General features: G+C 70.6%; 56 protein-coding genes (2 of these 56 only partly in view). 23 read left to right on the plus strand and 33 right to left on the minus strand.

Annotated elements, in window-relative coordinates:
- The 9 genes from G4D86_RS37545 to G4D86_RS37585 all read left to right on the plus strand — a co-directional run.
- Positions 1-1,130, plus strand: the end of a protein-coding gene (locus G4D86_RS37545) for an RCC1 domain-containing protein (protein ID WP_163999227.1). 1,246 nt of this gene lie to the left of the window's left edge; the window shows 1,130 of its 2,376 coding nt (coding positions 1,247-2,376); its start codon lies off the left edge, out of view; its stop codon occupies positions 1,128-1,130.
- A 99-nt stretch (positions 1,131-1,229) separates the two neighbouring features.
- On the plus strand, positions 1,230-3,527 hold the full coding sequence (locus tag G4D86_RS37550; protein WP_163999099.1) for an RCC1 domain-containing protein: 2,298 nt from the start codon (positions 1,230-1,232) through the stop codon (positions 3,525-3,527).
- Between the two features lie 121 nt (positions 3,528-3,648).
- Positions 3,649-3,930: a hypothetical protein gene (locus G4D86_RS37555; RefSeq protein WP_163999100.1), complete on the plus strand. Its 282-nt coding sequence runs from the start codon at positions 3,649-3,651 to the stop codon at positions 3,928-3,930.
- 425 nt (positions 3,931-4,355) lie between these two features.
- Positions 4,356-5,039 carry a hypothetical protein gene (locus tag G4D86_RS37560; protein ID WP_163999101.1) on the plus strand — a complete coding sequence of 228 codons (684 nt, stop codon included), beginning with the start codon at positions 4,356-4,358 and terminating at the stop codon, positions 5,037-5,039.
- 225 nt (positions 5,040-5,264) lie between these two features.
- Positions 5,265-6,209, plus strand: a complete 945-nt coding sequence (locus G4D86_RS37565) for an ArsA-related P-loop ATPase (RefSeq protein ID WP_163999102.1) — start codon at positions 5,265-5,267, stop codon at positions 6,207-6,209.
- A 100-nt stretch (positions 6,210-6,309) separates the two neighbouring features.
- The gene (locus tag G4D86_RS37570; protein WP_163999103.1) at positions 6,310-7,434 is read left to right on the plus strand and encodes an ArsA family ATPase; all 1,125 of its coding nucleotides are present in this window, start codon (positions 6,310-6,312) and stop codon (positions 7,432-7,434) included.
- 91 nt (positions 7,435-7,525) lie between these two features.
- Complete coding sequence (locus G4D86_RS37575; protein WP_163999104.1) at positions 7,526-7,699, plus strand: hypothetical protein; 174 nt, start codon at positions 7,526-7,528, stop codon at positions 7,697-7,699.
- 210 nt (positions 7,700-7,909) lie between these two features.
- The gene (locus G4D86_RS37580) at positions 7,910-8,080 is read left to right on the plus strand and encodes a hypothetical protein (protein ID WP_163999105.1); all 171 of its coding nucleotides are present in this window, start codon (positions 7,910-7,912) and stop codon (positions 8,078-8,080) included.
- Between the two features lie 323 nt (positions 8,081-8,403).
- On the plus strand, positions 8,404-9,504 hold the full coding sequence (locus G4D86_RS37585; RefSeq protein WP_163999106.1) for a CBS domain-containing protein: 1,101 nt from the start codon (positions 8,404-8,406) through the stop codon (positions 9,502-9,504).
- A 58-nt stretch (positions 9,505-9,562) separates the two neighbouring features.
- Here G4D86_RS37585 and G4D86_RS37590 read toward each other — a convergent pair whose 3' ends face one another.
- From G4D86_RS37590 to G4D86_RS37600, 3 genes are all read right to left on the minus strand, one after another.
- Positions 9,563-10,405 (minus strand): QcrA and Rieske domain-containing protein, encoded by an 843-nt coding sequence (locus G4D86_RS37590; RefSeq protein WP_163999107.1) that lies wholly within the window; start codon positions 10,403-10,405, stop codon positions 9,563-9,565.
- Entirely contained in the window at positions 10,402-10,980 is a 579-nt protein-coding gene (locus G4D86_RS37595) for a YceI family protein (RefSeq protein WP_163999108.1), read from the minus strand. Before G4D86_RS37595 ends, G4D86_RS37590 begins: the two co-directional genes overlap by 4 nt.
- Before the next feature lie 64 nt (positions 10,981-11,044).
- The gene (locus tag G4D86_RS37600) at positions 11,045-11,842 is read right to left on the minus strand and encodes a hypothetical protein (protein ID WP_163999109.1); all 798 of its coding nucleotides are present in this window, start codon (positions 11,840-11,842) and stop codon (positions 11,045-11,047) included.
- 440 nt (positions 11,843-12,282) lie between these two features.
- Between G4D86_RS37600 and G4D86_RS37605 the strand changes: the two genes are divergently transcribed.
- Positions 12,283-14,085, plus strand: coding sequence for a sensor histidine kinase (locus tag G4D86_RS37605; RefSeq protein WP_163999110.1), 1,803 nt, complete (start codon positions 12,283-12,285; stop codon positions 14,083-14,085).
- A gap of 45 nt (positions 14,086-14,130) precedes the next feature.
- Here the strand turns inward: G4D86_RS37605 and G4D86_RS37610 are convergent, their stop codons facing one another.
- Complete coding sequence (locus tag G4D86_RS37610; protein WP_163999111.1) at positions 14,131-14,556, minus strand: nuclear transport factor 2 family protein; 426 nt, start codon at positions 14,554-14,556, stop codon at positions 14,131-14,133.
- A 162-nt stretch (positions 14,557-14,718) separates the two neighbouring features.
- Between G4D86_RS37610 and G4D86_RS37615 the strand changes: the two genes are divergently transcribed.
- Positions 14,719-15,540 (plus strand): hypothetical protein, encoded by an 822-nt coding sequence (locus G4D86_RS37615; protein ID WP_163999112.1) that lies wholly within the window; start codon positions 14,719-14,721, stop codon positions 15,538-15,540.
- Positions 15,537-16,046, plus strand: a complete 510-nt coding sequence (locus G4D86_RS37620) for an arsinothricin resistance N-acetyltransferase ArsN1 family A (protein ID WP_163999113.1) — start codon at positions 15,537-15,539, stop codon at positions 16,044-16,046. Before G4D86_RS37615 ends, G4D86_RS37620 begins: the two co-directional genes overlap by 4 nt.
- Before the next feature lie 9 nt (positions 16,047-16,055).
- On the opposite strand, the gene G4D86_RS37625 is transcribed toward G4D86_RS37620, so the two are convergent.
- From G4D86_RS37625 to G4D86_RS37655, 7 genes are all read right to left on the minus strand, one after another.
- A complete protein-coding gene (locus G4D86_RS37625; RefSeq protein ID WP_240360685.1) occupies positions 16,056-17,534 on the minus strand; it encodes a hypothetical protein in 1,479 nt (492 codons plus the stop codon).
- A gap of 206 nt (positions 17,535-17,740) precedes the next feature.
- Positions 17,741-18,853 (minus strand): LysM peptidoglycan-binding domain-containing protein, encoded by a 1,113-nt coding sequence (locus G4D86_RS37630; RefSeq protein ID WP_163999114.1) that lies wholly within the window; start codon positions 18,851-18,853, stop codon positions 17,741-17,743.
- Between the two features lie 110 nt (positions 18,854-18,963).
- The gene (locus G4D86_RS37635; RefSeq protein ID WP_163999115.1) at positions 18,964-19,956 is read right to left on the minus strand and encodes a c-type cytochrome; all 993 of its coding nucleotides are present in this window, start codon (positions 19,954-19,956) and stop codon (positions 18,964-18,966) included.
- Positions 19,953-20,525 (minus strand): cytochrome c oxidase subunit 3, encoded by a 573-nt coding sequence (locus G4D86_RS37640; protein WP_163999116.1) that lies wholly within the window; start codon positions 20,523-20,525, stop codon positions 19,953-19,955. The genes G4D86_RS37635 and G4D86_RS37640 overlap by 4 nt, the downstream gene beginning before the upstream one ends.
- A complete protein-coding gene (locus G4D86_RS37645) occupies positions 20,522-22,276 on the minus strand; it encodes a cytochrome c oxidase subunit I (RefSeq protein ID WP_163999117.1) in 1,755 nt (584 codons plus the stop codon). Before G4D86_RS37645 ends, G4D86_RS37640 begins: the two co-directional genes overlap by 4 nt.
- Positions 22,273-23,013, minus strand: coding sequence for a cytochrome c oxidase subunit II (locus G4D86_RS37650; protein ID WP_240360686.1), 741 nt, complete (start codon positions 23,011-23,013; stop codon positions 22,273-22,275). Before G4D86_RS37650 ends, G4D86_RS37645 begins: the two co-directional genes overlap by 4 nt.
- Positions 23,014-23,300: 287 nt before the next feature.
- Positions 23,301-23,498: a hypothetical protein gene (locus G4D86_RS37655; protein ID WP_163999119.1), complete on the minus strand. Its 198-nt coding sequence runs from the start codon at positions 23,496-23,498 to the stop codon at positions 23,301-23,303.
- A gap of 426 nt (positions 23,499-23,924) precedes the next feature.
- Between G4D86_RS37655 and G4D86_RS37660 the strand changes: the two genes are divergently transcribed.
- The gene (locus G4D86_RS37660; protein WP_163999120.1) at positions 23,925-24,584 is read left to right on the plus strand and encodes an SCO family protein; all 660 of its coding nucleotides are present in this window, start codon (positions 23,925-23,927) and stop codon (positions 24,582-24,584) included.
- A 585-nt stretch (positions 24,585-25,169) separates the two neighbouring features.
- Here the strand turns inward: G4D86_RS37660 and G4D86_RS37665 are convergent.
- The 19 genes from G4D86_RS37665 to G4D86_RS37760 form a co-directional block, all read right to left on the minus strand.
- Positions 25,170-25,610, minus strand: a complete 441-nt coding sequence (locus G4D86_RS37665) for a hypothetical protein (protein ID WP_163999121.1) — start codon at positions 25,608-25,610, stop codon at positions 25,170-25,172.
- A gap of 147 nt (positions 25,611-25,757) precedes the next feature.
- Positions 25,758-26,213: a hypothetical protein gene (locus tag G4D86_RS37670; protein WP_163999122.1), complete on the minus strand. Its 456-nt coding sequence runs from the start codon at positions 26,211-26,213 to the stop codon at positions 25,758-25,760.
- A 61-nt stretch (positions 26,214-26,274) separates the two neighbouring features.
- Positions 26,275-26,808, minus strand: coding sequence for an O-acetyl-ADP-ribose deacetylase (locus G4D86_RS37675; RefSeq protein WP_163999123.1), 534 nt, complete (start codon positions 26,806-26,808; stop codon positions 26,275-26,277).
- Between the two features lie 301 nt (positions 26,809-27,109).
- Positions 27,110-27,694: a P-loop NTPase family protein gene (locus tag G4D86_RS37680; RefSeq protein WP_163999124.1), complete on the minus strand. Its 585-nt coding sequence runs from the start codon at positions 27,692-27,694 to the stop codon at positions 27,110-27,112.
- Between the two features lie 158 nt (positions 27,695-27,852).
- Positions 27,853-29,214 (minus strand): universal stress protein, encoded by a 1,362-nt coding sequence (locus G4D86_RS37685; RefSeq protein WP_163999125.1) that lies wholly within the window; start codon positions 29,212-29,214, stop codon positions 27,853-27,855.
- Positions 29,215-29,335: 121 nt separating this feature from the next.
- Positions 29,336-29,749 carry a type II secretion system protein GspG gene (locus tag G4D86_RS37690; protein WP_163999126.1) on the minus strand — a complete coding sequence of 138 codons (414 nt, stop codon included), beginning with the start codon at positions 29,747-29,749 and terminating at the stop codon, positions 29,336-29,338.
- An 8-nt stretch (positions 29,750-29,757) separates the two neighbouring features.
- The gene (locus G4D86_RS37695) at positions 29,758-31,218 is read right to left on the minus strand and encodes an adenylate/guanylate cyclase domain-containing protein (protein ID WP_163999127.1); all 1,461 of its coding nucleotides are present in this window, start codon (positions 31,216-31,218) and stop codon (positions 29,758-29,760) included.
- A gap of 60 nt (positions 31,219-31,278) precedes the next feature.
- Complete coding sequence (locus G4D86_RS37700; RefSeq protein ID WP_205520082.1) at positions 31,279-32,298, minus strand: OmpA family protein; 1,020 nt, start codon at positions 32,296-32,298, stop codon at positions 31,279-31,281.
- Between the two features lie 74 nt (positions 32,299-32,372).
- Positions 32,373-35,375: a sensor histidine kinase gene (locus G4D86_RS53265; protein ID WP_240360687.1), complete on the minus strand. Its 3,003-nt coding sequence runs from the start codon at positions 35,373-35,375 to the stop codon at positions 32,373-32,375.
- A gap of 118 nt (positions 35,376-35,493) precedes the next feature.
- Positions 35,494-36,615 (minus strand): RMD1 family protein, encoded by a 1,122-nt coding sequence (locus tag G4D86_RS37715; protein WP_163999128.1) that lies wholly within the window; start codon positions 36,613-36,615, stop codon positions 35,494-35,496.
- A gap of 20 nt (positions 36,616-36,635) precedes the next feature.
- Positions 36,636-37,220: a Uma2 family endonuclease gene (locus G4D86_RS37720; protein ID WP_163999129.1), complete on the minus strand. Its 585-nt coding sequence runs from the start codon at positions 37,218-37,220 to the stop codon at positions 36,636-36,638.
- A gap of 96 nt (positions 37,221-37,316) precedes the next feature.
- A complete protein-coding gene (locus G4D86_RS37725; protein WP_163999130.1) occupies positions 37,317-37,493 on the minus strand; it encodes a hypothetical protein in 177 nt (58 codons plus the stop codon).
- Between the two features lie 122 nt (positions 37,494-37,615).
- Entirely contained in the window at positions 37,616-38,305 is a 690-nt protein-coding gene (locus G4D86_RS37730; RefSeq protein WP_163999131.1) for an RNA ligase family protein, read from the minus strand.
- Positions 38,305-38,829, minus strand: coding sequence for a hypothetical protein (locus G4D86_RS37735; RefSeq protein ID WP_163999132.1), 525 nt, complete (start codon positions 38,827-38,829; stop codon positions 38,305-38,307). Before G4D86_RS37735 ends, G4D86_RS37730 begins: the two co-directional genes overlap by 1 nt.
- The gene (locus G4D86_RS37740) at positions 38,826-40,232 is read right to left on the minus strand and encodes an AAA family ATPase (protein ID WP_163999133.1); all 1,407 of its coding nucleotides are present in this window, start codon (positions 40,230-40,232) and stop codon (positions 38,826-38,828) included. Before G4D86_RS37740 ends, G4D86_RS37735 begins: the two co-directional genes overlap by 4 nt.
- 14 nt (positions 40,233-40,246) lie before the next feature.
- Positions 40,247-40,930, minus strand: coding sequence for a hypothetical protein (locus tag G4D86_RS37745; protein ID WP_163999134.1), 684 nt, complete (start codon positions 40,928-40,930; stop codon positions 40,247-40,249).
- Between the two features lie 370 nt (positions 40,931-41,300).
- Positions 41,301-42,179 (minus strand): tryptophan 2,3-dioxygenase, encoded by an 879-nt coding sequence (locus G4D86_RS37750; protein WP_163999135.1) that lies wholly within the window; start codon positions 42,177-42,179, stop codon positions 41,301-41,303.
- A gap of 134 nt (positions 42,180-42,313) precedes the next feature.
- Positions 42,314-42,835 carry a cell wall protein gene (locus G4D86_RS37755; protein WP_163999136.1) on the minus strand — a complete coding sequence of 174 codons (522 nt, stop codon included), beginning with the start codon at positions 42,833-42,835 and terminating at the stop codon, positions 42,314-42,316.
- Positions 42,836-43,025: 190 nt separating this feature from the next.
- Positions 43,026-43,523, minus strand: a complete 498-nt coding sequence (locus G4D86_RS37760; protein WP_163999137.1) for a hemerythrin domain-containing protein — start codon at positions 43,521-43,523, stop codon at positions 43,026-43,028.
- A gap of 201 nt (positions 43,524-43,724) precedes the next feature.
- Between G4D86_RS37760 and G4D86_RS37765 the strand changes: the two genes are divergently transcribed.
- The 7 genes from G4D86_RS37765 (at position 43,725) to G4D86_RS37795 (ending at position 49,360) form a co-directional block, all read left to right on the plus strand.
- Positions 43,725-44,447: a lysophospholipid acyltransferase family protein gene (locus G4D86_RS37765; protein ID WP_163999138.1), complete on the plus strand. Its 723-nt coding sequence runs from the start codon at positions 43,725-43,727 to the stop codon at positions 44,445-44,447.
- Entirely contained in the window at positions 44,440-45,318 is an 879-nt protein-coding gene (locus G4D86_RS37770; protein ID WP_163999139.1) for an alpha/beta fold hydrolase, read from the plus strand. Before G4D86_RS37765 ends, G4D86_RS37770 begins: the two co-directional genes overlap by 8 nt.
- Positions 45,319-45,342: 24 nt before the next feature.
- Entirely contained in the window at positions 45,343-46,281 is a 939-nt protein-coding gene (locus G4D86_RS37775) for a proline dehydrogenase family protein (RefSeq protein ID WP_163999140.1), read from the plus strand.
- 36 nt (positions 46,282-46,317) lie between these two features.
- Positions 46,318-46,974, plus strand: a complete 657-nt coding sequence (locus G4D86_RS53980; RefSeq protein ID WP_163999141.1) for a TlpA family protein disulfide reductase — start codon at positions 46,318-46,320, stop codon at positions 46,972-46,974.
- A 113-nt stretch (positions 46,975-47,087) separates the two neighbouring features.
- A complete protein-coding gene (locus G4D86_RS37785; RefSeq protein ID WP_163999142.1) occupies positions 47,088-47,978 on the plus strand; it encodes a hypothetical protein in 891 nt (296 codons plus the stop codon).
- Between the two features lie 133 nt (positions 47,979-48,111).
- Positions 48,112-48,786: an O-methyltransferase gene (locus tag G4D86_RS37790; protein WP_163999143.1), complete on the plus strand. Its 675-nt coding sequence runs from the start codon at positions 48,112-48,114 to the stop codon at positions 48,784-48,786.
- A gap of 100 nt (positions 48,787-48,886) precedes the next feature.
- Positions 48,887-49,360 (plus strand): hypothetical protein, encoded by a 474-nt coding sequence (locus G4D86_RS37795; RefSeq protein ID WP_163999144.1) that lies wholly within the window; start codon positions 48,887-48,889, stop codon positions 49,358-49,360.
- A gap of 6 nt (positions 49,361-49,366) precedes the next feature.
- Here the strand turns inward: G4D86_RS37795 and G4D86_RS37800 are convergent, their stop codons facing one another.
- A complete protein-coding gene (locus G4D86_RS37800; RefSeq protein ID WP_163999145.1) occupies positions 49,367-50,164 on the minus strand; it encodes a hypothetical protein in 798 nt (265 codons plus the stop codon).
- A 444-nt stretch (positions 50,165-50,608) separates the two neighbouring features.
- Here G4D86_RS37800 and G4D86_RS37805 point away from each other — a divergent pair, with 444 nt between their 5' ends.
- Both G4D86_RS37805 and G4D86_RS37810 read left to right on the plus strand, forming a co-directional pair.
- Entirely contained in the window at positions 50,609-51,454 is an 846-nt protein-coding gene (locus G4D86_RS37805; RefSeq protein WP_163999146.1) for a hypothetical protein, read from the plus strand.
- Between the two features lie 108 nt (positions 51,455-51,562).
- On the plus strand, positions 51,563-53,515 hold the full coding sequence (locus G4D86_RS37810; protein ID WP_420821880.1) for a glycoside hydrolase family 15 protein: 1,953 nt from the start codon (positions 51,563-51,565) through the stop codon (positions 53,513-53,515).
- Between the two features lie 95 nt (positions 53,516-53,610).
- On the opposite strand, the gene G4D86_RS37815 is transcribed toward G4D86_RS37810, so the two are convergent.
- On the minus strand, positions 53,611-54,183 hold the full coding sequence (locus G4D86_RS37815) for a hypothetical protein (protein ID WP_163999148.1): 573 nt from the start codon (positions 54,181-54,183) through the stop codon (positions 53,611-53,613).
- 118 nt (positions 54,184-54,301) lie between these two features.
- Positions 54,302-55,300 (minus strand): SDR family NAD(P)-dependent oxidoreductase, encoded by a 999-nt coding sequence (locus tag G4D86_RS37820; protein WP_163999149.1) that lies wholly within the window; start codon positions 55,298-55,300, stop codon positions 54,302-54,304.
- A 480-nt stretch (positions 55,301-55,780) separates the two neighbouring features.
- On the opposite strand from G4D86_RS37820, the gene G4D86_RS37825 reads away from it, so the two are divergent.
- A protein-coding gene (locus tag G4D86_RS37825) for a radical SAM protein (protein WP_163999150.1) crosses the window boundary here: on the plus strand, positions 55,781-55,876 show its 5' portion. Its footprint extends 948 nt past the window's final position; only the first 96 of its 1,044 coding nucleotides appear in the window; the start codon lies at positions 55,781-55,783; its stop codon lies off the right edge, out of view.

The raw sequence follows: 55,876 nt of genomic DNA on the forward strand, positions 1-55,876 counted from the left end.
GCGCGCTGCTCAACGACGGCTCCGTCCGCTGCTGGGGCACTGGCAGCCTGGGCCGGCTCGGGTACGGCAACACCGACACCATTGGTGACAACGAGCTCCCCTCCTCGCGAGGAGCCGTCCCGTTGCCGGAGAAGGTGTCACAGCTGGCCACGGGCGGGGCGCATACCTGCGCGCTGCTCGGCAGCGGCCTCGTGCGGTGCTGGGGCAACAACCAGTACGGCCAGCTCGGCTACAGGCACACCAATCACATTGGCGACACCGAGCCCGTCACCAGCATGGGATACGTCAACCTGGGGACTCCCGCCGTGCGCATCACCGCGGGCGCCAATCACACCTGCGCCCTGCTCACCACGAACAAGGTCCGCTGCTGGGGCCTCAACGGGTCAGGCCAGCTCGGATACGGGCATACCAACAACATCGGCGACGACGATGAGCCCTCGTCCGTGGACGTGCAGGTGGGCGCGCCGGTGCAGGACGTGTTCGCCCGGGGCAACCACACCTGCGCCCTGCTCCTCTCCGGCAAGGTGCGCTGCTGGGGCGACAACTCCCTGGGCCAGCTCGGCTACAGCAACGGCGGCAGCGCTGTTGGAGACAACGAGCATCCGTCCTCCGTTGGCGACGTGAACCTGGGAGGGACGACCATCCAGCTCGCCCTGGGAGGCAACCACACCTGCGCCTTGATGGACACCGGCGCCATGAAGTGCTGGGGCTACAACGCACAGGGCCAGGTTGGAAACGGCAGCAGCGGCGCCACCTTCAACCCCGTCGTCTACGACGTGGGCCTCGGCGCGGGCAACAAGGCCATCCAGGTGGCCGCGGGTGCAAACCACACCTGCGCCCTGCTCGGCTCGGGCCTCATCAAGTGCTGGGGCGCGGGGAGCAGCGGCCAGCTCGGCTACGGAAACACCAACCAGTTGCTTGCGCCACCGGGCAACTACACGGGGCTGAACAACATCCCCGCCTACTTCCTCACCGCGGGCGCCAATCACACCTGCGCCCTGCTCACCAACGGCAAGGCGCTCTGCTGGGGTGTGGGAAGCAGCGGCCAGCTCGGCTACGGAAACACCAACTCCATCGGCGACGACGAGCAGCCGTCGACCCAGGACGGAATCTCCCTGCTGGCGCCGTGACACAGTCGCGGTGAAGCCGCGAAGGGAAGGGCAGGGGCACCGTCCCCGGCCCTTCCCTCTCGCACGAGCCCCACGCCCTCAGTCCCCCAGGAACTCCGCATGAACAGGCGGTCCCAGCTCCGGACGTGGGCCCGGCGCGTGCCCGGCGCCCTGCTGTCCCTGTCGCTCCTCCTCGCCTGCACCCGGCAGGACAGCTCACCCCTGCCACCCTCGCGGGCCGCCGAGGCCCGCTTCGCCATCCACATCGACGAGCCCCTCACGCGCACCCCGGCCGCCACCGCCCTCGAGGTCTCCCGCCTCCAGGTCGACGTCCTCGAGCAGGGCCACACCGACACGCCCCTGCTCAACGGCGTCGAGCTCACCGCCACCGCCGGAGACTGGTCCGGCGCCCTCGCCTCCCTGCCGCGCGGCGAGGCGCTGACCTTCTTCGCCCGCGCGTACCACTCCGACGGCTCGATGCTCTTCAGCGGCTCCACCGACCAGCGACTCACCACGGATTCCGAGCAGGTCATCATCGGGCTCGCCGCTTCCAAGGCGGACGCTCCCAATCCCATTCCCCGCATCAAGCGCATCAGCCTTCCCCCGGAAATCCACTCCGGTCACGACGGCGGCAACATCAGCGTCTCCGTCGAGGCCGCTCCCGGCGAGCGCCTCACCTGGTCCATCACCGCCGACGCCGCGCCCGACAGCGGCGTCTTCCTGCCCGCCAACGGCACACTCACCCTGCTCGGCGCCGCTGGAACCTTCGTCAGCCGGTACGTCCCACCCGACGTCGCCGTGAAGACAGACTTCGTGCACACGGTGAAGGTCACCAGCGCGTCAGGCCATTCCGTCACCGCCACCTTCACGACGAAGGTGAAGCCCCGGGGCCCCACGGACGGCGTGAAGGAGACCACCGTCACCGCGCTCTTCAACCCTGTCATCCATGCGCTCGACGGCCGGCGGCAGACCATCACCGGCGACGTCGCCTTCACCGCCACCGTCACCGATGACACACCCGAGGACCGCCTCACCTACGCCTGGAGCTTCGAGCCCGAGGGCGACGACGCGCCCCGCCCCTCCTTCTCGCACCAGACCAACCCCACCACGCTGCGGCCGTACACCCCTGCCCTGCGCGGCCGGCTGAAGCTCGCCGTCACCGACGTGGACGGCGGCACCACCACGCTCGAGTACCGGCTCGCTCCCAACCAGTTCCCCGACGAGCTGGTGTTCCCCTATCTGCTGAGCAGCCTGCACACCGGAGCGAGCCACACCTGCGCGCTCTTCGCCCACGGCGCCGTGCGCTGCTGGGGCGACAACACCTCCGGCCAGCTCGGCTACGGCAACACCCTCGCCGTGGGCGACGACGAGCCGCCCTACACCGCGGGCGACGTGCCCCTGCGAGGCAAGGCCGTCCAGCTCGCCCTGGGAGGCCACCACACCTGCGCACTGCTCGACTCCGGCTGGGTGCGCTGCTGGGGCGACAACACCTCCGGCCAGCTCGGCTACGGCCACACCCACCCCGTGGGCGACGATGAGCCCATCACCAGTCAGGGCTTCGTCAACCTCGGCGGCAGCGCGGTGAAGCTCGCCGCCGGTGAGTCGCATACCTGCGCGCTGCTGGACACGGGACACGTGCGCTGCTGGGGCCGCAACAACGTGGGACAGCTCGGCCATGGGCACACCCGAAGCGTCGGTGACGATGAGCAGCCCTGGGAGGCGGGCGAGGTCAGCCTCGGTGGCGCCGTGCAGGACCTCGTCGCGGGCTGGCACCACACGTGCGCGCTGCTCACGGACGGACGCGTGCGCTGCTGGGGCGACGGGGCCCATGGCGCGCTCGGCCTGGGGCATACCCGCAACATCGGCGACGATGAGCTGCCTGACTCGGCGGGCTTCGTGGAGCTCGGCGAGCCCGTGTCGATGCTCACCGCCGGCGCCCTGCACACGTGCGCGCTGTCGAAGCGCGGCGCCGTGCGCTGCTGGGGCAGCGGCCTGGAGGGACAGCTCGGACATGGGGGCACCTGGCCCGTGCCGCGCGCCTCCGACGCGCGCGACGTGGACCTCGGCTCCCCCTCGGCCATCGCGCTTCAGGTGAGCGCGGGAAGCCGCCACACCTGCGCCCTGCTGAGCACGGGCGCCGTGACGTGCTGGGGAGACAACGCCTACGGCCAGCTCGGGCAGGGGCACCGGAACACGCTGTACGCCCCGCCCGTCGCCTCCGTGGACCTGGGGGACGCCACTGCGTGGCGGATGGCGACGGGCGCTCACCACACCTGCGTGCTCCTGAGCACGGGCGGTGCGCGCTGCTGGGGCGCCAATACCTCCGGACAGCTCGGGTACGGCCACACGCGGCACCTGGGTGATGACGAGCCGCTCACCCGCGTGGGCGACGTCCCGCTCACACGTCCGTCCCCGTAGTGCTCGCACCCCGTCCCGGCCGCCGCCCGCCCGCCTGCCCTCCTGGCGTCACGGCAGGACCACGGGCCCCATTGCGGCTTTCATTCCCAGTCACGACCGTAGGGTGACGGAGGTCTTCATCATGGCCGAGCGCGACAAGAAGCAGCCAGGCATCCAGCCCTCGGAGGACTACTACGGGCGCGAGACGAGTCCCCGGCACGGGGAGGAGGAGCAGCGGACCCCGCCCCCCGACGAGGAGCACGAGCAGGACAAACACGCGCACACCATCGACCCGACCGAGCGCACGCCGGGCGCCATCCTCGACGAGATACCCGACGGCGACGGCCCGCGCAGCGACGCCGGCACCAACCCGCTGCCGGACGTCTACTGGTCCGCATACCCGGACCGTAAACCCGAAGACTGAGTCCTCACCCGGCGGGCGCTCCACGCGCGGCGAAAGCCCGGGAGCGCCCGCCTGCCCCACGTCTCGAGGTCTCTCCCACCCACGCTCGTCCGACGCTGATCCGCCCCCAGTACCGCGCGGACTCACGCGAAGACCTCCCGAGTCCTCTGCCTCCCCCTGAACCCCGAGCCCGGAAGCCCCTGGACCCGACGCCGGGTTTCCCTCTGGGAGTCCGCCTCGCGAGCCCGCCGCGCCCCACGCTCCGCCCCGGGAGCCGAGCCCCTGCTCGCGGCCGCCGGGCCCCGCCCGCCTCGCGAAGTCAGGTCTCCCAACCGCGACCTACGCGGCCCGTCTCCCCCGTGTTTTCAAGCACTCACGCTGTCTCATGAATGTCAGACCCCTTCTGTACTGTGAACCCAATCGACAGCACCCAGGGGGAGCAATCCATGGCGGAAATCCGTGAGCTGCCGCGCGTGTCTGTGAACAAGCTGGGTGAGTACCTCACCGCGACGCCCGCGCGCCGAAAGCGCATCATCTACGACCAGAAGCACCCGCCGGAGCAGCAGTACCTCCGCTATCCCGAGGCGTCGCACGCGATTACCGACTTCCTCTGTCGCGGGCTGGACCTGTCCATCCTCCGAGACCACCAGCGCCGCTTCGCGTGCAGCGTGCCGCAGACGGAGTTCGAGGCCCAGCGCCTGCACCTGTGCTCGGAGGCGCTCGAGCGCTTCGCCGACCTGGTGCCGTGGCTGGACTTGAATGAGACCATCGTCAGCGCGGTGGGCGCCGAGCCGCCCGTGCTGGAGATGGCGGGCGTCACCATCAGCGTGCGGCCGGAGGTGGTGCTCCAGCGCATGGACAAACACGGCAACGCGCGCGTGGGGCTGATGAAGCTCTACTTCGCCAAGCACACCCCGCTCGACGAGAAATCCGGCCAGTACATCGGCACCATGCTCCAGCGCTTCGCCGAGCAGCACCTGTGCCAGCTCGGCCCGTGTGACCACCGGCTCATCCAGGTGGTGGATGTGTTCGCTGGCACCATCTTCACCGCGCCCCGTGCCCACATCCGCCGGCTGAGCGACGTGGTGCTCGCCTGCGAGGAAATCGCCGAGCGCTGGTCCGTGCACTGAGCACCGCAATCCAGTTTCAAATACATGATGCTGCCCCGCCAGGAGTTGCAGGACCTGGCGTGCGTGCGGCAGCGTCTTCTCGCATCGGTTCTCGCAGGCGGCCTGCCGGGCATCCGGGCGACTGCGCGCCAGCGGACGGCGCGCGGGGGCGGCGGTTGTCTCGGCGCACCACCTTCCTCACTGTGAGCTGACGGCGCCCTCTGGCGCGCGACAGGACGGTGACCGGTGCTCGGAGCACTGTGGGACAAGCGCGCCCTGCTCGTATCGGGCAAGGGGGGCGTGGGGAAGACCACGCTGGCGGCGGCGCTCGCGGTGGCCGCCGCGCGCGCCGGGCACTCCGTGCTGCTGGTGGAGATGGCTCCGGACGAGGGCGGCCCCTCCGCGCTCGGCACGCTGGTGGGCGCGAAGGACACGGGCTCCCAGGTGACGCAGGTGCGGCCAGGGCTGCGCTTCGTGCGGCTGGCCGCGTCGGAGGGACACCGGAACTTCCTCCAGGACACCCTGCCCCTGCGCTGGCTGGCGGACGCCGCGCTGCGCTCCCGCGCCCTGCGCCGCTTCCTGGAGGCGGGCCCGGCGCTGCGGGAGATGGGGCTGCTGTACCAGCTGCTCGCGCTGGTGCGGCGCACCCTGCCGGATGGGCGCTTCGAGTACCCGCTGTCCATCATCGACCTGCCCGCCACCGGCCATGCGCTGGCGATTGCCTCGCTGCCGCGCACGGTGCTGGCGCTGATGCCGGGCGGGCCCATCGGCCGCTCCGTGCGCGAGGGGCTCGACTTCCTCCAGGACCCGGCCCGCACCGCCGTCCTCCTCGCGAGCCTCCCGGAGCCGCTGCCCGTGAGCGAGGCCCTCACCCTGGCCTCGGAGCTGGAGCAGCTGGGGTTGCCGCTGGCCGCCGCCGTCCTCAACCGCATGCCCGAGGACCCCTTCACACCCGAGTCGCACGCCGCGCTCCAGCGGCTGCTGGCGGCGCATGGGCCGCACCAGGGGACGCGTGCGCTCGGGCGGCTGGAGCGCGCACGGACCGCTCATGCCCGGCTGGCCGCGGGACTGCGCGTGCCGCTGCTCACCCTGCCGGAGCTGCCTACCAGCGGCGCGGAGTTGGTGGAGCGCCTCGCGGACGTCTTCACTTCGCCGACCGCCGGAGACGTGGCGCGGGAGGCAACACCATGAGAGCAACGGACCAGCGCCACGGCTCCTCCCGGAATGGCACACCGGGCCGCGCCGTGCGCCAGCGCCCGGGCGCTGGCGCGTTCGCGCGGGAGTCCACTCCATGAGCGCCCTCACCATGCACCGGCTGCTCCGCGACAAGCGCGTGCTGGTGCTGTGCGGCGCGGGAGGCGTGGGGAAGACCACCACCGCCGCGGCCCTCGGCGTCGCCGCCGCGCGCGCCGGGCGCCGCGTGCTGGTGCTCACCATCGACCCCGCGCGCCGCCTCGCCGAGGCCATGGGCCTGCCGGAGAATGGCCCCGAGCCCACCACCGTCCCCACCGAGCGCCTCTTCGCGGACGGCGCTCCCGGGCCGGGCCGGCTGGACGTGTGGATGCTGGAGCCGGGCGTCGTCTTCGAGCGGATGATTCACCGCCTCGCGCCCTCGCCCGAAGCGGCGCGCGCCATCCTCGAGCACCGCATCTACCGCTTCCTCTCCGAGCTGGTCGCCGGCGTGCAGGAATACGCCGCCACCGAGGCGCTCGACGGCTTCCTCCACGATGACCGCTACGAGCTCATCGTCCTCGACACGCCCCCGAGCCGGCACGCGCTGGACTTCCTCGACGCCCCCGGGCGCCTGTCGCGCTTCCTCGACGAGCGCATCGTCTCCCTCTTCGGCCCGGAGGAACCGGCGCGGGGTGCGCGGCTGTGGAAGGGCGCGCAGGTGCTGGTGGGCCGCGTGCTGGATGGCGTGTTCGGCGCGGGCTTCACGCGGGAGATGCGCGGCTTCGTCGGCGCCTTCGGTGGACTGCTCGGCGGCATCCGCCTGCACACGGAGCGGCTGCGCGCCCGGCTGGCCTCTCCGGAGGCGGCCTTCCTGCTCGTGACGTCCCCCGAGTCCAACGCGCTGCGTGAGGCCGCCTTCTTCCGCGACACACTCGTGGAGCGCGGCCTGCCCTTCGCCGGCTACGTGCTCAACCGCAGCTGGGCGCGGGATGACGCACTCGCGCATCCGGAGGCCCTGCTGGAATACGTGGGCGAAGACACCCACGCGGAGCACGGCGTGGCCGCGCTGTCCCGCCTCGCCGCCACGGAGCACGCGCGCGCCGAGTCCCACCGCGCCCTGCTCGCCCGTCTCACCGAGCAGCTTCCCACCGGCGCCATCGCCGTTGCCGCGCCGGATGCAGGTGCGGAGCTGGAAGAGTTCAGCGGGCTCGTACGATTGGGCGATGCGCTGGCGGTGGGATGACGCCCTCCTTTCCGCGCTCGTCTCAAGTGTCTACGCTCTGTATTGCCGGTCGAATCGGCGACCGGTTTTCCCCCCTCACAGGAGCCGCACGATGAAGACCACCAAGGTGAAGTCCATCAAGGAGCTGTTCGTGAAGGACCTGGCTCGCGTTCGCGGTGGCGAGGGCACGACGCCCACCACCTCGACCAACCCCGAGGCGCAGACGTGTAGCGCCCCGCCCACCACGCAGGCCTGCTGCGAAGAGGCCCACGACAACTGCTGCTGAGCCCCGGCTCTCGCGGTGGCTGAACCAGCGCGTGTCCTCGCTCGAGGGCACGCGCTTTTTCGTGTCTCACCCATACACGGTGTCTCACCGCGCCCGTGCGGGTGGAGTGAAACGACCGGAAAAATCGGCTTGAAACGTATCTGTTTCAAGCCGCCGATGACTGCAACACGCGGTCGGCCGGCACCCACCACCCGACGAGGGGAGCACACCATGAAGACCACCAAGACGAAGACCATCAAGGAGCTGTTCGTGAAGGACCTGGCCCGCGTTCGTGGCGGCGAGGGCTCCACCGAGACGTGTGAGCCCCAGAAGCCGATGCCTCCGAACACCACCCTCGCGTGCTGCGAGGAGGCCGACGACGGCTGCTGCGTGGTGGACTGATTCCGGCCACGCACGGGGCGGGCCGGGCCGTCTTCGCCTTCGGGGGAAAGCGCTGACGAGACAGGGGTGTCTTCACCCGTCCAGCCAGGCGTGAACGAGGCGCGTGCTTCCCAGCCGGGGAGCACGCGCTTCGTCTTTTTGAGCGCAGTGCCACGCGCCAGTGTCGGCCACGCGGCACGCCCGGTGTCCGCTCGCGAGCGACTGGCACCTCCCCCCGCCCGGGACAGGACAGTGCCTCCGGGGTTGGAGGCCGGGCCCCTTGGTCAAATCCGGGGACGTCTCCACCCTTCGCGCCCCAACCCGACGTCGCCGGAGGCAATCGCATGGCCCAGAGAACCCTGGACAACGGCAAGGACGACAACCGCGCGCAGCGCTCTCCACCGCCGGAGTCCGGCACGCCGCGGAGCGCCGACGTGGCCCCGCCCGGCTCGCGCGAGCGCGGTGAGTCCGACCTCACCGGGTGGAATCCCGCCCGCGACGAGCAGCCCGCCGCGCGCCAGGGCCGCTTCCACCGCGCCGCGTCGCTGCGCATGGCCCAGACCCGCACCAACGTGGACGACAGCGGCACCGACCTCCGGCGCATGGAGGACCGCGACGCCGGCTGGGAGGGCACCGAATACGGCACCGGCCCCTACGGCCGCGACAACCGCGACGGCCGCAGCGCCACCGGCCGCGGCGACCGGCGCGACATGGGCATGCTGGAGAATGAACTGCCTCCGCAGCGCGCGGACTACCGTCCGTGGAACCGCTACGGCTACGGCGCCGAGGAGCCCCATGAGGCGCAGGGCCCCCGCGCGGAGCCGTACCGCGACGAGCGCTCGCGCTACCACGAGGGCGGCCCGCGCGGCGGGGAGCGCTACCGCGAGGAGCGCCATCGCATGGAGGACCGCCTCCGCGAGGACCGCGGCCGGGCCTACCCGCCCGGCCCCACCGTCCGTGCGGAGACGGGCACCGGGCGCCAACGCTGGCAGCGCGAGCCGCTCACCGCGCGCGAGGTGATGACGCGCGGCGTGCGCACCGCGCGGCTCGACAGCCCCGCGCGCGACGTCGCTCAAATCATGAAGGACGAGGACTGCGGCGTCGTCCCCGTGGTCGACGCGCATGGCGCGCTGGTGGGCATCGTCACCGACAGGGACCTGGTGGTGCGCGGCTTCACCGGCGGCAAGTCACCGGACCAGCTCCGCGTCTCGGACGTGATGACGGACGACGTGGAGGCCGTCACGCCCGGCGACAACATCCACGCCGTCATCGCCCTGATGGGCCGCAAGCAGATTCGCCGCATCCCCGTGGTGGAGCGAGACGACCGCGTCGTCGGCATCATCTCCATGGGCGACATCGCCAACCGCGCCGACTACGACGAGGAATTGCAGGAGGCGCTGGACCGCGTCTCGTCCAAGCGCTCCTTCTGGAACCGGCTCGGCTAGCGCGCGCACACGCGGTGGGAAGGGGCCCTCGAAGGCCCCTCTCCGTCCCGCGCGAAACTCACCGCACGCCGCTGACGATGACGGCGTCGGCCGTCTCGGACACCGTGAACTTCTTGAGGGGCGGGTTCGGCAGGCGGGTCCCGTTCGGCTCGAGGTGGCCGCGAACCATCTCCCCCTGCCGGCTGAAAGCCGAGTCATGGCAGGGGCAGACGAGGTCAGCCCCGGCCGCGTTGAACTCCACCTCGCATTGCTGGTGCGTGCAGGTGGAGTCCACCGCCGACAGCGTCCCGTCCTCCAGCCGGAAGACGAAGATGCGCAGGCCGTAGCCGGAGGGCACTCCCGTTACCGAGCTACCGTTGTTACGCAGGTCTGGGAACTGGCTGAACGGCAGCGTCAGCTGTCCATTCACCACCGACGGGAAGCTGGTGTCACCGCCCAGCACGTTGACGCTCACCACGCGGGTGCCCGGGTTGTAGGTCGTCTTGAACGAGCGCAGGGGTGTCGTGGCCGGCCGCTGGAGCACCGAGCCGTCCCGGGGGTTGAACTTCGACAGGTGGCACGGACACACCACGTCCTTGCCGTCGAAGCCGAGCGGGCAGCCCACGTGCGTGCAGATGGACGACACCGTGGAGAAGTCGTCGGACCCGCCGTCGTTCTTCGTGTGCGCCAGGAGCAGCGGTGTCGGCTGTCCCGGCACGCGCAGCGTGAGCGCGCCGCCCACCGGCTCCAGGTCCGGGTAGCGCGTCACCAGCAGGTCCACCGTGCCGGCGGCGCTCGCCGTCACGTCCGTCACCGGCGCGGGGTTGATGTCCGGCGCGCACCCCGGCAACGCGACGGACGCCGCGCCCGCCGCACCCGTGCCCAGCACTCCCTTGAGAAACCCTCGACGCGACGTGCTCACTTACCCTCCACCACGAAAACCAGCTTCGGCTCCAGGATCAGCTTGTCGTCCACCTTCACCATCAGCAGCGACGGACGCTCGATTTTGTACGACTCCAGGCTGATGTCGAAGGCGCCCTCGGCGGTGGCCTCCTTGTCGGAGGTGAACGTCACCTTCATCGGCACGCTCACGTCCTGGGTCACGCCGTGGAAGGTGAGCTGGCCCTTGAGGGTCACCGGCACCGTGGCCGGGAAGCTCGTGGGCGCCGTCACGCCGCTGGCCTTGCCCTTGAACTCGATGAGGGGGAACTTCGCCGCCTCCGTCACCTCCTGCATGTGCGCGTCGCGGTTGGAGTTCTCCGAGTCGAAGTCCTTCACGTTGGCGCGCACCTGCACCTGCAGCGTCCCGTCCGGCTTGAGGACGGCCATGCCGACGCTGGGCTTCGCCTTGCCCACCACCTCGTGCAGCTTGTGAATCAGCTTGTAGGAGAGCGAGCTGGCGTCCTTCTTCACCGAGTACATCTTCGCCGGGACCTGCGCGGCGGCGGGCAGCGCGAGCAGCAGGGTGGCAAGCAGGGCAAGTCGTCGAGCAATCACGTCAACCTCCAGGAACCTTCGATTCAGGGCCTTGCGAAGCCGAACGGCGGCGGCGCGAAAAGATTCAGAAGAACAGGGTGACGACACCCGCCGACACCGCACCCAGCGTCGTGTAGCCGACCACCTGGTGTGCCATGGCGTAGTCCCGCTCGGACAGCCGGCCGTAGTGGTGCGTGGACATGATGCCCAGCACCACCTGGGCAATCATCCCCACGGTGGCCACGGACATCAGCAGCTTGTGGATGGTGATGGTGTCCCACTGGAACTTCTTCTCGTAGGGCTCGGGCGCCAGCAAGCCCAGCAGGCCCACGGAGGCGAAGAGCGCCGAGGTGCCGATGGCCAGGCCCCGGTGCAGCCCCAGCAGGTTGCGGTCATCCCCGCCGCCCCGGAACGAGTCGTTGAACTGGAGCTGCCCCACCACCGTGGTGGTGAGCAGGCTCGCCGTCAGCGCGAAGCCCAGCCCCTGGTGCAGCTTGAGCATGGTGCGGCGCCGGCTGATTTTCCTCTCCAGCTCCGGGTCCACCTTCGCGGCCGAGGCCGACTCCTCGCCCCCCAGCAGGTCGAAGTCCATCGACGAGGAGTCCCCCGCGGACGGCGGCGTGGACTGCGGCTCCTGCGGCTGCCTGGGCGCGTCCTGCGCGGGCTGGGCGGGCTTCGGCTCGGCCTCCATGGGCGTGGGCGCGGCCTGCTCCTCGTCCGAAGCAGAGGGCGCAGGCGTGGGAGCCGGCGCGGCCTTCGTGCGCTTCGCGGGCTTCTTCTTGGAGTATTGCGTCTTCTTCGTGGGCGCGGTGCTCCGCTGGGCCCAGGCGGTGGAGGAGGACGACAGGGACAGGATGACGGCGAAGACGATGAGGCGGGTCATCAGTTGTTTCCGTGTGAGCGCGAGGCAGGCATCCGGGTTCGAGGCGGGCAGGTCATCCCCATCCCTCACCGTCCCGCAGGCTACCGCGTCCCTGCGGGGCAGGGGGGTGTCGGAAACGGAACGCAATGGACGGGGCCGCCGGAGGGGCGGCTTCGTGGGACCGGCGCATGACCTTCCTGCCAGTGAAGCCCGGCTTGACTGCTCCGGGACGGCGTCGAGCGACGGTAGCGCTCCGCCGCGCGGGACGGAAGCCGCATGCGAGTCACGAACATCTGTCGCACAGCGGGCCCGCGCGCCCGCACCCCACCTCCGTGGTCTGTTCACTGGCGGCCGAGGACTGACGTGCGCAGGACAGTCGTCGCGTCCGGGGCCGGCAATTCGGCTCCGGATGCGTTTTGGTTGTCCCCGTCCACGCGCCCCATGCGCGGTGGGCACCGGATATGGAGAAGCGCTGGCAGGGCACGCTGCTGGAGTTCCCGACCCACGAGCGCCGCGCTCGCGCCCGGGCGGAGCTGGCCACCACGCGCATGCAGGGCCTCCAGGCCCTCACGCTCGCGCTCTCCGGCGCGCTCACTTCGGACGACGTGGCGCGCGCAGTGGTGGAGGAGGCCGTGCGCGCGCTGCCCGCGGACGCCGGCATCCTCTTCCTGCTGGACGCGGCGGGCACCACGCTGGAGCTCGCGCACACCGTGCGGTACGAGCGCGCCGTGCTGCCCGCCCTGGCCCGCGTGCCGCTGACGGCGCGCATGCCGGTGACCGAGGCGGCGCGCACCGGCGCTCCCGTCTGGCAGGCAGGCCCGTCCCTGTCGGCGGCGGAGTCCCCCGAGATGGCGGCCCTCGTCCGCACCGTCTACGCCGGGGACTACTCCTCCGCGTCCCTGCCGCTGTTGGCGCGAGGGCGCGTGGTGGGCGTGCTCGCGCTCACCTGGCTGGAGTCGCGCGGCTTCGACGCCGAGGAGCGCGCCTTCATGGACATGCTGGCGCAGCAGGCCGCCATGGCGCTGGAGCGGGCCCGGCTGCTCGCCGCCGAGCGCCGCCAGGCCGAGCGCGCCGGACTGCTCCAGCACGCCACCGCCACGCTGGCCACCTCGCTGGACACGGGGCAGAGCCTGCGCGGTGTGGCCCTGGCGCTGGTGCCCGCACTGGGCGACTTCTGCATCATCGACGTGCGCGGGCCGGACCAGGAGGTGCGCCGCACCTTCCACGCGGTGACTCCCGAGTCCGCCGCGCTGCTCGCCGCCAGCCGCTGGCAGCCGTCCGCGCCCGCGGCGCCTTCCATCTGGGCGCTCGACTCCGGGCAGCCCACGTTCTTCCCGCACGTGGACGCCACGTGGGGAGAGGGTGCCGACTCGCAGCACGCGCTGCCGCGGGCGCTGGCGCCGTGCTCGTGGCTCTCCGTGCCGCTGGCGACGCCGGAGGGCGTGCTGGGCTCGCTGACGCTGGGCCACTCGCTGTCCGGCCGCCACCACACGGAGGAGGACCTGGCGCTGGCCCTGGAGCTGGCCCGGCGCGCCACCGCGGCGGTGCAGAACGCGCACCTCTTCCACCAGACGCAGCAGGCCTTGCAGCTGCGCGACGACTTCCTCGCCATCGCCAGCCACGAGCTGAACACGCCGCTGACGTCCCTCAAGCTCCAGCTCGCGCGCCTGCAGCGGGGCCCACGGGACGAGGACGTGCGCACGCGCGCCTCGGCCGCGGTGCAGCAGGTGGACCGGCTGGGCCGGCTGGTGCGCGAGCTGCTGGAGGTGTCCCGCCTGTCCGAGGGCCGCCTGCACCTGGACCCCGAGCCGGTGGACCTGGTGGAGCTGTGCCGCGAGGTGCTGGGCCGCTTCGACCACGAGATGGTGCGCGCGGGCACCGCCGTCCACCTGCACGCCCCCGCGGCCCTGCCCGGCCGGTGGGACCGCGCGCGCGTGGACGGCGTGGTGACGCACCTGGTGTCCAACGCGCTGAAGTACGGCCAGGGCCAGCCGGTGGAGCTGGAGGTGACGGCCGCGCCGGAGGACTTCGCGCGGCTGGTGGTGAGGGACCGTGGCATCGGGATTCCTCCCGAGCAGCAGGCCCACCTCTTCCAGCGCTTCGGTCGCGCGGTGCCGCTGCGCCACTACGGCGGCTTCGGGCTGGGGCTGTGGTTCTCCCGGCAGGTGGTGGAGGCCCACGGCGGGCGCATCCACCTGGAGAGCGCGCCCGGCGTGGGCACCACCGTCACCGTGGAGCTGCCCCGCGAGCCGGCGCCGACGTGACGTGTCTCACGCCGTCCGGTGCGGACGGTGGGGAGTCGGAGGAGCCTACGCGGGGGTGGTGTCAGGCACCTGCGAGCGGGGCCCGGTGTTCTGCGACAGCTCCTGGCCGAGCGCATACGGGTCGAAGTACGCGTAGAACCGGCGGATGCGGTCCCCGTCCCACTCGATGATGGACACGCCCTCGTACGAAACGGCCGAGCCGTTGTGCGCGGTGCCCTGCGTTTCCCACTCGAGGGCCACGCGGTCCCCCGCCTCAATCATGTTCCGGAAGGTGGACCTCACCTGGGCCAACGTGCCCTTGTATTCCTTCCAGAACCGCCGGGCTCCGTCCGGCCCGGAGAAGACCCGGGCAGAGGCCGCGTTGCTCACCTGTGCGTCGTCGCTGAAGAGGGAGACGAGGCCATCCACGTCGCCGTGCTCCTCCAGCTTCAACAGCGCGTCCACGAACCGCTGCGCTCGCTCCATCGCCATGCGCTTCCTCGCTCGTCGTGAAAGGGGCTACCCGGGGTAAGGGTGCACATGCGGGTCAGGCCCTGCCCCTTCCCGGGCCTGCTCCCCTACCCCCCGGCCGACGGCAGCGAGCACCAGCCGCGCGCCCTGGCGGTAGACTGTCCACCCGCGTCCCCGCCCACCATGGCCTCCTCCCGAACCCGCTCCGCCTCGCTGGCCGCCGCCTCCTCCTCCTCGTCGGAAGAGGCCTCGCTGGCGCCCTGGGCTCCTGCGCAGTCCCTGTCCGACTTGAAGGAGGCGATGGGCTCGCCCGGCGTCATCCAGGCCGAGGTGGATGCGCTCCTCGCGGCGATTGCCCGGCCGCCCGCCCCCGACGAGACGCCGCGCGCACGGGCCGACCTGCTGCTGGCGCTGATGGACCTGCCCGAGGAGGCGCGGGACAGGACGGGGAGCAACGGGAAGACGGTGCGCGTCGCGGCGCTGGAGGCCCTGCTGGAGCTGGGCTACCCGTACGCGCTGGAGGTGCACCCGGAGGTGCTGGAGGCCGTGCGGCAGCAGACCGGAGGGCGCAAGCGGGACGCGCGGGAGGGCGGCTCGACGGTGGGCGTCATCCTCACGCTGCTGGCCCTGGTCGTACAGGTCTTCCTGGCGATGTTGCTCTCCTCGTCGAGCATCTACAGCAGCTCGAGCTTGGAGATGTTCCAGCTGGTTCGGCTGGGCCTGGTGGTCGGCCCGCCGCTGCTGGCCCTCTTCGGGCAGATGGCGGAGTCGAAGGGCCTGCGCTCCCTGGGGGCCCGGGGCATGACGCTCCAGGGGCTGGCGTGGCTGGCCTTCAGCGGGCTCGAGTCCCTGCGGTCATCTTCCGGCGGACTGCTGCTCCTGCTGATGATTCCCTGGTACCTGCCCCTGCTGGCCGCGTACCAGATGCGCGCGAAGTCCGAGCCCGGGGACGAGGCTCCCGCCCTCGCGACGACGACGCCTCCGCCTCCGACGGAGCCGTCATGAGCCGCCGCACCGGCCTGCGCACCCGGGCCGCCACGCGCGAGGACTGCGCGGCCATCGCGAACATCTACAACGCCGGCATCGCCGAGCGCCGCTCCACCTTCGAGACCCGGCCGCGCACGCCCGAGGACATCTCTGGCTGGCTGGGAGGACGCCACCCCGTCATCGTGGTGGAGGACGAGGGCCGCGTCGTCGCCTTCGCCTCCAGCGGCGCGTACAGCCCGCGCGAGTGCTACGCGGGCATCGCCGACTTCAGCGTCTACGTCGCCCCGGAGGCGCGGGGCTTGGGGGCCGGACGGCTCGCCATGGAGGCGCTGCTGGAGGCCGTCGAGGCCGCCGGCTTCCACAAGCTCACCTCGCGCGTCTTCGCCACCAACACGCGCAGCCGCGCCCTGCTCGCGAGCCTCGGCTTCCGCGAGGTGGGCATGCATGAGAAGCACGCCCCCATGGAGGGCGTGTGGCAGGACATCGTCGTGGTGGAGAAGCTGCTGCCCGCGAACGTCCGCTGAGGGTGCGTGCTACCGGGGCTTGCGCTGCTCGCGGGCCAGCGTCTGCGTCCACTCCTCGCGGGTCCAGTCCTGCTTCCCGTAGGCCGCGCGCTGCTTCTCGGTGAGGGCATCCCAGGACGTCCCGGCCTCCAGCTCGCGCGGGAGGTCGAAGAGGCCACGGTGGTCCTTGTCGAAGGACTCGCGCACCCGGTCGGCCGCCAGGGCCTTCATGTTGAAGCCCGTCTCGCCCTCCAGCTTCTTGTCGCCGGCCTCGAGCTCCGCGATGACACCGCCGCCGAGCTCCGCCTTCTTCTCGTTGAGCGTCACGTACACACTGGCGGCCTTGCCCGCGCCCAGCTCCACCTTCTTCGTCCCCTCCGAGTCCACGCTGAGCTTCAGCAGGCCCAGGTCCAGCGTCGTCTCCGCGTTCTTCTCTCCGGAGCGGCTCTGCGTCAGCTCGACCTCCAGGGGTCCGCCGCTCAGCACCACCCCGGCCTCCTCCTTCATGCCGACCTTGCCCCGGGTGTCGACCTGCACTTCGTCGCTCAGCTTGACGCCGTGGGACGTGAGCGAGCCCTTGCCATGGAGCTGGATGCTGCCTCCGGGCCGCTCGTCGGTCAGCTCGCGCATCCGGGCGTTGACCGTCTGGTACGCGCGGTTCACCGAGTCCGGCGGCCCGAGCGCGCGCCGCCACTGCGCCGCGTACGCCTCTCCCGCCGGGTCCTTCCGGCCGATGCCGAGGACGTTGTCCTTGAGCTGCGCCTGCTGGGGCGGCCCGAGCGCCCGCAGCGCCCGGAGACTCTTCGCTCCGTTGACGGCGTCCACATAGCGGCCGAGGTACTCGGTGTGGGCCCGGTAGAAGGCGGAGCCCACGTCCATGGCGTGCTCGTTCACCGCGCCGCGCATGGACTCCGGCAGCTTCGCGTCGTTGCGGAAGAAGTCCGGCTCGGCCGGGTAGCCCAGCGGACCCGCGGGCGCCGTGCCCTTGCGGCGCTCGAGCATGCCCTTGGACTCGGCCTGCTCCAGGAAGGCCGTCCGTGTGGCCGGGTCCTGCGCCTTCACGTACTCGCCCAGCAGACCGTCGCGCTCCATCCGCTCCAGTGCCGCGCGGTAGGCCCCCGGCTGCAGCGTCCCCAGCGCCGTGTGCACCGCCTTCACGTCGCACCCACTGACGCGCCAGTCGACGAGGTTGCGCGTCAGGTGCGAGCGGACGTCCGAGTACATATTGGCCGGCACCTCGGCGGAGGACGAGGACGCGGGCGGAGGCCCCAGCCTGCCGCCCCGTAGCGTGAGCTCTCCCGCGGAGATGGCCGGGCCGGAAGAGGCCGGTGCCGGCTGCGAGGCCGGGCCCCGGGGTGCGCGGGCGGAGGGCCCGTCATAGGCGCGCACCTCGTTGCGAGCGGCGGGGGTCGGCGTGTCCTTCGAGCGTGACGGGGCCGGCGAAGGGCCGGGCTCCGTGGGAGTGTCGATGGGGACGGGGGTGCTGCTGGACGGGTCGATACGGGACATGGGCGCGCTCCTGTGGGGAACGACCTGCCCATTGCAGCGGGCGCACCAGTCCCAGGTGCCTGAGATCAGGCCCGAGGTGCGGCGGGGCATCGCATTCGCGGGATGCCTCCGTCTCCCGCGCGAGACCCGGGCGAAACACGACGAGGACCGCGGCCCTACCGGCCCACGGTCCTCGCGTCACTGCCGCGTCATGTCGGGGGAGCGGCTCAGAACACGTTCTGCGCGCGGTGGTAGTAGGCCTCGCGGCTGGCCATGCCGTTGTAGCCGCCGTTGATGCGGCGGGTGACCTCGCGGAAGTTGCCCTGGTCCGCGTAGCTGTTGAGGTTGCGCGACTGCCAGTACCAACCGGCGATGCGGAAGGCGACGTCCGGGTCCTTGGCGCGCTCGGGGTGGCCTTCCAGGTCGATGCCCAGCGCCTTGCCTGCGGCGCGGTAGTTGGCGCGGCCGGTGAGCTGGATGGGGCCGCGGCCCTTGTAGCGCTTGCCGTCGCCCGGCTGCGTGTTGCCCAGGTCCTTGCGGCCCTCGTACGCCGCGCCCGAGGCAATCTCCTCCATGTAGCGGAGCTCGCCGCTCTCGTGCGCGAGCTGCGCCAGGAACATCTCCTTGCGCTGGGGCGTGGTGATGTTCGCCTCGGCCATCGCCTGGTTCAGGTAGGGCAGGTACTGCTTGGCCTTCGCCTCCGACAGGTTCGGCATCACCCCGCGCAGCTGCGCCACCGTCACGCCGGCCGAGCCGCCCGGCGCCGGCTTCGGCCCGTTCACCCCACCCACCGGCGGCGGGTTCGACGGCTTGCCCGGCGCCGCGCCCCCGCCCGGAATCGTGAGCTTCTGGCCCACGCGGATGAGGTTCGGGTTGGAGATGTTGTTCGCCTTCTGCAGCGCGCTCACGGACGTGCCGTACCGGCCGGCGATGCCGCTCAGCGTGTCACCGGACTTCACCGTGTACGAGCCACCACCGCCGGAGGACGGCTTGCTCGGCGCGGCGGCGCCGCCGCTGCCCGGAATCGTGAGCTTCTGGCCCACGCGGATGAGGTTCGGGTTGGAGATGTTGTTCGCCTTCTGCAGCGCACCCACCGTCGTTCCGTGCCGGCCCGCGATTCCACTCAGCGTGTCGCCGGACTTCACCGTGTAGCTGGAGCCACCCGAGCCCTTGCTCGTGGCGCGGGGCGCGTCGAACCCGTCCACCACCAGCTTCTGGCCGACGAAGATCTTGTTCGGGTTGGAGATGCCGTTGGCCTTCGCCAGCTTGTCAGTCGACGTGTTGAAGCGTCGGGCCAGGGCACCGAGGGTGTCGCCGCTGCGAACGGAGTAGGTCGTCACGAGGAAGGGCTCCTGGGGGGAGGAGAGATGAACCGTGCCCACATTTTCGGCGGGGATGAGAAAGTGTTTCGTCCGGGCCGAAGTTATTTGATTCTCGAATCAGTCCGCTCTCACTGCACGGGCACGGTGGAGGCGCGGAGGCGCTCCTTGAGGGCGCGGGCCTCGTCGGTGTCCCTCACGCGGACCAGCGTCTGGACGTAGTACGCGAGCGCCCAGAGGTTCTCCTCGGGAATGGCGCCCTTCCACGTGGGCATGGCCGCGCCGCCCACGCCCGCGGCGATGACGCGGTAGAGGTCCTCGCGCTGCCGCTCGGCCGTGTAGGGGGTGCCTTCCACCGTGTCGCCCTCCTGCCAGACGGTGCGCAGCGGGTGGAAGAGGAAGTCCGGCGGCAGCAGCTTCGCCGTCTGCGTGGGCTCGCCCTGGGCGTCGACCGCTACCGGGTGCTCGGAGTCCCTGGGCTGCGCGGTGTACGGGTCCATCCGGGACAGGTCCACCTTGCGGCCCAGCGCCTTCTCCATCAGCACGGCCAGTTCCGCGCGAGGCAGGTACGCCACATGGCAGCTCGCGCAGCCCGCGTTCCCCGAGCCCGCCACGTGGTACGCGACCCTGCCGCGCTCCACGGCCTCCGACTCGCGTCCCTTCCACGGGTCCGGAGTGGGCATGAGCGGCTGCCCCGGCGCTTCGTCCTTCCAGCGCGGGCTGAAGGTCTTGAGGTACTGCACCACGGCGTCCAGGTCGGACTCGGGCACGTCCCACGCGAACATCGGAGTGCCGTGCAGCCCCCGGCGCAGCGTGCGCTTCAGCGCGTCGTCGGTGGGCAACTCTCCCGCGGCGACTCCGCCGAACTTGAAGAGGCCCTGGCGGAAGCTGCGGGGCACCGGCCGCATCCCCCGTCCCGACGGGCCCTGTCCGTCGCCCTGCTCGCCGTGACAGGACGCGCAGTAGTGCGTGTAGACCGCGTGCCCGCGCGACAACGTCTGTGCGGGCACGGTGCGTCCGTCGGCGAGCTTCAGCGGCTCGAAGGTGGGCGCGGGCTTCGAGCGACAGGCAGCCACGGTGAGCAGCAGTGCCGCGAGGCAGACGCGAGGAGCGTGAATCTTCATGGGAGGTACACCGCCAGGAAGAGGAGCAGCCACATCACCGAAACGAAGTGCCAGCCAAGCGCCTGACGCCGCACGGCGTCCCGCACGTCCGCGCCCCGCTTGAGGCGCACGGCGGAGAACAACGCGCCCGCGAGGACGGCGAGAACGTGCAGCCCATGCAGCGCCGTGAGTCCGTAGAAGGCAGAGGCGGGCACGCCGTCATCGGGGATGCGCAGGTGGTGATTCCACCAGGCGAGGTGCGTCCACGCCGCCTGCATGGCGACGAAGGCCGCGCCCAGCACCAGCGCCACCTTGAGGCTGCGCAGGACTCGCCGCGCGTCGTCGCGACGACGTGCGAGCACCGCGCTTCCCAGGATGAGCGGCAGGCCTGGCAGCGCGAGCAGCCACGTGGAGATGGGCAGCGGCGGCCACGGCTCGCGCATCCGGTACCAGCCGACCGCGAAGGTCAGCGAGACGAAGAACATCGTCCACGCCGCGAGCCCCAGCACCGTGCCGAGCCACCGCGTCGCCACATCCTCCCGCGACGCCTCTTCCTCGTGCGGCGCGCGCATGGACACCCTGGCCCTCACGCGGCACCTCCCGACGTGGACACGCGGCCCGGTTCCTCCGCGTCCACCGGGCCCGGCTCCGTCTCGGCGGCGTCCGGCATCGGCTCCGCCTGACCCATCCAGTCACGGCCCAGCTGCGCGAGCACCTCGGGTTGGGACAGCGCATGCGGCCCCCGCAGGACCTCGGGCACGGGGTCATAGTTCCACGCGGGCGGCGGGCTCGGGGCACATGTCCACTCGAGCGTCCCCACCTTCCACGGGTTCGCGCCCACGGCCCTGCCCCTCGCCAACGTCCAGACGAGGTTCACGATGAACAACACCTGCGCCGCGCCGAGCAGGAACGCGCACGCCGACGTCCACTGGTTCAGCGGCAGCAGGTGCTTCAGGTACGTGTACTGGTACGGGTCATACAGCCGCCGCAATTGGCCCGCGTAGCCCGCCGCGAGCTGCCCGCCGAACACGCCGAGGAACAGCACCGCGCTCGACAGCACGTGCGCCTTCGCGAGCCCCTCGTGCAGCGCCCGCCCGAACATCTTCGGGAACCAGAAGTAGAGGCCCGCGAAGACGGCGAGGAAGCTCGCCGCGCCCATCGTCAGGTGGAAGTGGCCCACCACCCACAGCGTCCCGTGCAGCGGCACGTCCGTGGCCACCGCGCCCAGCGACAGGCCCGTGATGCCGCCCAGGCCGAACACAATCATCGTGGACAGCGCCGCGAGCATCGGCGACGTCAGCCGCACGCTGCCCCTCCACAGCGTCATCAGCCAGTTGAGGTACATCACCTCCGCGGGCAGGGAGATGAGCAGCGTCAGCACCATGAACGTGCGCCCGAGCAGCGGCGACATCCCGCTCGTGAACAGGTGGTGCGCGTACACGAGCCCGCTCAGCGCCGTCACCGTGCCCATGGCCCCCGCCGTCAGCCGGTAGCCGTGCGCGGGCTTGCGGCTGAAGAAGGCCACGAAGTCACCCACCATCCCCCACGCGGGGAGAATCAGGATGTAGACCTCCGGGTGGCCGAACAGCCAGAAGAGGTGCTGGTACACCACCGGGTCGCCGCCTCCGCCCACCGCCGCCGCACCCGCGATGAAGAACTGCGTGCCCAGCAGCCGGTCCATGAGCAGCAGCGCCGTGGCCGCCGCCAGCACCGGCACGAACAGCACGTTCAGCACCGAGGCGAAGAACAGCCCCCACACCGTCAGCGACAGCCTGCCCCATGTCATCCCGGGCGCGCGGCACCGCACCACGGTGACGATGAAGTTGAGCCCGTAGAGGAACGCGGATGCCCCCGCGCACAGCACGGCCACCGTCACCAGCGTCTGCCCCAGGCCCGGAGTGAAGGCCGGCGTCGACAGCGGCGGATATGACGTCCACCCCGCGCTCGCCGGGCCGAGCCGCACCGCGAACGAGCCCAGCACCAGCGCTCCGCCGAGCGCGTAGAGCCAGAAGCCCACCACCGACAGCCGGGGGAACGCGAGGCCTCGCGCGCCAATGGACAGCGGCAGGACGAAGTGACCCAGCGCCCCGAAGAGCAGCGGTGTCACCGCGAAGAAAATCATGATGAGGCCGTGCATGGTGAACACGGCCGTGTATGCCGGCGGAGTCAGCGCGCCGCGCGACTCGGGGAGCGCCCACGCCAGCCCGGGCACCGGCTGTCCCGGATATGCCCACTGCCAGCGGATGAGCAGCGCGAGCAGTCCTCCGAGCAACAGGAAGCCCAACCCGCTCCACAGGTACCGCCGCGCCACGGCCTTGTGGTCCGAGGAGAAGAGGCTCATGGCGCCTTCCACTCCCAGCCCCAGTGGGCCGCGAGGTCCTCCGCGTCGTACGCCTGCGTGGCCTGCTTGCCCGCCTCGCGCAGCCAGGTGGCGTAGGACTCCGGAGACATGGCCGTGAGCACGCCGCGCATCCGGTAGTGGCTGGTGCCGCAGTGCTGGTAGCAGGCCGCCTCCCACGCACCCTCGCGAGCGGCCTGGAACCAGGTCTGGTTCACCCGGCCCGGAATCGCATCCAGCTTCACGCGGAAGTGCGGCAGCGAGAAGCCATGCACCACGTCCGTGGACACGAGCTGCACCCAGACGGGAGCACCCACCGGGACGCGCAGGTCGTTCCACGTCACCACATCATCGGGAGTGCCGAAGCGGCCGTCCGCTCCGGCGTACCGCGCTTCCCAGGACCACTGGTGCGCGTTGATTTCGATGCGCACCGTGCGCGGGTCCTCTGCGGGCACGTGGAAGTTCCACAGCACGTCGCGCAGGTAGCCCTCCGAGCCCAGCAGCAACGACCCATCCACCACAGCGAACGCACCGAGCGCCAGGCCCAGCACCCACGCTCGCGAGCGCCGCGTTCCTCCGTCGGATGCGGCCTGCTTAGCCTGGTGGAATCGCCAGACCGCCAGCACCAACCACCCGAGTGCCACCGCGATGAGCACCGCGTCGAAGCGATGGCTCGACGCGAGCAACTCGTCGATGCGGTGTCCGTGCGTGCTTGCGTCCTCGGGGAGCGAGAGCGTCAAGGCGTCGCGCGGAGTGTCCGTGGTTGAAGTGCCCGGAGCGACGGCCGGGACCAGGGCGTCGCGCGGAGCATCCGTGGTCGAAGTGCCCGGAGCGACGGCCGGGACCAGGGCGTCGCGCGGAGCATCCGTGGTCGAAGTGCCCGGAGCGACGGCCGGGACCAGGGCGTCTCGCGGAGTGTCCGTGGTTGAAGTACCCGGAGCGACGGCCGGGACGTGAGCGGGTGGGGGCGACGACGGCGGCACCGACGCGAACAGCGCGCCCGAGCTCGAGCCAGCGGGCAGCACCTTCACAGGCGCTCCTCGCGCATCGCCCGCCGTGCGGCCCAGACACCGACCCCCACGAGCAGGAACGGCGCGAGCACCAGTGCCCCCAATAACAGTGCCGAGCGCATCGTGGACTCAGGTGCCCGCAGCGTGCAGGAGGGACACGCGAGCACATCCGTCGGGAGCACCCCCAGGAGCATCGCGAAGAGCGAAGCCATCATGGGGAACGGCGCCCTGCCCTTCGCGTATGGAAGGTGGGGTGTCGTGTCACTGCCGGAGGTGGAGCACTCGGCGGGCATCACTCCCTCTCGGGTAGCACGCGGCCCCGGTCCCCTCAAGACACCGGCGACTTCCACCCGCCCCCTGCTTCGCCGCCTGGCGTGCCGCGCCTCGGAGGAGCTGGGCGGGCAGCGGGGGGGCACCCGCGTTGCCTCCGCCAACGGAGGCGCCTGGTCTTGTGTGCACAGCAGGGAGCGGGTCGGCCCGCGCCCGCCTTCGCCGAGGGAACGCGCCGGACCTGCTCGCTCTCCGCGAGCCTGCCTGCCCCCGAGACGGACGTGCGCCACCTACATCCCGTGAGAAGTCATGATGTCGCAGGGGGGCCGCCCGCGCTTGTGCCGGCCCCGGGCTTCCGTTACCTGGGGGCCATGTCCGCCGAATCCACCCTCGCGGCCCCTCCGGTCCGTCTCACCCAGCGTCCCGGTTTCTGGGCCGGCATCGCCGTCGTCGCGCTCGGCATCACGCTCGCGGCCGGTGTCGCCCTGATGCGTGGCCGGAGTGAGCCACTGCCCCAGCTCGGCGCCATGCCGGAGTTCACCTTCACCCGTCATGACGGCCAGCCCTTCGGCAGTGCCCAGCTCCGGGGACGGCCCTTCGTGGCCAACTTCATCTTCACCCGCTGCCCCACCATCTGCCCCGCTTTCACGCGGAAGATGGTCGGCGTGCAGGAGCGCACCGCGTCGCTCGGAGCGGGGCTCCAGCTCGTCTCCTTCTCCGTCGACCCGAAGTACGACACGCCCGAGCGACTCGCCGAGTACGGCCAGCGCCACGGCGCCGACTTCACCCGGTGGAGCTTCCTCACCGGTGACTACGAGCAGCTCAAGGACACCATCGTCCACGGCTTCAAGATCAGCATGGGCCGCGAGGCCGGCGCGCCCGAGGACGACCTGCTCTCCATCTTCCACGGCACCCACTTCGTCCTCGTGGACCGCGACGGGCAGATTCGCGGCTACTACGACAGCGCGGACAGCGACTCCACCGAGCGCCTCATCCGCGACGTCGAGCGGCTGAACAGCGAAGGGCACTGAGCGGAGCAGCGACCTCCGGGACAGCAAGCCCCGGCGGCGCGAAGAGGACGGCCGCCGACCCAGGGCTCTCCTGGGTGGCGTCGTGGGCCTGTCTCCCGCGGTGCTTCCATGACCGGCGGCCGGAGCCTTGTGGCGCTCGGGCTATCGCGCTCCGTCTTCCATCCGCCCAGCCCGCGGCCGATCGGCGTGGAAGAAACCTTCACTCCATGAGTCCGCCCTGCCCGGCGACCGGCCGACGCGGAAGGAACCTTCATTCCGCGAGTCACCCCCAGCCCGGGGCCAGCCGACGCGGAAGGAACCTTCATTCCGCGAGTCACCCCAGCCCGGAGACCCGCCGGCGCGGAAGGAACCTTCATTCCACCAGGTCCGCCCTGCCCGGAGACCCGCCGGCGCGGAAGGAACCTTCATTCCGCGAGTCGGCCCCACAGAACCCAGCCCCCCGCAACGCCAAAGGGCCGGCCCCGTACCTTCACGGGAAGCCAGCCCCTTCGGAACCCGGTACCCCGCAAAGCCGGAGGGCCGGCCCCGCACCTTCGCGGGAAACCGGCCCTCTCGTTTGCTTCATCGCGCCAGGGGCGCGAGTGCTCACTCCACGAAGCGGGCGTGGTTCTGCGCGATGATGTTCTGGAAGTTCTGGAGGCCGAACGGGTTCTCCGAGAACGCACCGACCTTGTCCGCCGCCGTCTTCACGCTCTGGGCGATCTTGGTCAGGTCCTCCAGCTTGGGGGCCAGCTTCGAGAGGAAGCCCAGGCCGCCCAGGGGACCCTCGCCCAGCAGGGACGACGCGCCCTTCTTCACCAGGCCCTCCGCGATGGGGCCGAGGAACTTGCCCACGAACGGGAGGTTGCCGACCTTCTCGCCAATCTTCTTGGCGATGGGGGCCACCAGCTCGCCCACCGGCTTCTTCAGGAACTCGAGCGCCTTGCCGCCGATGTTCGCGATGCCGCCAGCGACCTTGCTGACCGTCTCCGCGACCTTGCTAACCGTCTGAGTGACCTTGCTGACGATCTTGCCGATGCCGCCCATGGTAGTACCCCTTGGATTTCTTGAAGTTTGAGGAGGATTTTGTGCCGGAGATGAAGCTCGAAAGGATTCTCGGGACAGCGGCCGAATTGTTTCCTCAGTGATTTATCGGCCGAATTTCATTCCCGGCACGTCCTGCCCGAGACGGGGTTACGCGCGGTTACCACCGCTCCCGCCCCGCTTGAGCTGATCCAGCAGCGCCTTCTGGGCGGCGGGGTCCTGCGGGGCGACGGCCTGCTCCTGCTGCGGTGACAGCGAGGGCTTTCCGGCGGACCCCTTCTCCTGGGTGAACTTGGACGCCTCGAAGTCCGGGGGTGAGCCGGGCAGCTCGCCCTTCATGCCCTTGACGATGAGGGTGGCGACCTCGTCGGTGGACATGGGGGTGAAGCCGTTCTTCTTCAGCTCCTCGTCGGAGACGACGGCGAGCTCGGGCTCCTTGTCCTTGTCCTGGGCGTACTTGAGGACCAGCTCCACGTAGTCCTCGAGCTTCATGCTCACGGCTTCGGCGATCTTCTTCGTCTCCGGGTCCTTGAGCAGCTCGGCACGGACCACCTCGACGGGCCGCTTGAGACCCCGCTTCGGCTTGTTGGCGTTCTCCTGCGTCATGTCTTGCTCCGGGATGGGGGTGGGAGAGGCAGTGCGTCAACCTTAACCCAGTTTTCCCGGTTCACACATTCCCGCCCGGATTGGACTCCGGCGCCGCGGCGAGCGCGCGCTGGTACACCGCCAGGTCCCCGGCCGAAAAGAGCACCACCGTGACCTTGTCGAGCTGAGGCAGCCGCGCCAGCGCCGCCTGCATCTCCCGCAGGGCGATGGGCGCGGCCTTTTCGATGGGGAAGCCGTAGGCGCCGGTGGAGATGGAGGGGAACGCCACCGAGCGCAGCCCGTGCTGCTCCACCAGCGCGAAGACGCTCTTGTAGCAGCGCGCGAGCACCGCCTCCTCGGACTGGTTGCCGCCCCGCCACACCGGGCCCACGGTGTGGATGACGTGGCGCGCGGGGAGGCGGTAGCCCTTCGTCAGCTTCGCCTGGCCTTGCGGACAGCGGCCCAGGGTGCGGCACTCGGCGAGCAGCTCCGGGCCGGCCGCGCGGTGGATGGCGCCGTCCACGCCGCTGCCTCCCAGCAACGAGGTGTTGGCGGCGTTGACGATGGCGTCCGCGGCGACCTTCGTGATGTCTCCCTGCACGAGCTCCAGCTTCACGTTCCCTCCCGCGTGGATGCGGCGCACCGGGGACGGCACGCCAGCACACCGGCTGACAGGATGGGAGACGATGGCGAAACACACCGCCACGAGCTTCGGGCCGCGAACAGACGCGCGGGCGCGGCGCCCTCCCTCACGGGTGGGCACCGTCCTGGTGAAGCGCGGGCCCCCTCACAGGTGGGCACCCCGTTTCGGTGAAGCGCGGACCCCGCCCCGGTGAGCCGCGCCGCGCCTCGGTGAAGCGTGGGCCCCCGCCTCAGCGGACCGCGCACCTCGCCTCGGTGAAGCGCGGGCCCCCGCCTCAGCGGACCGCGTTCCTCGGAGCCGCCTTGCGCGAGACGGTGGAGACGACCTTCCGCTTCGGCGCGATGCGCGTCACCGTGCCGGGGCGCCGCGCATCCGCCGCCGCGCGGGCCTTCTCCTCGGCGGCCTTCGCCACGGCCAGCTTCGCCGCGAGCTGCTCCGCCTGACGCGCCCACCGCTGCCGCAGCAAGTCGCGCAGGCCGTCCTTCTGCAGGTCCACCTGCGCCTGATGCAGCCGGTAGTGCAGGTCCTCGCGCAGCGTGCCGCGCGTCAGCGCCGCGTCCGCCGCTCCGGACAGGCCCACCACCACCTTGGGCCGCTCCTCCTGCATCTGCAGGCAGCGCAGCAGCGCGAACTGCGCGTCACGCCCCAGCTTCGCCACGTCGGGGATGAACACCACCCCGTTGGGCTGCTTGAGCGCTCCGGGCAGGTCCGCCGCCTGCCTCACCTCCACCAGCTCCACGTCGAAGCTGCGCGCGGCCTCCTGTGCCCAGGAGCGGCGCTCCTCCTCCGTGCCGCCATGGATGAGCAGCGACGAACGGTTACAGACGAGTTCCTCTTCACGATACCCGCGCGGTGTCACCGGATGACCCCCTGCTGTCTGGAAAATCGTGTCTGAGGGAGTCTAACGCCCTACCGGGTCCTCCGTTCAATGGGTGACGCGTCTTCACAGGTATGTCACATCGCATCCCACCTGAAATCCCTTTCACGTGAGACAAGGTGGGCTGACAGGAATTACCCTCAGGCGGTGGGCACCACCATGACGGGCCGGCGGCAGCGGGCCACCAGCTCACGGGCCACCGCGCCCTTGAGGGCATCCGGCTCCCGCGAGGGCTCCGGCGACGTGCCCACGCACACCAGGTCCACGCCTTCGCGCTCCGTGGCCTGGCAGATGGCCAGCGTCACGTCGTCCCCGGTGACGCCCTCCACGCTCCAGTGCACCGTCTGCGCCCCCGCGTCGCGCGGCACCAGTCCCCACAGCCGCTGGAGCACCCGGTCCTTCTCCCGCGGCGGCTCGGGCAGCACGCCGTAGTAGTCGTGGAAGGCCACCTCCCCCGAGCGCCGTCGGTGGACGTGAAGCAGGTGGACGCGGCCTCCGGGCCCCACCAGCGTGCGCGCCTGGGAGATGGCGCGCGCGCTGGCCTCCGAGAAGTCCACCGGCACCAGCACGCTGCGAGGCGCCACGGCCGGACGCGGTTCGCGCAGCGAGGGCGGCACGCACACCACGGACTGCTCCGCGTGCCGCAGCACCCCCGCGGACACCGAGCCATGCCACAGCCGGCCCAGCCCGCCGCGCGCATGCGTGCCCACCACGACCAGGTCCGCCCCGCGCGCGTGCGCCACGTGCAGCAGGTGGTCCGCCGGCCGCCCGAAACCGGGCTCCAGCACCACCTCCAGGCGGCCCTCTCCCTCGAGCATCCCCACGCGCTCGCAGACGTCGCGCTGCAGCACCCGCTCCACGGCGGGGTCCAGCGCCTCCATGTTCCGCACCGTCGGCTCCAGCACCTCCACGTGCACGGGCGTGTGGATGCCCAGCCGCTCACGCGCCTCCAGCGGCGAGCACACGTAGGTGGCCAGCACGTCGCACGGGCCCACCCGGCGCACCTCGCGGAGGAACGTCACGGCGGCGTCGGAGGTGCCCGAACACGGGTCCACCCCCACCATCACCAACAGTCGCCTGCGCCCGCGCAACCAGTCCACCAGGGCCGCCTCGCGCCGCACCGCCAGCACCGGGGCGCAGCCGTGCCTCGCCAGCCGCTCGGGCATGGCGGCGCGCCGCCACGCCGGGGTGCGCCAGCCGTCGGCCGCCACCACCACCCAGCGCCCGTGCCGGCACTCCTCGTCGCTGAGCACCTCCTCCGCCGCGGTGCTGGCGCGCAGCACCGGCCGCACCACCCCGGCCACCGGCCTCAACCGGGCGCTCTCTTCCTCCAGCCGCTGGAGGGCACCGGCCTCCGCGTCCCTCCCCATGGGGCCGGGCGGTTCACCGTCCAGGATGCCGAGCAGCAGCAGGGGCTCGTTCAGCCTGGCCGCCAGCGCCGCCGCCACGTTCGCCGCTTCTGCCGACTCGGGGGAGAGGTTCGTCGCACAAACGATGGCCATGGCCGCCCTCCTTCATCGGGGTTGCGGGAGCCACCCCGTGAGGGAACAGATGCACACGGCCTCGCCGGGCGGCAGACGCCTTCGCTCGCCCGCCCCCCTGCTTCGAGGGACGGCCGGGGCGTCACTTCGCGCGCGGCGTGCCGTGCCCGTCGGAGTTGGTGTGGTCCTGCTCCTCGCCCTTACCGCCCCGCAGGTCGTCCTGGCCCAGGGTGATGAGAATCACCCGCTCGCCATTGCTGGTGTAGCGGTACGGATGGCCCCACGGGTCCACCGGCAGGGACGGGAGGTACTTCGGCACCAGCAGCTGCTGGAGGTCCGCCTCCTCCGGCAGCGTGTTCCCATCCGCGCGGTAGCGCTCCAGGGCGTCCTCCAGCACCGCGAAGTCCTGGTGGATGCGGTCCGCGTAGATGGCCCGGGAGCGGAAGAGGGCCGAGCCCAGCACCGTGCCGATGAGCCCGAGCGCGAACACCAGCCCCACCCAGAGAATGGGGGAGCGTCGGGAAGGCGGCGGCAGGACGTCCGAGGTGGGGCTCATGGACGCCCTTATAGCGCGCGGTACAGCGGGACGGGCTGCTGCTTGCCCTTCAGCCGCACCGGCGGCAGGTCCTCGAAGGCGGTGTCATTGGCGTTGACCAGCTCGCGGGTGCGCTCGCCGACGAGGATTTCCCCCGGGCCGGCCAGCGCGCACAGCCGCGCGGCCACATTCACCGCGTCGCCAATGCAGGTGTACTCGGCGCGCACCGTGCTGCCGATGTTGCCCGCGACGACGACGCCCGAGTTGATGCCGATGCCCAGCTCCAGCACCAGCGGCCGGCCCTCGCGCCCGTTGGCGGCCCACTCCGCCTCCGCCTCGATGCGCAGGTCCGCCATGGCGTCCATCATCATCTTCGCGCACTGGAGCGCGCGCAGCGCGTCGTCCGTGCGGGCCACCGGCGCGCCGAAGACGGCCATCAGCCCGTCGCCGAGGAACTTGTCCAGCGTGCCGCCACACGTGAAGACCGCGTCCGACAGCCGCCCGAGCACCTGGTTGAGCACGCCCACCACCTGCTCTGGCGGCAGGCTCTCCGCCAGCCCGGTGAAGTTGCGGATGTCCGAGAACAGCACCGTCACCTCGCGCTTCTCACCGGTGAGCACCACCGCGTCCGCGCTCTTGAGGATTTCGTCCACCACCGCATCGGATGTGTAGCGCGCGAACAGCTTGCGCATGCGCTCCGTCTCGCCGGTGCGCCGCACCACGCTCTCGATTCGCGCGGCCAGCTCGTCCATGGAGGCGGACTTGTTGACGTAGTCATCCGCGCCCGCGCGCAGGCCGCGCACGCGCTCGGCCTCGCGGTCATTCGCGGTGAGGATGATGACCGGCACGCCGCGACTGGGGCCTTCCTTCAGCCGCCGGCACAGCTCCACGCCGTCCAGGCCGGGCATCTCCAAGTCGCTCAGGACGATGGCGGGCTGCAGGCGGCTCATGCCCTCCAGCGCCTCGAACGGGTCCTGGTAGCAGAGCACCTCGTAGTTCAGCGCGACGAGCCCCTCCTGCACGAAGGCACAGGCCAGCGGGCTGTCATCCACCACCACCACGCGGCGGCGGCCGTCGATGAAGGGACGCGGCGCCTCCTGCCGTCCGGCGATGCGGTTCTGCAGGCCGAGCGCCTCGTAGATCTGCTTGTACGTGCAGTGGCCCAGCTCGACGAGGATTTCGCCCAGCTTGCGGCCGTCGCGGCGCTGGCGGGCAAGTGCTTCCTCCAGCTGCGCGAGCGTCACGTACTTGAGCCCCACGAGCAGCTCGCCCAGCGCGGGCTGGAGGGGGCTCTTGTCCTGGTGCAGCCCGAGCGCCTCGCCCAGCGCGTCCTGAATCTGCTCGCGCGTGACGTAGCCGAGGGAGATGAGGGCCTCGCCCACGCGCTGGCCGGTGAGGGCCTGCAGGGCAAGGGCCTCCTGCACCTGACTGGGCGTGACGATGCCCAGCTTGAGCAGCAGGTCACCGAACAGGGGGCTCGAAGCACTCATGGAGGCAGATCCTACACCGCACGCGAGGCGTGTGGCGGGGGTCTCGGCTGACACGGGCCGTCAGCGGGAGGGGCTCTTCGGGCGGGGGCCGGGGGCGGGGAGCAGCAGCTCCACGCGGCGGTTGGCCTCGCGCCCCTGGGACGTCTCGTTCGACGCGATGGGTCTGTCGGCCCCATGACCCTGGGCGTCGAGCCGGTCCGCGGGCACACCCTGCGCCACGAGGTACTCGCGCACCGCCTCCGCCCGGGACTGGGTCAGGGCGCGGCTGACGTCCGCATCGCCGCGGTTGTCGGTGTGGCTCGCGATGACGACCGGGGACAGCTCGGGGTGCACCAGGAGCACCCGGGCCACGTTGTCCAGCAGTGGGAATGAGCGAGCCTGCAGGGTCGCCGTGCCGGAGTCGAAGACGATGCGCTCGCGCAGCTCCAGGCGGCCCTGCCGGATGAGGACGAGCTGCTTCTGCTTGGACGGGCAGCCCTGGTTGTCCGCGGCGCCCCGCTCGCGAGGGCAGTTGTCGCGGTGGTCCGCCACGGAGTCCCCGTCCGCGTCGCGCTCGGGGCAGCCGCGCAGTGAGGGGAAGCCCTCCTCCCCGGGGCAGGCGTCGCTCTCATCCGGGACGCCGTCGTGGTCCGCGTCCTGCTCGGGGCAGCCGTCGCGGGAGGCAGGCCCGGCTTCTTCGGGGCACCTGTCCGCCGCGCCCTCCAGGCCATCCCGGTCCAGGTCCTCCACCGGGCAGCCCTGGCGCTCCAGCACGCCGACGACGCGGGGGCACGAATCCTTCGCGTCCTCCACGCCGTCCCCGTCCCCGTCGCGCACGGGGCAGCCCTCGCGGGACGCGGGGCCGGCGAGGCGCGCGCACTTGTCCACCGAGTCGTCCACGCCGTCTCCGTCCGTGTCCTTCGGCGGGCAGCCGCGCGTGGCGGAGGAGCCCCGCGCTTCCGGGCAGGCGTCGTCCGCGTTGAGCACGCCGTCCCTGTCGTCGTCGGCGCCGGGCCGGTCCTCGGGAGCGTGGCGGCAACCGAGCGAGAGCGCCCCCAGCGTGAGGGTGAGCAGGGTGAGTCGGAGGCGTGCGTGCGTCATGTCGGCGGCAACAGAGCGCAGGGGGGGCGGGCTGTCCAGGAGCCGTGCGGTGTGACGGGCGGTGAAGCGCGAGCCTACGTGCCGAGCGGCAGCTCCACGGTGAAGGTGGAGCCCTCGCCCGGCTTGCTCTCCAGGCGGATGCAGCCGCCGTGGGCCTCGACGATTCGGCGGGTAATCCAGAGCCCCAGGCCCAGTCCCTTGAAGTGCTGCACCGAGGCCGAGCGCTCGAAGCGCTCGAAGATGCGCTCCTGCTCCTCGGGCGCGACGCCGATGCCCTCGTCGCGCACGGCGAGCCGCGCCACCGGCCCCTCCATGTCTACCGTCACCTGCACCGGACGGCCCGCGCCGTACTTGGCCGCGTTGGACAGCAGGTTGACGAGCACCTGCTCCAGTCGCAGCCGGTCCCACTTGCCCGTCACCGCGGCGTCCAATGAGAGCCGCACCTCGCTGCCGGCACGGGCCAGCTCCTCGGACATGCGCGCCACCAGCTCGCGCGTGAGGGCCGCGAGGTCCACCTCCTCGCGCTGGAGATTCAAGCGCCCGGAGCTGATGCGCGACACGTCCATCAGGTCATCGATGAGCAGCCCCAGCCGCTGGCTCGCGCGCGCCGCCTTCTCCGCGCGCTCCGCCAGCCCGTTCGCCGCCATGGCCTCCTTCGCCATGCGCGCGAGCAGGTGAATCTGGAGCTGGAGCGCGTTGAGCGGGGACTTCAGCTCGTGGCCCGCCACCGAGAGCAACTCATCGCGCGCCTTCACCGCCTGCGTGGCCGCGCCGTACAGCCGTGCGTCCTCGATGGCGAGCGCCGCCCGCGCCGCGAGGCTCTCCAGCAGGGCGCGCTCCTCCAGGGTGTACTCGCGCCCTTGCGCTTCACGCATGACGCCCAGCGTGCCGAGCACGCGGCCTCGCGCGCCCAGGGGGACGACGATGACGCTCTGCGGGCCGTAGCGCTCCAGGAAGGACACGCCCTCGGGAAGCTGGTCGCCGTGCAGCTCCTGCGCTTCCAGCCGGGGCACGAAGAGCGTCTGCCCGCTGGCGGCCACGCGGCCGGCCAGTCCCTCTCCGAGCCTCGCGGGGAAGCGGCGCAGCGAGTCCTCCAGCACCGCGCGGGCCTCCGGGTCCGGGTGGTGGACCGACACGACGTCCAGGTGTTCCCTGTCCGCGGCGAGGAGCTGGAGCACGCACGCATCGCCGATGGCCTCGGACACCTTGCGGGCCAGCACGTCGAGCACGCTGGTCAGGTCCAGCCCGGCCTCCGCGATGAGCTGGCTGACCTGCACCAGCACGTGGAGCCGCGCGGCGCTGCGGCGGCTCTCCTCCTCCGCCGCGCGAGCCATGCGCAGCAGGCGCGCGTTGTCGATGGCCAGGGCCGCGCGGCCCGCCAGCTCCTCCGCAAGCGCGAGGTCCGCGTCGTCGAAGGGCGCGCGAGCCTCACTCCGCACGAAGGTGAGCGCGCCGAGCGTGCGCTGGCGCGCGACGAGCGGCGTGACGATGAGCGAGCCCACCTCGGGCGCCTGGGCGCCTTCTGTCTGCCGCGGAGGATCCACGTGCATCACCAGCACCTTCGCCAGCGCGCCCGTCGGCTCACCTCGCGGCGCATCGTGGGGCACATCGTGAGAGCGAGCCCCCGAGGCCATCGCCCGTGGGTGCTCCTCGGCCCCCACCTCGGACAGTTCCGCCCTTCCTCCCGCGGCCTTCCCCGCCGCGCGCGTCATCATCCGCGAGCGCCCCGTGGCCAGCACCTCGGTGAGCAGCGACGCATGCCACGGCTCTCCCCGCTCCTCGGGAGCCTTCAGCGGCTCCGAGGGCAGTACCGCCAGCCGCCGCACCACGCCCTCCTCGTACGAGTCCACCGTGCACCCGTCCGCGAAGCTGCCCAGCGCGAGCCGCGCCACGCCCGCCACCGTCTCCTCCCACTCCAGCGAGCCGGCCACCAGGGCACTCGCATCCGCGAGCAGCCTCAGCCGCTGCCCCGCCGCCTCCGCCTGGAGCCGCGCCGAGCGCTCGCGCTCGTACAGCCGCGAGCGCTCCAGCGCCTGCCCACACTGCCGCGCCAGCCCGGCGATGGACGCCCGCTCCAGCGCGGAGAAGCGCTTCGCCTCCGAGAAGCCGAAGCCCAGCGTCCCGAAGATGTGCCCCTCCACGTACAGCGGCAGCAACACCAGCGAGCGCATCCGCCCCGAGGCCACCAGCGCCGCCAGCCGCGGGTAGCGCGCGCGGACCTCGTCCGGACTCTCCAGCCACACCGGCGCGCCCGTGCGCACCGCGTCGTAGCCCGGCAGGTCCCTGCCACCCTTCGGCAGCACGCGCATGGGGGCCAGCAGCTCGTCCGGTACGCCCACCGACGCCGTCAGCTCCACCGCCTTCCCGCCCGCGTCCACCAGGTGCACCATGCCGCCCATCGCGCCCACCGCCGGCAGGCCCAATTCCAGCACCACGCGCGCCACCTCGTCGCGGGTGAGCGCGCGGCCGAAGGCCTCCGTCACCGCCTGGAAGCGGCTGAGGCGCAGCACCTCCGTCTCCTCCACCTCCGCGCGCGCGTGCAGCACCGACTGGCGCGTGGTCTCCGCCATGCGCTCACGCTCCAGCGCCAGCCCCGCCAGCCGCGCGTAGAGGCCGAAGCGCTTCACGTCCTCCTCCGTCGGCTGCCGCGCCTCGCGGAAGAGCACCGCCAGCACGCCCGCCGCTCCCCGCCCCGACGAGAAGAAGATGGGGATCGAAAGGAGCGAGCCCGCGTCCAGCCCGCGCAGCGCCTCGGGCTCGTCCGCCAGCAGCGCGTCCCGCTCCAGCTCCGCGGCGATGTAGGGCGCCGGCGTCTCCGAGGGCCCCGGCGCATGCGCCAGCAACCGCTGCGCGCAGATGGTCGCCGCGTCCTCGCCCACCCCGGGCGTGACGAGCGTGCGCAGCCGTCCCCCGTCACCCCACCAGCAGACGAAGGCACCGGGCGCGCCCAGCGTGGCCGCGGCTTGACGTAGGAGTTCCTCCAGCACCGCCACAACAGGCGGTGCCGCCGCGAGCCGCTCCAGGGTCCGCGACATGCGGTCCACCGCGGCCATCAGGCTGCTCTCGGGCACCTTCATGCCCCACTCCCCCCGGCACGGGCCTGCGACACCCTGCCTCGGGCTTCAGTCTCCCACGTCCGGGGAATCCGCGAAACCCGCCACACCCTGTCCGAGGGTACAGGGTGTGGATTCGACCTCAGTGGTCCAATACCCGGAAGAAGGCGAAGACGATTTCGAGCGCGATGAGCAGGATGACGACCACCTCGAGCGTGTGCGAGCGGTCGATGTCGACATCCCCCTTGAGCAGGGCATACGTCTGGGCCAGCAGCTCCTGCTTACGCGTGACGGAGTCCTGCCAGTTGGGGATGCGCATGCGGCGCACCGCGCCCTCGTAGACCTTGGCCAGGTAGAAGTCGCCGATGACCTTGAGGCTGTTCTCCACGCGCTCGATGAACTCGTTGAGGTCCACCAGCGTGCCGAGCGTCTGCCGCGTCAGGTTGCGATACGGGCTGCGGAACAGCCGCGTCCACTCGTGGCGCTTGGCCTGCACCTCGTCGTGGATGCGGGCGATGTGCTCGTCCAGCCGCTCGTCGTAGTAGCGGAACTCCAACAACTGCGCGTTGGCGATTTCGAGCAGGTCCGGGATGTCTCCGGAGCCGGACGGCTCGTAGACGAAGGCGCTGTTCCAGTCGATGACGACCAGGTCGTTGACGGTGTAGCTGAAGCGCGCCTTCGTCACGGACTCGCTCTCGCCGGAGGACAGCGGCACGGCGCCGTTCTCCCCCAGCAGCAGCCGGGCGAGGTCCATGCGGGCGAACAACTCCTCCGCGCTCGGGTTGCCGCGGACGCTCTCCGCGAAGATGACGGTGTAGCTCTCGCTCTGGTCCCACAGGTGCGGGTTCTGCACCGCGGTGGCAATGGTGCGGCGCACGCCCTCCACGAGCTCCAGTGCCAGGTCTTCCAGCGCCTGGCTGTCATAGAGCTCGTCGGCCACGCGCGTGAGGTGCTCCACCGGGGTGCCGGGGACGACGGGGACGCGGAGGATGATGGACGCGGCGCCGTGGTCGAACAGGCGCGCGGTGGCATCCACGGTGACGGGGCCGTCACGCAGGGCCAGCGGCTTGCGGCCCAGCTCATAGGCCAGGGGTGGATTGGGGAGCTGGATGTACTGACTGTTCTCGCGTGACAGCTTCAGTCGGCGAGCGTCCTCGGTGATGGCCTTGCGCGCACGCTCGAGGTCGATTTCCTCGGCGATGTCGAAGGTGCGGTAGCAGAGGACGTGGGCCTTGTCGAAGAGCAGGGGGACTTCGGCAGCCATGGTGACAGGAAGCCTAACCGCTAGTCCTCCCAGAGGACTCGAAGTTCGAGCGCGAGCGCGTCGAAGGGTTCGGCGCGGACGGTGGCCTCGCCCGCCCAGGTGGCGAGCCGCAGGTAGTGCGCCCCTTCGAGCCGCAGGACCTCCAGGGTGCGGGGCCGGGGGTCCACGAGCCAGACGTGCCGGATGCCTTCGCGCGCGTAGACGGTCAGCTTCTTGTCGCGGTCCAGCGCGGCGGTGGAGGGCGAGAGCACCTCGCAGACCCAGTCGGGGGCCACCGTCATGCCTTGAGCATCCGGAATCCGAGGCATGCGCTCCCGCCGCCAGCCCGCGACGTCCGGCACGAGCACGTCGCCTCCGAGATGCAACTCCGACATGAAGAGGAAGAGCCAACCTCCGGGGCCACCACGGCCCTTGAAGAATGGGTGGTACAGCTCCCCGAGCAAGTCGCCTGTGGCCGCCGACTGCAACATCGAGGGCCGGGGGCTCGCGTACAGCACGCCGCCAATGAGCTCACCTATCTTGTCGGGAGGGAGTGCCTCCAAATCGGCGTAGGTGGCAGGTAGCTGGGTCGTCTTCCAAACTAGCAACCCTGGAGGTAGGCTCATGGCCGGACCCTCTCACGCCGGTCCGACATTGCAAGCCGATGTAACTGGAGCGGGGGCCGGCGGAAACCAGGCGCCCCGACTCAGGCCCATTGCCTGTCAGTCGATGGGCTCATGCGGAGGAAACACCACGGGCTTGCCGGGGCCGGGGCTGTCATCCGGCAGGTGGCCGATATGCCCTGGCGTGGGGAGGGGACGGTCTCCCGCCTCGCGCTTGAGCGGTGTCTCGTCCTGGGGAAGCCGTGGGTCCTTCTTGGGAGTCTCGCGCTCGGCCATGGTTCGCTCCTTCCGTGAGGGAATGAAGGCGGGTTCAGTCCCTTCAAGTTAGGGAGCGGCACGGCCACGGGCAGACCTCACGGGCCGGACGCAGGGCTGCCGTCCGAGCCGGAGCGAGCCCGTCAGGTGGGCCTGCCAGGAGCCAGGATGTTGCGCTCCAGCGGCCGGGAGGACCAGTGCTCCTCGATGGCCTGGACGAACTCGGACCGCACGAGTTTCGCGCGAGCGAGCAGGAAGTCCCCTTCGTCGCGCCGCAGGTACACGCCTTCCATGGGCGAGGGGCCGAGGGAGGATGGCCCGAACAGCTTCATCACCTCGTCCACCATGAAGTGCCCCTTCGCGACTACGGGCACCCGCGCGAGCCCCAGCGACTCCGTCAGCGCATCCCGCCGAGCAGAGGACCAGAAGCGCCCTTCCCTCTTGTCGTAGACGTCGAAGGCGAGGAACCAGTCGGGCAGCGCGTCGTAGCGGACACTGTGGACGGCGAAGCACCACTCGCCAAAGAGCATCAGGTGGTCGCCGAGAGCGTCGACGAGTTGCTGGCGCCGGGCCTCCAACCATGGCCAGAGCGGCTGGAACTGAGGCGAGGCGCGAGTGCCCAGATAGGAGCCGCGGTTCTGCGCGCGCAACTCCCCGCCCGGCCCCACGGAGATGCCGAGGTTGGCGCCGTCCACCTTCTCCTCGACGAGTACCTCGCCACGGAGGAACTCACGAGCCTCGGCCGGGGAGAACACCTTGTCGTGGCGCACGGGTGCGGAGGAGAGCCAGTCGAGATGCGGGGTGTGCGGGAACTTGAAGAAGTCGTCCGCCATCACTGGCCGCCCTTGCGCTCGTGAATCTCCTCGATGTCCTTCGGGCAGAGGAACTGGACCTGCACACCGGAAGTATGGAGGGCCTTCCGCAGGCCCCACCACTTGCTGTCCGTGGCCTGGAGGATGACGGGCCGCAGAGGGTGGGCGCAGCTCACCGCGACGAACTTGCGGTCCATCGGGTCGAAGCTGGAGAGCGCTTCGTCACGCGGGAACTCGTCGAAGTCGCGCGGGTCCTCCTTGCGCGGCGTCAGCCGGACCATCGAGACGTGCTTAGTGTTGGCACGGTTCGTCAGCACCCACTTGAGGAATCGGTCTCCGATTCCCGGCTGCCCCGTAGGGGACAGCTTGTTCTTGTACTCGTTGATGATGAGCCAGTGTTCGTCCAAGACGAGGTGTCCCGTCGTCATCACGGCCTGGAGCGCATGGACACAGGCCAGCACGCAAGCAGGACTCGGGGCATCCTTCTTGTTGGCCGTGAGCGGGACGTTGGTATCGACGACGGAGGGAGGAACTGACGCCCTCATTCCTTCTCCTGCTCTGTCTGGCGCCTCACCGCGGCCTCGGTCATGGCGACGAGATCGCCCATCTCGTCGCCGAAGAAGTTCTCAGGCCAGTTGGCGATGTTGCCGTCCTCGTCGAGCCTGAGTTCTTCGATGCGCGAACCATCCGGGCCGGGCGAGCAGAAGTAGAGTGCCGCGTCCTCGCGCTTCAAGCGCCCTTCTGCGATGCGCCGTTGGATGCGCCGCAACAGGTGCTCAGAGTGGCTCTCAATGAGGAACTGTACGCGACGAGTACTTCCTCCCTCCTTCGCATCCAGGGCTTCAATAAAAAGGTCCCCAAGCTCACTCTGGGCGTGTGGGTGGAGGTGGAGTTCAGGCTGCTCGAAAATGACTGTGGAGCCCGGTTCCGCATAGAAGCATTGAACCAGCACGGGCAGCACCTGGGAGACACCAAACCCAACGTCCACCAAGCTGACGTCTCTGGCGCTTCCGGGCGTCCTAACGAGCAACTCGTACTCTTTGCGACGCTCAGCGACGACGCGGGCCTGGAAGGACTCAAGCAAGCCCATGTTCATGAGGTGCCTAGCGATGACCTCCAAGAAGGGGCGATCCTTCTGACCTCCTGATGTAACGAGACGCTCCTGCGCCGCTAGCAAGGCGGGCACTGTCCGTTCACCCGCACTTCCCACTTCTTTTGGGGCTTCACCCGACCAGGAGTAGGTGCGCCAAGGTTTCTGACGAAGAGGTCCCAAGTACTCGATCGCATCGAACTGCTGCTCTAGGTCGTATGCGAGGTCATCAATGCCGCTAAGGATGGCGTTCCTCCGGTAGAACAGCTTGATCGCATGAGGAAAGCCGTAGAAGTGAAGAGGCGGCGGAAGCGGTGCCAGCTCCCGACGGAGAACGGGAGGAGGTTCAGCAACCAGCATGTAGCCATCACCAGCTACCTTCTGCATGCCCAGCCGCGTTGGCAGGCGCTGTGCCCCTGCTTGGTGGACAACGCTGCGGTCAAAGCGAAAGGAAAAACTCTTTACTTCGACACGCTCTGTCGGTCCTTCAGCGCGTCCGATGGAAGCCTCGAAAGTGAGCCGAGGCCGACGGAGAACGATCTTTCCTTCTTCGTCCGCATCCATTGCCCTGGACAAGCGGTGCTTCCACTCCACCTCAAATCGGAGCACCGCTGCCGGGTCATGGTTGAACACCATCTCTGGCCATACCCCTAGCTCCACGAGCGAGTCTGCATCGCCGAAGTGTAATACGCGGCGTTGATCACGAGACTGGGCCGTCTGCTTCAGCATCAGCAGGAACTGCTGGAGGCTCGTCTTCCCGGAACTGTTCTTTCCGAAGAAGACCGTCAGCGGCGCGAGTCGGATGTCCCCCGTGTCCTTCCACGCCTTGAAGTTCTGGATGCGAAGCCGCGTGAACATGTCCCCTTTCTACCTCACTCCCACAGCCTAGGTTCCGACCGAACAGCGATGAGTTCGGCACGCTCCCCGTCCCTGAGAAACGTGGCAGCCAGAGTCAGCGCGCACTCCGCAGCCTCAAGTTCCTCCTCCCACTCCAGTTCCGCATCCTGCCAGGCGTGGACCAGGTTCAAGGTGGCCTCCGGGTCCATTAGCTTCTCGTGAGGTACCGGCTTCCTCCCCCGGACCTTCAGCCCCGTGCGCGCCACCCGCACCACCTCGGCCGCCCACATCGAAGGCAGTGGCACCGGATGCAGTCCGCAGAACACCGATAGCCCCAGGTACTCCACCACCCGCCCCAGCACCGCGTCGCGAGCCCCGAGTTGCATCGAGCCCAGCACCTCCCGCACGAAGCACTCGTCACCCCGCAGCAGGTCCTTCACCCCGAGCCCCTCCCCCTCGTAGACCTCGCGCACCTCCCAGACGGACACGACTGCCGTCCTCTGGGCCTCCAGCCACTTCCGCTCGGCTCCCTCCAACCTCACGCCGGCATCCTCTAGGAACCACTCGCGCACGGGGCGGCCCTCCGTGGGCCAGTGGTGCACTGCCCAGGGGACGAAGAGCTGCAGGTCTTCCGACTCTCCAGCCATGTCCTCGAAGAAGGCCTCCATGGCATTCGGGAGCCACCCTTCGCCGAAGCGGCGCCGCGCGAAGCGCAGCATGTCCTCCGCCAGGTGCTCGTCACGCCGATGCACCCCGACTCCCGGGGGCGTCCGCCTCGAAGCAGCCTTGCCAGCACTACGCCGCTTGGACGGTTGCCCGCTTCCACGCGGGCATGACTCGCGCCTTCCGGAGCGACTCATCGGAACCTCCACTGCACGTCCTACAGGTCACTTGGAGTGTAGGCCGTGCCCCTGCATGAAGTAGGACGCCAGGGTCGCCTCGGACGAACGAAGCTCAGCCTGCCACCGCAGAACCCTCCACCGGGCACTCAAGTGCGAGTCGGTCACCAGCCCGGCCTTCTGCAAGAAGCGCGAGGTCAGCAAGTGGCAATGAGGGGCACCGCCCGAGCGCCCCTCTCCAGCCAGCCCCTCACGGCCCGCGGTGCCGCGCCGACGGCGGCGCCAGCTCCGTGCGCACGTCCCACAGCTCCGGGAAGAAGCGCAGGTCCAACGCCTTGCGCAGGAAGCCCACGCCCGACGAGCCGCCCGTGCCCTGCTTGAAGCCGATGATGCGCATCACCGTCATCATGTGTCGGTAGCGCCAGAGCTGGAACCGCTCCTCCGTGTCCACCAGCTTCTCGCACATCTCATACGCGTCCCAGTGCGCCTCGGTGTCCTCGTAGATGCGCCGGAACACCTCCACCACCTCCGGGCTCTTCTCATACGGCTGGCGCCAGTCGCGCTGCACGTGGCTCTGCGGCACCTTGTGCCCCATGCGCGCCAGGTGCCTCAGGAACTCGTCGTAGAGGCCGGGCGACTCCAGCAGTCGCTCCAATTCCGCATGCACCGCCGGCACGTGCTTGAAGGGCCCCAGCGCGTTCGGGTCCTTGTTGCCGAGCAGGAACTCCACCTGGCGGTACTGGAAGCTCTGGAACCCCGACGCGCTGCCGAGCGTGTCCCGGAACTCCAGGTACTCATTCGGGGTGAGCGTCTCCAGCACGCTCCACTGCTCGAAGAGCATCCGCTGGATGTGCGCCACGCGTGCGAAAATCTTGAAGGAGGGCTCCAGCCGGTCCGCCTGCACGTAGCGGATGCATGCGCCGAGCTCGTGGATGAGCAGCTTCATCCACAGCTCGCTCGTCTGGTGCTGGATGATGAACAACAGCTCGTCGTGGTGGGGAGGCTGCGAGCGCGTCACCTGCGCAGACAGCAGCCGGTCGAGCTGAAGATAGTCACCGTACGTGGTCCTGCCGGCCAGGTCGGTGATGATTCCAGGCTCCAGGTCTCGTTTGTTCATGGGCCCGGGCATACATGCTCCTGCGAACCCCCGCGAGCAAGTCTCTCTCGCACGGGCATACCCCGAACCTCCTCCCGACGGCATGGGAGCTCGGTAGACGGGGGCGCGGTCACATTCTGCCCGGGCCGGGGCAGCGTGCCGCTAGGCTAACCTGCGTTTCCAGCCTGGGCGGCCGCTGCCAGCGCCTTGGACGCGGCGCGTCCACGGGGCAGCTTGATGTCCTCGACGCTGTTGGAGTCGGCGTAGTCCTTCCACGCGGACGGGCGGCGGTTGGTCTTCTCGAGCATCCGCAGCTTCTGGTAGTGGGCCGCGCAGTAGCCCTTGGTGCGGCTGGGCTTGCCGCAGTTCTTGATGGCGCACTCGCGGGCGCCCTCGTTGCCCGCCGCGGGCTTGCGGCCCCGGCGCTTGCCAACCGCCGCCGGCGCGGCCACGACGGCGCGCGAGGGAGGACGGCCAGGGCCACGACGGACCGCCTTGCCAGCCGGCGCCTGCGCGCCGAACAGGGGGCCTACCACCTCGGCCAGAGGGGCCAGCCGCTCGGCCACGTTGCGAAGCGCATCCAAGTCTGCCGTGCCCGCCTCCAGGCGCGACACCACGTCGCGGAGGGGCTTGAGCTGCGCGTCAATCTCGTTGCGGATCATGTCCCGAAACGCTTTATCTACGGACATTCGTTGAATCCTCACCTGGGAAACGAAGGGGGGTTGCTGATGGAAGACGAGGGGTGTCTTGTGATGCAGGCATACCCTTACCTTCCAAATTAGGATTTGTCTAAAGGAAGTGATAAAAGTTGTGACTGAGCAACGGAGCCCGGCCCCTTTGTCGCAGGTCTCACCTGTTTCCCGGCGCTCGGCTCCAGGGTCAGCCGTCCCAGCGGAGGGTCTCCAGCAGGGGGCCGCGTCCCGGGACGTGGAAGGCGTGGGCGCGCGCGAGCAACTCCTCGCGGGTGGACGATAAATCACGCCTCAAATCATCCAGTTGCTGCGCATCCAGCGCCATCCTCAGCCTTGGCAACATGGCACTCTCTTCTTCTTGGAAATGCGCCACGACCAGGTCTTCGAGGGCGAAAAGACGTGCCTGCCACTCGGGATGACCGGGGGGAAGCTCTTCCAATTCGTCCATCAGCTCCCGCATGGCGAGGTGGTCTTCGGCCTCCTCGCGGGCCCGGGAGCGGCCCTCCACCTGCATGAGCAGCGGATAGAAGCAGCGCTCTTCCAGGCGGGAGTGGAGTCGGAGTAACTCCAACAATTCAGCTACTTGAGAGCGCAGGTCCTCGGAATCTCCTCCCGAGCCCAGCCGCTCGAAGCATTCCTCCAGCTCGCGGTGCTGGTCGATGAGGATGTCGAACGGATTGCCCATGTCCCAACGTTCGACATTGTAGAGGAAGCAGACAACCGGAGCAGGGCTTCAGCCTGCCATTAATCCTGCTCACGCAAAGCACACCGCCCTGCCAGGTGGGGTGCGGAAGGGTGTCTCAGGAGACAGGCGCCTGCCCGGCAGGGCGCCCTCCGGGAAGAGCCCGGGTGGCGGAGCGCGGGGGCGTCTCCATCTTTCTTCCCCGTGGAAGCCTCGCTCGCCAGCCTGCGCCGGGCCGTGTACCGCTTCGCCGAGGGGGGCGCGGCGCTGTCGGCCCTGTACCACCGCGCGAAGCTGGTGGGCACCGAATACCTGCCGCGGACCGGGCCCGTGCTGCTGGTGGGCAACCACGGCGTCTGGGGCTACGAGACGCCCGCCTTCTTCCACCTCCTGCACAAAGCCACCGGCCGCCATCCGCTGGGGCTGGCCGAGCGGGGCTTCTTCCGAATCCCGCTGGTGCGCACGGTGCTGCCCTGGCTGGGGGGCGTGGAGGGCACGCGGGAGAACGCGCTGGCATCGCTGAAGGCGGGGGAGCTGGTGGTCTGCTACCCCGGCGGCGCGCACGAGACGTTCAAGCGCAGCCACGGGCGCTACCAGCTGCGCTGGGAGCGGGCGCTGGGCTTCGTGCGGCTCGCGGCGCACGCGGGGGTGCCGGTGGTGCCCTTCGCGGGCTTCGGCGTGGACGACACCTTCTTCTGGCCGCCGGGCGAGGAGCGGCTGTGCCTGCGCCTGGCGGCGGGGGACAAGTACCGGATGCCGCTGGTGATGGGACTGGGGCCGCTGCCGCTGCCCGTGCAGCTCACCTTCGCGGTGGGCGCGCCGCTCGAGCCGCCCCCCGCGGACGCGTCCGAGTCCCGCCTGCGCAACTTCAGGGACCGCGTGGCCGCGAGCGTCCGGCGGCTGCTGGTGAGGGCCTGTCATGCTTGATGCCTCGTCGCTTCCGCCCGTCAGTCACCGCACGCCGCCGCTCGTCCCGGACGTGGAGGACATCCAGTCCGGCTACGAGCACCTGCTCCACGAGGAGCGCCTGGTGCGGGGCACGCCGGTGCGCCTGTTCACCTTCCCTGGCAGCAACCTGAGGGCGACGCACACCGTGGTGTGCCTGCCGGGGCTGGGCGCCAGCGGCCGCTCCTTCGCGCCCATGGGCCCGCTGGCGGATGAATTGCGGCTGCTGCTGTGGACGCCGCCGCTGCGCACCCCGGCCACGCACTCGCCGCTCCAGTGGAACCTGGCCGTGCTGGACCACTCGGAGGCGGGGCTGCCGGAGCGCTTCGCGCTGGTGGGTTCCTCGTACGGGAGCCTGCTGTCCATTGCCTATACGCTGGCGCACCCGGAGCGGGTGAAGGCGCTGGTGCTGGTGTCGCCGGTGGCCAGCGTGCACCGCATCCGCCGGCTGGCGCTGACGCTGTCCACGCTGGTGCGCTCGCCCAAGCCGCTGGCGTACCTGATGGCCCCCACGGTGGCGCGGGTGCTGGGCGGCCCGCATCTGCCGCCGGAGGGACGCGCGGAAATCGTCCGCGAGGCGCGGCGGCTGTCATCCATGGAACTGCTGCGCCGCCTGCGCGACGTGCTGGCGGCGGACTTCATGCCACGGCTCCATGAAATCAAGGTGCCCACGCTCATCATCCAGGGCGGCAGGGACCTGCTGGTACCCACGCGCGCCGCGCGGGACGTGGCCGAGCACATTCCCGGGGCCCGCATGGAGGTCCTCCGGGAGGCCAGCCACCTGCCGTACATGAGCCACGCGCAGGCCTTCAACAACTTCGTCGGAGACTTCCTCCTGAAGCACGCGGACTGAAAGACGCCGCATCGCCAGACATCCATGACCACCGCCGCCGCCCACCTGTCCCGCTCCGCGCTGCTGTACCTCTCCAAGCAAGAGAACCTGAAGGACCTGGCCACGCGCCTGCGTCCCTTTCGGGAGATGGCGTCACGCTTCATCGCCGGCGAGACGCTGGAGGAGGCGGTGGACGCGGTGAAGGCCCTCAACGCCAGGGGGCTGACGGCGTCCTTCGACCACCTCAACGAGGCGGTGAAGACGCCGGAGGAGACACGCGACGAGGTACACCAGTACCAGCGCCTGCTGGCCCGCATCGACCAGACGGGCGCGAAGGCCAACGTGTCGCTGAAGCTGACCCAGTGCGGCCTGCTCATCGACCAAGCGCTGGCATTGCGAAACGCGCGCGCGGTGGTGGCGGACGCGACGAAGCGTGACTCGTTCGTACGCATCGACATGGAGCAGAGCGCGGTGACGCAGGCGACGCTGGACATCGTGCGCCAGCTGCACGCGGAGTTCGGCGAGCCGCACGTCGGCGCGGTGCTGCAGAGCTACCTGCGGCGCACGGAGGAGGACGCGAAGGCGCTGTGCAGGGAGCGGGTGCGCATCCGGCTGTGCAAGGGCGCGTACCTGGAGGGCCCGGACGTGGCCTTCCCCGACAAGGCGGACGTGGACGCCAACTACGTGCGCTGCATGAAGGTGCTGCTCGACAGCGGCGTGTATCACGGCATCGCCACGCATGATGAGCGCATGGTGGACGCCACGCTGGAGTACGCGGCGAAGCAGCACCTGCCGCGCGGCGCGTATGAGTTCCAGATGCTCTATGGCATCCGGCGGGACTTGCAGGAGCGGCTGGTGAAGGACGGACACCCGGTGCGCATCTACGTTCCGTATGGGCGGCACTGGTACCCGTATTTCATGCGCCGGCTGGCCGAGCGTCCGGCCAACCTCTGGTTCGTCATGCGCAACCTCGTTAGAGGGTAGCGCCGGGGCGCCGGGCGGGTATCCTCCGCTCCGCCCATGAGTCTCGCGAAATCACTCTTCCTTGGCGGCGCGGTGCTGGTAACGGCCGGTTGCGCTTCGTCCCGCTCCGCGACTTCGACGGAGGCTCCGCACGGACAGCTCAGCTCGCTGAGCGTGGCGTCGAGCCCGAATGCGGAGCTGTGCGAGCACCGCGTGCCCCGCGAGACGTGCACGCGGTGCAACCCGCACCTGGTGGAGAAGTTCAAGGCGGCGAAGGACTGGTGCGGCGAGCACGGCGTGCCCGAGTCCCAGTGCCACACCTGCCACCCGGACCTGTCCTTCGACCCACTGCCGGCGCTCGCGGAGGGCGCGGACCTGCGCAGGCTCTCCGAGGCGGGTGAGGACGTGCCGGAGCTGGGCTCGCACGCGGTGAAGGGCAAGGTGACGGTGTTCGACTTCTACGCGGACTGGTGCGGCCCGTGCCGCTCGGTGGACGCGCACATGTACGGGGTGCTCAACGGGCGCACGGACGTGGCGTACCGGAAGCTGAATGTCGTCTCGTGGGACACGCCGGTGGCGAAGCGCTATCTGGGCGGCGTGCCCAACCTGCCGTTCCTCATCGTCTACGGGAAGGACGGGCGCGAGGTGGCTCGGGTGACGGGGCTGGATTTGGACGCGCTGGACAAGGCCATTGCCGACGGAGGCTCGCGATGAAGTGGCTGGCGGTGGCGGCGGGGCTGCTCGCACTGGCGGTGCCGGGCCGGGCCGCGGCGTGCGCGGGTTGAAGCAATCCCAACCTCCCGGTCGGGGGGAATGCACAGACGGGCTTGAAGGCGGGGCAGACGGCGGTGTCGCTGGCGCTATTGGCCACGTCCGTGCGCGTGGTGCACGAGTCGTACTGTCCGGACATCGGCCCCATCTGCGCGGAGCGCGATGAGCCGCCGCAGCTCCATGACCAGCGCTTCTCCCTGGGCGAGCTGCGCGCGCGGGTGGAGTACGGACTCACGGCTTCGTGGGGCCTGGAGCTGCAGCTGCCGTTGCGGCTGAATACGACGACGGTCCAGTTCCGGCGGCTGGATGGAACGCCGGCGTCGCTCGACTACGTGAACATCCACCACCGCGACGAGACGCTGTTCGGCCTCGCGGACCCGTGGGTGCGGGCGCGGTATGCGTTTGGCATCGGCGAGGTGGGGCTGGTGGCGCGGGCGGGCTTCTCGGTGCCGCTCGGTGGGACGGTGGAGAATCCGTTCGCCCTGGGCGAGGCCGGGCAGGCGCACCAGCACGTGCAGTTCGGCACGGGGACGGTGCAGCCGCTGCTCGCGCTGGAGGCGGAGCGGCTGTGGGACGGCGGCTGGAGCGCGCGGGCGTGGGGCCAGGCGCAGCTGTCGCTGTTGGAGAACCACCACGGGTACCGCAGCGGGCATCGCTTCGCGGTGGGCCTGTCGGGCGAGGTGCCGGTGGTGGGTGCGCTGCGGCTGAGCGCGGGCGCGGACGTGGCCAACGAGCAGCCGGAGCGGTGGGACGGGCGCGTGCAGCAGGACGGCAACCTGGGCCGCACGGATGTCCTCGTGGGCGGCGGGCTGACGTACCCCGTGGGCCGCGTGCAGCTGGGGCTGACGGTGCGCGTGCCGGTGTATCAGCACATCATCGGCCACCACGGACAGCTCACGTACCCGGGGCTGCTGGGGCTCACGGCGGAGACGGTGTTCGGAGACTGACGCGCGCCCGCCGGGCGTGTTGGCAGGCATCAGGTGCGCTTCGGAGCGCAGTTGTTCCGGTCGCCTGATGCCTCGGTGCCGTCGTTACTGTTGCCTCCGCGTGCGCCGCGTCGGCGCCACCTGGAGGAGCGCCATGTCTCAGCAGCAGTGGACGGCGGTTGACCGCTACATCACCGACCAGCTCGCGCCGCATGATGAGGCCTTGGAGGAGGCGCTCCGGGCCAGCGACGCGGCCGGGCTGCCTCCCATCCATGTCGCTCCGAACCAGGGCAAGTTCCTGCACCTGCTGGCGCTGCTCCAGGGCGCGCGCAACATCCTGGAGGTGGGCACGCTGGGCGGCTACAGCACCATCTGGCTCGCGAGGGCCCTGCCTCCGGGCGGCCGGCTGGTGACGCTGGAGATGGACCCGAAGCACGCCGAGGTGGCACGCGCCAACCTCGCCCGCGCGGGCCTGTCCGAGGTGGTCGACCTGCGCGTCGGGCGGGCCCTGGACACGCTGCCGCTCATCGCCGCCGAGAAGCGTGGGCCGTTCGACGTCGTCTTCATCGACGCCGACAAGCGCAGCAATCCGGACTACTTCCAGTGGGCGCTGAAGCTCACGCGCAAGGGCAGCCTCATCATCATCGACAACGTCGTGCGCAACGGCGCGGTGGTGGACGCCACCAGCACGGACCCCAACATCCAGGGCGTGCGCAGGCTGTATGAAATGCTCGCCGCCGAGCCGCGCGTGAGCACCACGGCGGTGCAGACGGTGGGCAGCAAGGGGTATGACGGCTTCGCGATGGCGCTCGTTACGGGTGACGCGTAACGCCTGACGGACCTCGCGGGTTGTATCGCCTGGTGGCTGGCCATCAGGAGGCGGAGGGCCAGAGGCTCGCCTCGCCGCCTGTCCTCGCTTGAGGAACGCCGTGCCCACGCCGCACCTTGCGGACATGCGCGCGACGCTCTCCCAGGCCCTGGTCGCTGGAGCCGCTGGCACCGTGGCGCTGCGGGCCTTCGTGGCACTGCGCAACCGGGTGCTCGGACGGACACCACCGTATGCCGCACGGCACATCGCCGCGCGGCTGGCCCGTTCCGCGCTCCACCGGGAGTTATCCCCGCTCCAGGCCCGTCGCTGGGGCGATGCCATGCGCGCGGGGTATGGCCCCCTGCTGGGAGTGGCGTGGGCGTTCGTTCGGGAGACCGCGTCCGGGGGCCGCATTCCACCGGGCTTGCTGCTCGGCGTGGGAGTGCTCGGCTTCGAGCTCACGGCCTTCCCCGTGCTGCGCGCGACCGAGACACTTCACACGTGGAGCGCCGCCGAGCACGGCTGGCTCGTGGCGCAGACCGCGGTGTATGGCCTCGTCACCGAGGCCACGCTCGCCGCGCTCGTGCGCCCGTGAGTCCCCTCAGGGCGCGGACACCGTGGCAGGGAAGGCGCGGCGAAAGCGCGCGGGCGCCTCACAAGCCGCCGGCCCCTCGCAGGAGAGCACCGGTATCCGTGAGGCGGCGTCCAGGTGGCCCACCACCTCACCCGTGCGCAGGGACGCTGGCAGGGGCACCTCGAACTTCAGGTCGCTCGTCAGTGGACGCTCGGTGTGCTGGAAGCGGGTGAGCTGGCTTCCCTTCTCGAGCAGCGTGAAGGTGGCATGACTGGCGTCCGGCGCATCGCCGAAGAGGTCCGTTCCGGGCTTCCAGTCGTACACCAGCGTCTCGCCCGCCTCGAGCGGACTGGAGGGGAGACGGACCTCCAGCCGGGAGGGACCGTGGTTGACCAGGAGGTCCTGGAGGGTGGCGCGGAACACGTCCTGTCCGTCACTCAGCTCCACGACGTCCTGGCTCGGCCCCCGTCCGGAGAGCTCGGGCGCCTGGCTCAACTGGAAGCGGAAGGACGTCGCCCCACAGGACTCGCGCGTCCACTCGCCGGGGTCGCGCGTCATCTCGTAGCCCGCCACCGTTGCCCGCACGTCAGAGGCAAAGGTGTAGCAATCCGTGGGAGCGCCCAGGAACGTCACTTCCACGCGGCCACCGAGCCGGTCGCTTGGGACAACGACGTCCGCCTCGTAGATGAACGCCACCTGCATCGTCGCGGCCTTCAGGTCCGAGAGGTGCAGCACGGGCTGCTCCGGAAGCTCCGCGCACGCCACGCCGCCCAGCACGATGGCTCCGCCCAGGAGCCGCAACGCCTTGCGTCCCAACGTCTTCATGCGCACCCCATGGTCACAGCCCTCGTGGGAAGGGCCGGCCTCCCTTCCACGTGATGCAACGATAGAAACTCTATTCGCCGGGTGTCCACCGCGAGCGCTCCGAACCCGCGCCGCGCTCGTCCCGTGGGGACGCGGTCTGTCACGCCGTCATCAAACAGCGCAGTGACAGGACGGCGCGCGCGCCTCGCTTCCGCGAAGCGAATCTCTATCAACCACGCCAGCATCCACGGACGGGCGTGACGGAATGGACAATCACCCGAGACTCGCGTCGCTGCCCGTCAGTGCGGCACCTGCGTGAGCGTCCGTACCTCTACGGAGCCCTGTCAGACCCGTCTGAGACATTGGGCTCATGTCACCCGGGCACAGCTCGCCCGGAGGGGGTGTGGCATGTCGGGGCGTCTCGTTCGCTGTCTTTCCACGGCTCGATTCCTTTCGTGTGCGGTGTTGCTGCTCGCCCTGACTTCGGGCTGCGCGAGCACGCCTCCGGGCACGGGCGGCTCGGGGAGGGGCGACCTGGACCTGGGGCGTCCACCGCTCCTGGACACGAAGGCGGGCCGAGAGGAGGCCGCCCAGGTCGCCGCGCGCGTGTGGGCCGTGGCCAGCGGCGTGCGCGACGTGGACGCCGAGCTCAAGTTCACCTTCTGGTCCGAGCAGGGCGCGTTCACACTGCTGGGCTACGTGGCCGAGAACCGGGGCGGGCGGCAGGGAAAGCCGGCGAACGATTCAGAGGGCACGCAGCGTCGGGTGACGGACGCGCTCGTGGCCGCGATGAAGCACCCCGGCCGTGAGGTGTCGCTGACGCTGCGCCGGAGCGAGTCCGGCTGGCGCGTCGAATCGACTGACTTCGCCCAGTCCTTCCGTCCCATCGGAGCCCGCACGCTGCCCGGCCGACAGGGCGCCCTGTCTTCCGAGCAGACCGCTGACGACGTGGCCTCGGCCGTCCGCGAGCTGCTCAAGTCCGTGCAGGTGCCCGCGGATGGAACGGTGAGCGTGGACTTCAACGCACGCGTGCGCAACGGGCGCATGGTGGGGGTGGAGCTGGCGCGCTCTCACGTCATCCTCTCCGGCCGAGGCGGCAAGGCACGCGCGGTGTCGCCGGACGTCGCGACCGAAGTGGCTCGCCTCATCCTCCTCTACGCTCCCTGCACCGGTCAGCGCGTGGTCCACCTGGGCGCGCGACTGTCCCACCGGGGCGACGCCTCCATCGCGAGCGGCGGCGTGGAGGAGACGCGCGTGGACCAGGCCCTGCCACCGGAGGATGGGGAGTTCGCGGACCAGCGACTTCGCTGAATCCCGCTCGCGCCTCCGAGCGGGCACCTTCGCTGAGCCGCGCCCGCGCCACCGAGCCCGGGAAGCGCGCCAGGTCCGCGGCGCGCTTCCCGGAACGGTGCCCGCGCTTTGCCCCCATGCACCTCGGAGGCACGGCGCCTTCCCCGCGAGGAGCGCCGCGAGCCCACGCGCCTCGCAGGCAAGGCACCTTCCCTGGGAAGCAGGGCGAGCCCCTGCACTCTCCCCTGCTCGGGTAGCCAGGGGCAGGGAGGCCGTCGCCGGGCTCCTTACCTTTCACCGATGGCGCTCCCCCTCGAAGCGTACGCCCTCGTCGGAGACACCCAGAGCGCGGCCCTGGTGGGCACGGACGGCTCCATCGACTGGCTGTGCTGGCCGCGCTTCGACTCGGACGCATGTTTCACGGCGCTGCTCGGCACAGGGGACCACGGCCGCTGGCGCATCGCCCCCAGCATCCCCGTGCGCGACGTGCGCCGCCGCTACCTGCCCGACACCCTCGTGCTGGAGACGGAGCTGCACACGGACGCCGGCATCGTGCGCCTGCATGACTTCATGCCCGTGCGCACCGGCACGCCCGAGCTCATCCGCATCGTGGAGGGCGTGTCCGGCCAGGTGCCCGTGCGCCTCGAGCTCGCCCCGCGCTTCGGCTACGGCGACCGCACACCGTCCCTGCGCGTGCTCCCGAACGGCGCCAGCGCCCACGCCGGGCCAGATGCCCTCTTCCTGCACACGGACCGGCCACTGCGCGTGGAGGACGCGTGCCTCCTCACGGACCTCACCGTCCGCGAGGGCGAGCGCGTGTCCTTCGTCCTCTCCTGGCACCCCTCGCACCTGCCGCCGCCGGAACACTCGGAGCCGCTCGCCGCGCTGGAGGAGACGCGCGGCTGGTGGCGGCAGTGGGCGCAGCGCTGTGTGTACGACGGGCCCTGGCGTCCCCAGGTGATGCGCTCGCTCATCACCCTCAAGGGGCTCACGTACTCGCCCACGGGTGGGCTCGTCGCCGCGCCCACCACGTCCGTCCCCGAGCGCCTCGGCGGCGTGCGCAACTGGGACTACCGCTACTGCTGGGTGCGCGACGCCACGCTCACCCTGCTCGCGCTGCTCGACGCCGGCTACACGCAGGAGGCCCGCGACTGGCGAGACTGGCTGATGCGCGCCGTGGCCGGTGAGCCGGATGAACTGCAAATCATGTACGGCGTGGCCGGAGAGCGCCGCCTCACGGAGCTGGAGCTGCCGTGGCTGCCCGGCTACGAGGGCTCGCGCCCGGTGCGCATCGGCAACGCGGCGGTGAATCAGCTCCAGCTCGACATCTTCGGGGAGATTGCCGACTGCCTCTACCAGGCCCGCCGCCACGGCGTGCCCCCCGACGACGAGGCCTGGGACGTGGGCGTCCACCTGCTGCACTTCGTGGAGCAGCACTGGGAGGAGCCCGACGAGGGCATCTGGGAGGTGCGCGGCGGACGGCAGCACTTCACGCACTCGAAGGTGATGGCGTGGGTGGCGCTGGACCGGGCGGTGAAGGCGTCGGCGCTGCGCAACCTGGACGGCGACCAGGTGGCGCACTGGCGCGCGCTGCGAGACAGGATGCATGCCGACATCTGCGCGCGCGGGTACGACGCGAGCCGCAACACCTTCACCCAGACGTATGGCGGCTCCGCGCTCGACGCGAGCCTGCTGCTGCTACCGCTGGTGGGCTTCCTGCCTCCAGAGGACCCGCGCGTGCGAGGCACCGTGGATGCCATCCAGCGTGAGCTGTGTCACGGCGGGCTGGTGCGCCGCTACCACACGCACGAGACGCGCGACGGCCTGCCCCCGGGCGAGGGCGTCTTCCTCCCGTGCAGCTTCTGGCTCGCGGACGCGCTGGCGCTGCTGGGCCGCGAGGCCGAGGCGCGCGAGCTGTTCGAGCACCTGCTCTCTCTGCGCAACGACGTGGGCCTGCTGTCCGAGGAGTACGACCCGGAGCAGCGCCGGCTGCTGGGCAACTTCCCCCAGGCCTTCAGCCACCTCGCGCTGGTGAGGACCGCGCAGAACCTGTCGCGCGCGGAAGGCCCCGGCCGCCACTGAAGCCCCCGGACATGACGAGCCCCGGCACGCGACGGAAGAGGCTTCCGTCACGCCCGGGGCTCCTGGTGCTTCACGGCCCTGAGACTGCTTCCGGCCTAGAAGTAACCGCCGAGCGTGGTGGCGACGCTGAACGCCACCTCCACGTCATCGCCCAGGCCGAAGGCCAGGCGCGGGCCACCGCCCACGAAGAAGTGGTCCGTCACGTGGAACAGGAAGGGCGCGTAGCCCTCCAGGATGACGGTGACGTCGGCGGGGAGAGCCTGGTTCGCGAAGGGGAGGAGGCTGTCGCCCAACTGCAGGGAGATGATGCCCTTCGGCCACACCGACACCTTGTCGGTGAGCGGGATGTTGTAGCCGATGCGCGCGTTGAGCCCGAAAGCGACCGGGTCATCGCCCTCGGAGAAAATCGCCCGCAGCTGCAGGCCGCTGCCGACCGACAGGTTCTGCTTGATGAAGTAGTCCGCGCCCGGCTCCAGGAAGATGAAGCCCGCACCGCTGCCCTGCGTGGTGTAGCCCAGGCTGCCGGAAGCGTCGGTGCTGATGACCAGCTGCCCGACATTGCCGAAGCTGCCGCCGCCCGTCGAAGCCGTCGTCTCCTGCGCGCCCGCCGTCACCGACACCATCAGCCCGGCCACCGCGGCCAGGGTCTGCCACTTGTTTGCATTCATGAAGCGTCCCTCCGGTTCGTGAGCCCGGCTGAGACATCCCGGGCGCTCGGCGGCCCCTTCTAGCGAAAGGGCACGGAGGAACACCTGTTTTTTCGTCATCCGTGTGAGCAATACCGTATCAGCGGACAACTCGGGCGAGCCCGCGCGCGCCCAGGGCCGCTCCGCCCAGCACCCCGCCGGCCAGCGCCGCGAGCCCCGCCGCGGCCGTGAAGCGCTTCCACCGGGGCGTCGGCGGCACGCTGCCGTAGGCCCCCACGCCCTCGGGCACGGGCTGGAAGAGGTTGCCCTCGGGACGGTGCACGGGCTGCTGCTCCATCTGCATCCGCACGCCGTAGCGGCTCAGCACGAAGCTGCCCACGAAGGGCGCCACCCGGTCCATCCACAGCATCAGCTTGCCCTGGAGGAAGGCGGGCACCTCCGTGCGCCCCGGCCGGAGCGCGCACTTCACCACCGCGCGCGCGACGAGGTCCACGTCGTACGTGGGCGGCACCGGCACGGGCTTCTTGTCGAACTGCGTGGGCGCGTGGTCGAACATCGGCGTGGACACCGACGGCACCAACACGTTGGACACCTGGATGCCGGTGCCGTGCAGCTCGAGCGTCAGCGCCTTCGCCCAGCCCAGCGTCGCGTGCTTCGCCGCCGTGTACGCGGACAGGAGCGGCGCGGCGCCCTTGGACAGCATCGACTGGATGTTGAGGACATGGCCGCTGCCCTGCGCGCGGAAGTGCGGCAGCACCGCGTGGGCGAAGCGCAGGAAGCCCAGGCAGGTGACGTCCACCGTGCGCTGGATGTGCTCCCACGGGAGCTGGTCGAAGTAGCCGTAGGTCTGCACCCCCGCGTCATTCACCAGGAGGTCGATGCGGCCGTAGCGCGCCAGGCACTCGCGCACCACGCGGTCCACGTCCTCGCCCACCGTCACGTCACCGGGCACCACGAGGCACTCGCCGCCCGCGTCCTCCACCTCCTTCCGGAGCGACTCCAGCGCCTCGCGCCGTCGCGCGGTGACACACAGCCTCACGCCCTGCTCCGCCAGGCGCACCGCGGACTGCCAGCCCACTCCGCTGGAAGCTCCAGTGACGATGGCGACCTTCCCTTCGAGTTGCTCGCGGCGAGCCATGTGCGCACGTCCCCTGTTCCGTCAGACTCCTGGGACGATGCGGCGGGCCGCCCGGCGCGGTAACCGGCCCGCGCCCGCCAGCCCGTTCGCCTGCCTGCCCCTCGCGGGGAAGGAGGGCCCGAAGGCGGGCTCGGGAAACACGGACAAGGGGGACGGCCGGTGGAGGAGTAACAAACCGGCCGACCCCCTGCCCGCTCGCCCCGCGCTCCCGGCGGGCGCTTGCCGCCGGGGAGGAGTGCTCGGGGCGTATTCCGTTCGAGGGGCCGCCCGTCCTGAAGGGAAGGGGCGGGCGCCTCGTGACACGGGATGTCATGTAGCAAGCGACGCGCCATGGCAAGTTCTTCGCGGAACCAGCTGAATCCTGGAGTTTTGGCGCTTCCTGGAAGCCCCTTTGTTCCCGGGCTCGGGACCCGGGCGTCCCAGCGGCGGACAATCCCCGTCAGAAGCCCGCGCGCGCTCCCGTCCGCGTCGCGGCCCTCCATGCACCCGACTCCGACCCACACGCTCCCTTCCGACGCGGACGCCGCCGCCCGCGTGCCGGTGCCCGCCCCCTTCGCGCGCCTGCGCCGCTTCCCG

Origin of the sequence: Pyxidicoccus caerfyrddinensis (assembly GCF_010894405.1) — a bacterium.
GTDB classification, from domain to species: Bacteria; Myxococcota; Myxococcia; order Myxococcales; family Myxococcaceae; genus Myxococcus; species Myxococcus caerfyrddinensis.

Excerpts from the sequence above, each read along its gene's own strand:
- G4D86_RS37645 (WP_163999117.1), bottom strand. The coding sequence starts at position 22,276 with ATGAGCCTCTTCTCCTCGGACCACAAGGCCGTGGCGCGGCGGTACCTG.
- G4D86_RS37625 (WP_240360685.1), bottom strand. The coding sequence starts at position 17,534 with ATGTCCCGTATCGACCCGTCCAGCAGCACCCCCGTCCCCATCGACACT.
- G4D86_RS53265 (WP_240360687.1), bottom strand. The coding sequence starts at position 35,375 with ATGAAGGTGCCCGAGAGCAGCCTGATGGCCGCGGTGGACCGCATGTCG.
- G4D86_RS37635 (WP_163999115.1), bottom strand. The coding sequence starts at position 19,956 with ATGAAGATTCACGCTCCTCGCGTCTGCCTCGCGGCACTGCTGCTCACC.
- G4D86_RS37550 (WP_163999099.1), top strand. The coding sequence starts at position 1,230 with ATGAACAGGCGGTCCCAGCTCCGGACGTGGGCCCGGCGCGTGCCCGGC.
- G4D86_RS37620 (WP_163999113.1), top strand. The coding sequence starts at position 15,537 with ATGAGCCGCCGCACCGGCCTGCGCACCCGGGCCGCCACGCGCGAGGAC.
- G4D86_RS37585 (WP_163999106.1), top strand. The coding sequence starts at position 8,404 with ATGGCCCAGAGAACCCTGGACAACGGCAAGGACGACAACCGCGCGCAG.
- G4D86_RS37725 (WP_163999130.1), bottom strand. The coding sequence starts at position 37,493 with ATGGCCGAGCGCGAGACTCCCAAGAAGGACCCACGGCTTCCCCAGGAC.
- G4D86_RS37700 (WP_205520082.1), bottom strand. The coding sequence starts at position 32,298 with ATGACGCACGCACGCCTCCGACTCACCCTGCTCACCCTCACGCTGGGG.
- G4D86_RS37600 (WP_163999109.1), bottom strand. The coding sequence starts at position 11,842 with ATGACCCGCCTCATCGTCTTCGCCGTCATCCTGTCCCTGTCGTCCTCC.
- G4D86_RS37690 (WP_163999126.1), bottom strand. The coding sequence starts at position 29,749 with ATGAGCCCCACCTCGGACGTCCTGCCGCCGCCTTCCCGACGCTCCCCC.
- G4D86_RS37775 (WP_163999140.1), top strand. The coding sequence starts at position 45,343 with ATGACCACCGCCGCCGCCCACCTGTCCCGCTCCGCGCTGCTGTACCTC.
- G4D86_RS37555 (WP_163999100.1), top strand. The coding sequence starts at position 3,649 with ATGGCCGAGCGCGACAAGAAGCAGCCAGGCATCCAGCCCTCGGAGGAC.
- G4D86_RS53980 (WP_163999141.1), top strand. The coding sequence starts at position 46,318 with ATGAGTCTCGCGAAATCACTCTTCCTTGGCGGCGCGGTGCTGGTAACG.
- G4D86_RS37770 (WP_163999139.1), top strand. The coding sequence starts at position 44,440 with ATGCTTGATGCCTCGTCGCTTCCGCCCGTCAGTCACCGCACGCCGCCG.
- G4D86_RS37715 (WP_163999128.1), bottom strand. The coding sequence starts at position 36,615 with ATGGCTGCCGAAGTCCCCCTGCTCTTCGACAAGGCCCACGTCCTCTGC.
- G4D86_RS37560 (WP_163999101.1), top strand. The coding sequence starts at position 4,356 with ATGGCGGAAATCCGTGAGCTGCCGCGCGTGTCTGTGAACAAGCTGGGT.
- G4D86_RS37615 (WP_163999112.1), top strand. The coding sequence starts at position 14,719 with ATGGCCTCCTCCCGAACCCGCTCCGCCTCGCTGGCCGCCGCCTCCTCC.
- G4D86_RS37740 (WP_163999133.1), bottom strand. The coding sequence starts at position 40,232 with ATGTTCACGCGGCTTCGCATCCAGAACTTCAAGGCGTGGAAGGACACG.
- G4D86_RS37745 (WP_163999134.1), bottom strand. The coding sequence starts at position 40,930 with ATGCTGCGCTTCGCGCGGCGCCGCTTCGGCGAAGGGTGGCTCCCGAAT.
- G4D86_RS37670 (WP_163999122.1), bottom strand. The coding sequence starts at position 26,213 with ATGACGCAGGAGAACGCCAACAAGCCGAAGCGGGGTCTCAAGCGGCCC.
- G4D86_RS37750 (WP_163999135.1), bottom strand. The coding sequence starts at position 42,179 with ATGCCCGGGCCCATGAACAAACGAGACCTGGAGCCTGGAATCATCACC.
- G4D86_RS37800 (WP_163999145.1), bottom strand. The coding sequence starts at position 50,164 with ATGAAGACGTTGGGACGCAAGGCGTTGCGGCTCCTGGGCGGAGCCATC.
- G4D86_RS37575 (WP_163999104.1), top strand. The coding sequence starts at position 7,526 with ATGAAGACCACCAAGGTGAAGTCCATCAAGGAGCTGTTCGTGAAGGAC.
- G4D86_RS37605 (WP_163999110.1), top strand. The coding sequence starts at position 12,283 with ATGGAGAAGCGCTGGCAGGGCACGCTGCTGGAGTTCCCGACCCACGAG.
- G4D86_RS37695 (WP_163999127.1), bottom strand. The coding sequence starts at position 31,218 with ATGAGTGCTTCGAGCCCCCTGTTCGGTGACCTGCTGCTCAAGCTGGGC.
- G4D86_RS37685 (WP_163999125.1), bottom strand. The coding sequence starts at position 29,214 with ATGGCCATCGTTTGTGCGACGAACCTCTCCCCCGAGTCGGCAGAAGCG.
- G4D86_RS37580 (WP_163999105.1), top strand. The coding sequence starts at position 7,910 with ATGAAGACCACCAAGACGAAGACCATCAAGGAGCTGTTCGTGAAGGAC.
- G4D86_RS37720 (WP_163999129.1), bottom strand. The coding sequence starts at position 37,220 with ATGAGCCTACCTCCAGGGTTGCTAGTTTGGAAGACGACCCAGCTACCT.
- G4D86_RS37655 (WP_163999119.1), bottom strand. The coding sequence starts at position 23,498 with ATGATGGCTTCGCTCTTCGCGATGCTCCTGGGGGTGCTCCCGACGGAT.
- G4D86_RS37760 (WP_163999137.1), bottom strand. The coding sequence starts at position 43,523 with ATGGGCAATCCGTTCGACATCCTCATCGACCAGCACCGCGAGCTGGAG.
- G4D86_RS37820 (WP_163999149.1), bottom strand. The coding sequence starts at position 55,300 with ATGGCTCGCCGCGAGCAACTCGAAGGGAAGGTCGCCATCGTCACTGGA.
- G4D86_RS37755 (WP_163999136.1), bottom strand. The coding sequence starts at position 42,835 with ATGTCCGTAGATAAAGCGTTTCGGGACATGATCCGCAACGAGATTGAC.
- G4D86_RS37660 (WP_163999120.1), top strand. The coding sequence starts at position 23,925 with ATGTCCGCCGAATCCACCCTCGCGGCCCCTCCGGTCCGTCTCACCCAG.
- G4D86_RS37730 (WP_163999131.1), bottom strand. The coding sequence starts at position 38,305 with ATGGCGGACGACTTCTTCAAGTTCCCGCACACCCCGCATCTCGACTGG.
- G4D86_RS37815 (WP_163999148.1), bottom strand. The coding sequence starts at position 54,183 with ATGAATGCAAACAAGTGGCAGACCCTGGCCGCGGTGGCCGGGCTGATG.
- G4D86_RS37790 (WP_163999143.1), top strand. The coding sequence starts at position 48,112 with ATGTCTCAGCAGCAGTGGACGGCGGTTGACCGCTACATCACCGACCAG.
- G4D86_RS37610 (WP_163999111.1), bottom strand. The coding sequence starts at position 14,556 with ATGGCGATGGAGCGAGCGCAGCGGTTCGTGGACGCGCTGTTGAAGCTG.
- G4D86_RS37735 (WP_163999132.1), bottom strand. The coding sequence starts at position 38,829 with ATGAGGGCGTCAGTTCCTCCCTCCGTCGTCGATACCAACGTCCCGCTC.
- G4D86_RS37570 (WP_163999103.1), top strand. The coding sequence starts at position 6,310 with ATGAGCGCCCTCACCATGCACCGGCTGCTCCGCGACAAGCGCGTGCTG.
- G4D86_RS37665 (WP_163999121.1), bottom strand. The coding sequence starts at position 25,610 with ATGGGCGGCATCGGCAAGATCGTCAGCAAGGTCACTCAGACGGTTAGC.